Raw genomic sequence first — 56,171 nt, forward strand, 5'->3', positions numbered from 1 at the left:
CAGGTGTGGACCAGCCTGATTGGTATGGGCTACCACGGCACGCTGACGCCGACGGTCATCCTGCGCAACGTGCTGGAAAATCCCGGCTGGTACACCGCCTACACCCCGTATCAACCGGAGATCGCGCAGGGCCGTCTCGAAGCGCTGCTGAATTTCCAGCAACTGACCATCGACCTCACCGGACTTGAACTGGCCAACGCCTCGTTGCTCGACGAAGCCACCGCCGCGGCGGAGGCCATGGCGCTGGCCAAACGTGTGGCGAAGTCCAAGAGCAATGTGTTTTTCGTCGACGAGAACTGCCATCCGCAGACCCTTTCCGTGGTGCAGACCCGCGCCGAAGGTTTCGGCTTCGAGCTGATCATCGACGCTGTGGATAACTTGAAGCAGCACCAGGTGTTCGGCGCATTGCTGCAGTATCCCGACACCCATGGCGAGATCCGGGATTTGCGCCCGGTCATCGATCACTTGCACGCGCAGCAGGCGCTGGCCTGTGTGGCAGCGGATCTGCTGAGCCTGTTGTTGCTGACGCCGCCGGGCGAACTGGGCGCAGACGTGGTGTTCGGCTCGTCCCAGCGCTTTGGTGTGCCGATGGGCTACGGCGGCCCGCACGCGGCGTTCTTTGCCAGCCGCGATGAATACAAACGGGCGATCCCCGGGCGGATCATCGGCGTGTCGAAAGACGCGCGCGGCAACGTCGCGCTGCGCATGGCCCTGCAGACCCGCGAGCAACATATTCGCCGGGAGAAGGCCAACTCGAACATCTGCACCGCGCAGGTGCTGCTGGCCAATATCGCCAGTTTCTATGCGGTGTATCACGGGCCGCACGGCTTGAAACGCATCGCGCAGCGCGTGCATCGATTGACCTGCATTCTCGCGGCAGGCCTTGAGCGTCATGGGCTGCGGCGAATCAACCGGCAGTTTTTCGACACCCTGACTCTCGACGTGGGCGGTGCGCAGAGTGCGATCATCGACAGCGCCAAGGCCGCGCAGATCAACCTGCGGATTCTCGGTCGTGGCCGTGTGGGGCTTAGCCTGGATGAGACCTGCGATGAGCGCACCGTGGCCAAGCTGTTCGATGTGCTGCTCGGTGCCGATCATGGCCTGAGCGTCGAGCAACTCGACGCCGAGACACTGCTGTCCGGCATCCCCGACACTTTGCAGCGCAAGACGCCATACCTGCGCCATCCGGTATTCAACGCCCACCACAGCGAAACCGAGATGCTGCGCTACCTCAAGCAACTGGAGAACAAGGATCTGGCGCTCAACCAGTCGATGATCCCGCTGGGTTCCTGCACCATGAAACTCAACGCGACCAGCGAAATGGTCCCGATCACCTGGCCGCAGTTCGCCGACCTGCACCCGTTCGCACCTCGCGAGCAGGCGCTCGGTTACACCTTGATGATCGAAGAACTGGAGCGCTGGTTGTGCGCAATTACCGGGTTCGATGCGATCTGCATGCAGCCCAACTCCGGGGCTCAGGGCGAATACGCCGGGCTGCTGGCGATTCGCAAATACCACGAAAGCCGAAAGCAGGGCGCGCGGGATATCTGCCTGATTCCGTCCTCGGCGCATGGCACCAACCCGGCTTCGGCGCAGATGGCCGGGATGCGCGTGGTGATCGTCGAGTGCGACGAAGCCGGCAACGTCGATCTGGATGACCTGAAGGCCAAGGCCGCCGAGGCCGGGAACAAGTTGTCGTGTCTGATGGCGACCTATCCATCGACCCACGGCGTGTACGAAGAGGGCATCAGCGAGATCTGCGAAGTTATCCACAAACACGGCGGGCAGGTGTACATGGACGGCGCCAACCTCAATGCGCAGGTCGGGCTGGCGCGGCCAGCGGACATCGGCGCCGACGTGTCACACATGAACCTGCACAAGACCTTTTGCATCCCGCATGGCGGCGGCGGTCCGGGCATGGGGCCGATCGGCATTCGCGCGCATCTGGCGCCGTTCGTTGCCAATCACCCGGTGGTGCCGATCGACGGCCCGTTGCCGCAGAACGGCGCGGTCAGTGCAGCGCCGTGGGGCAGCGCGAGCATTTTGCCGATCAGCTGGATGTACATCGCAATGATGGGCCCGCAACTGGCTGATGCCAGCGAGGTGGCGATCCTCGCCGCGAACTATCTGGCGCAACATTTATCCGGGGCATTCCCGGTGCTGTACACCGGGCGCAATGGAAGGGTGGCGCATGAATGCATTCTCGACCTGCGGCCGTTGAAGGCGCAGACCGGAATCAGCGAAGAGGACGTCGCCAAACGCCTGATGGACTACGGTTTCCACGCGCCGACCATGTCCTTTCCGGTGCCGGGCACCTTGATGGTCGAACCCACCGAGAGTGAGTCCAAGGCCGAACTCGACCGCTTTATCGGCGCCATGCTGAGCATCCGCGCGGAAATCACCGAAGTGCAGAACGGCAACTGGCCGGCGGAGGACAACCCGCTCAAGCGTGCGCCGCATACCCTGGCGGATGTCACCGGGGTCTGGGAACGGCCCTACAGCATCGAACAAGGCATCACTCCGGATGCACACACCAAGGCGCACAAGTATTGGCCGGCGGTGAATCGGGTGGATAACGTCTATGGGGATCGCAACCTGTTCTGCGCCTGTGTGCCGGTGGATGATTACCGCTGATTTCTCAGGGGCCCCAAATCCAATTGTGGGAGCGAGCTTGCTCGCGAAAGCGTCGTGTCAGAATTCGAACCTGTATCTGACCCAGCGCATTCGCGAGCAAGCTCGCTCCCACAGGGTGATGTGGTGGATTTGCAATGTCGGGCAAAAAAAATGCCGCTCAACTGAGCGGCATTTTTTGTTCGGCCAGGCTTATTCGGAGGCCACGGCGTTTTTCGCCAGAATCGCGTTCGCCAGTTCCATGTCCGTGGCCTGCAGGCCCGGGTTGTCGGCGCGGACTTTCTGCATCGCTGCTTCCAGGTACGGGCCACGAATGCCGCCGTCGCTGGCGACGAAGCTGCCGGCATCGTCCTGCGCGGCAACGATCAGTTTGTGATCCTTGAAGGTCAGGTAGGTCGAGCCGGTGGTGGCGCCAGACGAAATGACGTTACGCCAAAAGCTGTCGGCCATCGCTGAACCAACAGGAAGGGACAGCAAGGCAAGGGTGGCGACAGCAAGTTTGAGACGCATGATTGAGTGACTCCTGGGGGATAACTACGGCGTTGGATAACGATTCGCCGATCCGGTTCCGTAGCAGCCTATTTCTGCTCGCTCTGCGGCGTCACCCGCAGCACTTCTTCGAGGGTGGTCAGCCCCGCCGCAACCTTTTGCGCACCGGACAGGCGCAGGCTGCGCATACCCTCCTTGAACGCTTGCCGGCGGATGGCGGTGAGGTCGGTGTCCGGGGTGATCAGTGCTTTGAGGTTGTCGCTCAACTGCATGATTTCGTAGACCCCGGCGCGCCCGCGATAGCCGGTGTCGCGACATTCCAGACAGCCGATCGCCCGTTGCGCATTGCCCGGCAGCGGCGCTTGCCATGGGCGGGTCAGGGTTTGCCAGTCGTCTTCTTCCAGCGTCAGCGGCGCCTTGCAGTGTGGGCACAGGGTACGCACCAGACGCTGGGCCATGACCCCGAGCACCGTGGCCTTGATCAGATAGTGCGGCACACCGAGTTCCAGCAGACGGCTGATCGCGCTGGGCGCGTCGTTGGTGTGCAGGGTCGATAGCACCAGGTGTCCGGTGAGTGCAGCCTGGATTGCCATTTCGGCGGTTTCCAGATCACGGATTTCGCCGATCATGATGATGTCCGGGTCTTGCCGCATCAGCGCCCGCACCCCGGCGGCGAAGCTCAGCTCGATGTTGTGCTGGACCTGCATCTGATTGAAGGCCGGCTCAACCATTTCGATCGGGTCTTCGATGGTGCAGAGGTTGATTTCCGGGGTCGCCAGTTTCTTCAGTGTGGTGTAAAGCGTGGTGGTCTTGCCCGAACCGGTCGGCCCGGTGACCAGAATGATGCCGTTGGGCTGGCGGGTCATGTCCTGCCAGCGGCGCAGGTCGTCGGCGGAAAAGCCCAGTTGATCGAAATCCTTGAGCAGCACCTCCGGGTCGAAGATCCGCATGACCATTTTTTCGCCAAATGCAGTGGGCAGGGTTGAGAGCCGCAGCTCCACCTCGCCGCCATCCGGAGTCTTGGTCTTGACCCGGCCGTCCTGGGGTTTGCGCTTCTCGGCCACGTTCATCCGCCCGAGGCTTTTCAGGCGGCTGACGATCGCCATGGTCACCTGCGGCGGGAATTGATAGACGTTGTGCAGCACGCCGTCGATGCGAAATCGCACGGTGCCCTGTTCGCGGCGCGGTTCGATGTGGATATCGCTGGCGCGCTGCTGGAAGGCGTACTGGAACAGCCAGTCGACGATGTTGACGATGTGCGCGTCGTTGGCGTCCGGCTCCTGATCGCTGGCGCCGAGGTTGAGCAGTTGTTCGAAGTTGCCGAGGTTGCCGCTGTGCTGATCGGCACTGTTGGCGCCGCTGACCGATTTGGCCAGGCGGAAGAACTCGACACTGAAGCGCTGGATGTCCACCGGGTTGGCGACCACACGTTTGATCGGCAGCTTGAGCACGTGGGTCAGGTCGGCTTCCCAGGCGGTGACGTAGGGCTGGGCGCTGGCCACGACCACGGCATCGCGGTCGACCGCCACCGCGAGAATCTTGTGGCGCTGGGCAAACGCGTAGGACATCAGCGGCGTGATTGCGGCAACGTTGATCTTCAACGGGTCGATGCGCATGTACGGCTGCCCGGCCTGCTGGGCCAGCCACAGGGTCAGGCTTTCCAGGTCCAGGTGCTTGCCCGGCCGGCTGAGGTCATCCAGTTGCTGGCTGGCGATGAACTCCAGCGGATGTTGCTGGCCGTGGCTTGCATGGCGGCGGCGGGCGTTGAGCGCCTGTTCTGCCGAATCCTGGCTGATGAAACCTTGGGCGACCAGTTCACGCAACACATCGTTGAGATCCAGCCAACGGTCCTGGGTGGCAAGTTGAACGGACATGCGGGCTCCTTTTGAACGACAGTTCGCAAAGAATAGTCCCGGCCCCGCAGACCGTTGGGCCACTACCTGACCAAGCCGTTGCCGGATTTGTCAGCCAGCCGCCTGCACCGGTGCATCCCACGCCGCATCGGCGTTCTGCAGGTTTACCGAGCACACGCTGATCAGGTTACGAAGTTTTTCCGCGATCACCTGGGCGCGATGCCAGCTGAGTCCGTCGATAGCGATATCAATTGTCAGCAGGTCGTCCAGGCGCTCGGCGTTGACCTGAACCGGGGTCAGAAACTGCAGCGCGAACAGGTTCAGCACCCGAACCAGCAGATCCGGTTCGGCCTCGGCCAGAATCTGGTACTGCGCCAGGCAATGGGCGTTGCTGACGTTCCAGACGTCGGCGCGGGTCGGGGCGCTGTTCACGGCTTCAAGGTGCGGCATGGCAAGTCTCCAAAATGGCTGGAGAAATTTTTACATTCGGTGCCGGGCATTTCTTGGCTAAGATCGGTGTTATCGGCGGATGATCGACTGGATCAATTCGCAAGATCTTATGTTCGAGGTTTTTTTATGCACAGCGAGCTGGACGCTTACGACCGCAGGATTCTCGCCCTGCTGCAAGAGGACGCTTCACTGTCCAGCGCGCAGATCGCCGAGCAGGTGGGGCTATCGCAATCGCCGTGCTGGCGACGGATTCAGCGGATGAAGGAGGAGGGCATCATTCGCGGGCAGGTGACCTTGCTTGATCGCAAGAAGATCGGCCTGAATACGCAGATTTTCGCCGAGATAAAACTCAACGCCCACGGGCGGTCGAACTTCACCGAATTCACCGAGGCGATTCGCGGTTTTCCGGAAGTGCTGGAGTGTTATGTGCTGATGGGCGCAGTGGATTTTCTGTTGCGCATCGTCGCAGCGGACATCGAGGCGTATGAGCGGTTCTTCTTCGAGAAGCTGTCGCTGGTGCCGGGGATTCAGGAAGTGAATTCGATTGTGGCGCTGTCGGAGATCAAATCGACGACCAGTTTGCCGGTCATGCGCTGATAGCGTTTGTGGCGAGGGGATTTATCCCCGATGGGGCGCGCAGCGGCCCCGCTTCATTAGAAAGCAGGGGACCGCTGCGCAGTCCATCGGGGATAAATCCCCTCACCACAAAGTCATTACATACGCAGCAGCATCTTCCACGCACGATTCTGATAAACCGCAATCGCCTGCTGCTTGCGGGCATCGAGCAGTTCGTCAGTGATGGTCGGTTCGTTGGCCAGTTGCGCCAGTTTGTTCAGCTCGCCGTACAGGCGATCCATTTCCGGGATCTCCAGCACATTGCGCGCGTGGTGCAGCCAGACCTGGATGCGTTCGATGCGCGGCAGTTGTTCGGCGAGATCTTCCGGCTGCTGCTGATAGCGCTGCAATTGCAGGGACGTGGCTTCTTCGCCCAGCAGACGTGGCAACCAGCTGTGCAGCTGCGCGGCGCCCTGGCGATTGCCGCGAACGTTGCGCTCGGCGGTCCAGCTGCGGGCCAGCAGCCAGCGCGACGCGGTCAGCGAGAACAGGCCCCAGCGCGGGTCTTCCAGCTCTTCGAGGAATTGCTCCGGCGCGGCCTTGCGCACGTCTTCGTCTTCGATGCCGACCTGAACCAGCGGGCGCCAGTCTTCCAGCAGTGCATCCAGCGCTACGCGCAAATCGTGGGTCGCCGGACGCGGTGCGGCCTGGCCGAGGCTGCTGAGCAGCGCGCGCATTTCCGCAAGGTTTTCCACCCAGTCCTGCAGCAGGCGCCAGTGACCGTTGAAACGGTACTGTTCAGCCAGACGCTGGCTGCTGCCGAGCAGGTGCCAGCACAGTGCGGCGAAGGCGTCGTCGAGTTGGGTTTGCGCAGTCAGCTCCGGCGCCGGCAGGCTCAGCGAGTAGCTGTTGGCATCGTACAGACGGTAGCCGCGCTCGGCCTTGCTGATGTCACACGGCATCAGCGCCAGGGTCTCGGCCAGCTCGGCGGCCAGTTCCAGCAACGCAGCCGGCTCGCCTTCGCGCAGTTCCAGTTCCAGCTCGCAGATTTCTTCTTTCTGCTTGCCGACCACCACGTGACCGAGGTCGAGGGCGGCTTCGATGACCACTCTGGCCTTGCCACGACCCCAGGCGATTTCCGCACGCTCGCGAACGAAATCGGTGGTGAAGATCGGCTTCAGGGTTTTCTTGTCCAGCTCGGCCAGCGACTCGGGCCAGCATTCGCCGTCGAGTTTCTTCACGTCGAGCTTGGCTTTGGGCAACTTCCAGTCGTACTCGTTACGCTCGGACAGACCGGCGACGCTCTGGCCGCGGGTCTTGAGGGTCTGAATCACTTCGTCGCCGTCCTTGCGCAGGCGCAGGGCGACTTTGGCCTGGGCCAGGTCGCGCTCGGGAGTGTCGAAGTACTGGTTCATCAACTCACGGCGTTCCCAGCCATTTTTGTTGCGTTTTTTCAGTAGCGGGTGCTCGCGCAGAGCGGCGAGGGTTTCGCGGCTGACGCGGAGCTTGATTTCGGTTTCTTTCTGCATGGCCGGACAATCCAGGATCGGGAGCGCAGCCGGGAATATCTGGCTGCCAAGGCCGTGCAGTGTACAGGACTCAAACTTCCTACGCCCTGCGGCGGTTTATTCCTGGCGCCGGATGGCTCTATGATGGACCTCAAATCGGAGTTGGAGACAGCGATGCCTTTGCCGTCCATGCAAGACCAGTTCGCTGCACTGATCGCCGCGCCGTCGGTCAGTTGCACCCAACCGAGCCTGGATCAGTCCAACCGGGCGGTGATCGATTTGCTGGCCGGATGGCTGGGGGATCTGGGCTTCAGTTGCGACATTCAGCAGGTCAGCCCCGGTAAATTCAACCTGCTCGCCAGTTTCGGCAGTGGCCCCGGCGGTCTGGTCCTGGCCGGGCACAGCGATACCGTGCCGTATGACGATGCGCAGTGGCAGACCGATCCGCTGAAACTCACGGAAGTCGACGGCCGCTGGGTCGGGCTGGGCAGTTGCGACATGAAGGGCTTCTTCGCCCTGATCATCGAAGCGGTGCAGCCACTGCTCGACCAGTCGTTCAAGCAACCTTTGCTGATTCTCGCCACTTGCGATGAAGAAAGCTCGATGTCCGGCGCCCGGGCGCTGGCTGAAGCCGGGCGGCCCATCGGGCGCGCGGCGGTGATCGGTGAGCCAACCGGGCTCAAGCCGATCCGCATGCACAAAGGCATCATGATGGAGCGTATCGACATCCTTGGGCAGAGCGGCCATTCGTCGGATCCGCGCCTGGGCCACAGCGCCCTTGAAGCGATGCACGATGCCATCGGCGAACTGCGCGGCCTGCGCCTGTTGTGGCAGCGCGAATTCAATAACCCGCAGTTCAGCGTGCCGCAGCCGACCATGAATTTCGGCTGCATCCACGGCGGTGACAACCCCAATCGCATTTGCGGCCAGTGTGCGCTGGAGTTCGATCTGCGCCCGTTGCCGGGCATGGACCCGAAAGTCCTGCGGGCGGAGATTTTGCGCAAGCTCAATCCGGTGGCCGAGCGGCATCAGGTGCAGATCGACTACAAACCCTTGTTTCCGGAAGTGCCGTCATTCGAGCAGGCTGAAGATGCCGAATTGGTGCGCATCGCCGAAAAGCTCACCGGTCATCGCGCCGAAGCAGTAGCGTTTGGCACCGAAGCGCCTTATCTTCAGCGCCTTGGCTGCGAAACCATCGTGCTCGGCCCCGGCGATATCGCCTGTGCACATCAGCCCGGCGAGTACCTCGAAATGTCACGTTTGCAGCCTACCGTGCATTTGTTGCGGCAGTTGATTGAACATTACTGCCTGAAGAGTTGAACGCATCCTTTGTAGGAGCTGCCGCAGGCTGCGATCTTTTGATGTTGTTTTTTAAGATCAAAAGATCGCAGCCTGCGGCAGCTCCTACAGGAGCAATCGTAAATTCGTGGGAATTCAGCCCGTATTCATGAGGAGAGCGCGCGTGTCGCCAAGCCTGTTCCGACGATAACCATCAGCCCGCTGTGCGTTTTCCGTTTCATCCTTTTTTCCGGCTGCTCTTTATTACAGGCCCAGGTTCATGCCCGAATACGTCAATTGGCTTCGTCATGCGTCCCCTTACATCAATGCCCACCGCGATTGCACCTTCGTCGTCATGCTGCCCGGCGACGGCGTGGAGCATCCGAATTTCGGCAACATCGTCCACGACCTGGTGCTGCTGCACAGCCTCGGCGTGCGGCTGGTGCTGGTTCACGGCTCGCGTCCGCAGATTGAAACCCGCCTCGCCGCTCGCGGCCTGACCCCGCACTATCACCACGGCATGCGCATCACCGATGCGGCGACGCTGGAATGTGTTATCGACGCCGTCGGCCAGTTGCGCATCGCCATCGAAGCTCGGTTGTCGATGGACATGGCCTCGTCGCCAATGCAAGGCTCGCGCCTGCGGGTCGCCAGCGGCAACCTCGTCACCGCGCGGCCGATCGGTGTGCTGGAAGGCGTCGACTATCACCACACCGGCGAAGTGCGTCGAGTCGACCGCAAAGGCATCAATCGTCTGCTGGATGAGCGCTCGATCGTGCTGCTGTCGCCGCTGGGTTATTCGCCGACCGGAGAAATCTTCAACCTCGCCTGTGAAGACGTCGCCACCCGCGCCGCCATTGACCTGGGTGCTGACAAGCTGCTGTTGTTCGGCGCCGACCTCGGTCTGATCGACGAGAACGGCAAACTGGTGCGCGAGCTGCGTCCGCAGCAAGTGCCGGCGCATCTCGCGCGTCTGGGCAGCAGCAATTATCAGGCGGAACTGCTCGATGCCGCCGCCGAGGCCTGCCGTGGCGGTGTCGCGCGCAGCCATATCGTCAGTTATGCCGAAGACGGCGCGCTGCTGACCGAACTGTTCACCCGTGACGGTGGCGGTACGCTGGTGGCCCAAGAGCAATTCGAGCTGGTGCGCGAGGCGGCGATTGAAGACGTCGGCGGTTTGCTCGACCTGATCAGTCCGCTGGAAGAGCAGGGGATTCTGGTGCGTCGTTCGCGCGAAGTGCTGGAGCGCGAGATCGAGCAGTTCAGTGTGGTCGAGCGTGAAGGCATGATCATCGCCTGTGCGGCGCTGTATCAGATTGCCGATTCGGATGCCGGTGAACTGGCGTGCCTGGCAGTGAATCCGGAGTACCGCCACGGCGGTCGCGGTGACGAGCTGCTGGAACGCATCGAAACCCGTGCACGGGCGCAGGGCCTGAAAACCCTGTTCGTCCTCACCACCCGTACCGCGCACTGGTTCCGCGAGCGCGGTTTCGAGCCCAGCAGCGTCGAGCGCCTGCCGGCGGCGCGGGCGTCGCTGTACAACTACCAGCGCAACTCGAAGATCTTCGAAAAGACCCTCTGAAGATCACCGAGGGGCTGTTGTGGCGAGGGGATTTATCCCCGATGGGTCGCGCAGCGGCCCCTGCTTCACAAAAAGCAGGGACTGCTGCGCAGTCCATCGGGGATAAATCCCCTCACCACATATTCAATTGGTTTCAGTTACAAACTTCGCGCTGACATACGGCGAATAATCCGGCAGCACCGTTTCAACCTTGCCCTGCTCCTTCAAAAACTTCGCCGTCTCCCCAATCGCCTTGGCCGTGCCGCCATCCAGCAGCGCGGTAGTCTGCTGCGCCTTGGCATCCGGGAAGGCCGAACCGGCCAGCAGCTCCGGCACGTCAGCGGCATTGGCACCGGTCAATTTGGCGATTTTCTGCACCGGCGCCGAGTCGGCCGTCCAGCTGTCTTTATGGCTGGCGTAATCGGCAAACGCGTCTAGAGTGACTTTGGCAAATTTGGCCACCACCTCTGGATGCTGCTCGGCGTAGTCCTTGCGCGCCACCCAGACTTCGAAGGTCGGTGCGCCCCATTGGCCGACTTGTGCAGCATCGGTCAGGGTCTTGCCGGTCTTGCGGATTTCCCCCAGCGCCGGCGACCAGACAAACGCGCCGTCGATGTCACCGCGCTTCCACGCCGCTGCGATTTCTGCGGGCTGCAGGTTCACCACTTTGACCTGGCTGGTGTTCAGGCCCCAGTGCTTGAGTGCACCGAGCAGGCTGTAGTGGGAAGTGGAAACGAAAGGGGTGGCGATGGTCTTGCCGACCAGATCCTGGGGGCTATTGATACCGCTACCGTTGCGCACGACCAGTGCCTCGGCGGCATTAATCTGCGCGGAAACGATGAAGGCGACGATTGGCAAATTGCGCGAAGCCGCCGCTGCCAAAGGGCTGGAGCCGAGGTTGCCGATCTGCACATCGCCCGAGGCGATGGCTGTCACAACTTCCGGGCCACTGTTGAAACGTCGCCAGTCGATCTTCTGGCCGATGGTTTTCTCGTAGGTGCCATCTGCCTGAGGGACCTTGCTCGGGTCGATTCCGGTTTGATAGCCGATGGTGAGGTTGGCGGCGTGGGCGGAGAAAGAAATTATTGCTGACACACAAACTGTAACAATTTGACTAGAGAGTGCACGTTTGACCATGATGGCGTCGCCTTTTGGATAGGGTTTGACGTATTCCAGATACGTCAACGCTAATCGATCTAAAAATAGGCGAACAAATACCATTTAGTAATTAGCTTAGTCGCCGATACCCTGTGTTGCGCTGCAGGAGGCCATTACTAGGCCATATAACTCGATGGTATAAAAAAGAATGAAATAATTCTTTTTGGGGTTATCAGGAAAGTCAGTACTGTGCAGGGACCCAAATACTGCGATTAGACCTTGGTCGTAGACACACAAGGTTACGATTGACTTGTCAGTCACGCTCTGGCGCTAATCGCGAACCTACGGATCCGGGCATTCGACCAGGACCAGGAACACAAGAATTAGAAACGAGAGGAGCATTACATGAACAAGTCCACCTTGGCCCTGGCTGTGGCCGTAGGGGTTTTGGCGCAGCAGGCAGGCGCCGCCGGTTTCATCGAAGACAGCAAGGCCACCTTGGGGCTGCGTAACTTCTACATCAACACTGACAACCGTAGCGGAACTGCCGAACCGAGTCGCAACGAAGAGTGGGGCCAAGGCTTCGATTTGCGTTTCATCTCCGGCTATACCCAAGGCACCGTAGGTTTTGGTATCGACGCTATCGGTTTGCTGGGCGTGCGTCTGGATTCAGGCGGCGGCACCAACGGCAACGTTGCTGCTAACGGCTCTCCAGGTACCGCTTACGGCGGCACTGTTTTCCCAAGTGAATCCAATGGTCAAGCGGTTGATAACTTCTCCAGCCTGGGCCTGACTGCCAAAGCCAAGATTTCCCAGACCGAACTGAAGCTGGGTACTCTGCAGCCGAAGAACCCGGTCATCGTGACCAACGATGGTCGTCTGCTGCCACAAACCTGGCAGGGTGGCCAGATCACTTCCGGCGACATCAAGGACCTGACTCTGGTCGGCGGTCAGATCGAGCATGTCAAAGGCCGTAACTCCAGCAACAATGAACAGCTTTCCATCAACGGCGCGGCACCGCGGACCGTTAACAGCAACAAGTTCATCTACGCCGGTGGTGACTACAAAATCACCAAAGACCTGACTGCCCAGTACTACTACGGCAACCTGGAAGATTTCTACAAGCAGCACTTCCTCGGTCTGGTTCATAACTGGGCAATCGGCCCGGGCGTGCTGAAGTCTGACTTCCGCTACTTCAACAGCTCCGATGACGGCGCCAACGGCAATACCCCTGCCTACTACAGCAGCGGTAATTACACCGGTTTCGCGAACGGTCGCGGTAAAGTTGACAACAACCTGTACAGCGGCCTCTTCCTGTACACCGTTGAAGGGCACACCTTTGGTGGCGGCTACCAGGTTTCCAACGGTAGCAGTGACTTCCCTTGGCTGAACCAGGGTGACGGCTCGTCGAACTACACCATCACCGACATGCAGATCCAGAAGTTCGGCCGTGCCGGCGAGAAAACCTGGCAGGCTCGCTACTCGTATGACTTCGCCAAAATTGGCGTACCTGGCCTGACTGCTGGTCTGGTATACCTTCACGGCGATGATATCGATACCGTCAATGCCCGCGGTGTGCAGGCTGTCAGCAATGCTTCCGAGTGGGAACGCGACCTGACCGTCGGTTACGTTGTACCGGAAGGTCCGTTGAAGAACGTTGGCTTCATGTGGAAGAACGCTACTTGGCGTACGAACATCCCGGGCGTTCGCGACCAGGATGAAAACCGCCTGATCCTCAGCTACTCGCTCCCGCTGCTGTAATAGCGCGTTCAAGCTGCTGATAAAAAAGCCCCGTCCGGCATCGCGCCGGACGGGGCTTTTGCATTTCCGGGTCAGACTCACCCCCGTAAGCCTGTCCCGGAATTCCCCTCTTTTTGCAGCTACTCAAGGCCTTCTCGAACCTTGAGGACGATGTTCGTCGCGATGCCGCCGAGCGTCCAGTGAATGATGTTTAATATTCCTTTAAGGTCTAGATATCTAGTTATTTATTCTTTTTCATGATGTCGAATCCCGAGCTACAGTTGAGTTCTCCAATAACTCAGCAGGAGCCGCACCATGAGCCTCAGACTCGGCGACATCGCCCCCGATTTCGAACAGGATTCCAGCGCCGGCAAGATTCGTTTCCACGAATGGCTGGGCGATAGCTGGGGCGTGCTGTTCTCCCACCCGGCCGACTTCACTCCGGTGTGCACCACCGAGCTGGGGTTCACCGCCAAGCTCAAGGATGAGTTTGCCAAGCGCGGCGTCAAAGCCATCGCGCTGTCGGTCGACCCGGTGGACTCGCACCACAAGTGGATCGAAGACATCAACGAAACCCAGAACACCGTCGTCAACTTCCCGATTCTGGCCGATGCCGATCGCAAGGTCTCCGATCTGTATGACCTGATCCACCCGAACGCCAACGACACGCTGACCGTGCGTTCGCTGTTCGTGATCGATCCGAACAAGAAGATCCGCCTGACCATCACCTACCCGGCGAGCACCGGGCGCAATTTTCACGAGATTCTGCGGGTGATCGACTCGCTGCAGCTCACCGACAACTACAAGGTGGCCACCCCGGCCAACTGGCAGGACGGTGAAGAGGTGGTGATCGTGCCGTCGCTCAAGGACGAAGAAGAAATCAGGCAGCGCTTCCCGAAAGGCTATCGCGCAGTGAAGCCGTACCTGCGTCTGACGCCGCAACCCAATCGCTAAGATCAAAAGATCGCAGCCTGCGGCAGCTCCTACAGGAGTATGCCGATCCATGTAGGAGCTGCCGCAGGCTGCGATCTTTTCCAGGCATCCACAAAGCAGGGGATTTGAGGCCGTTTCGACGGCCTTTTTTTTCGCCTGAGAGCAGGCGAATTGCATATCTCCTAAACGCATAACCAAATGAATAAATATGATTTATGGATATATAAATCAGCTGGTAAGGTCATTCCCATCGAAGCGAGATCGCAAACCGCGAATCGCCTGTAACGCGTAAGGAATTATCTGAATGCTGGTCGTCTCACTCGGTGGCAGTCCCAGCCAGCGCTCCCGCTCCGGAGTGTTGCTGGAGCGCGCGCAACGCTGGTTGCAGGAGCAAGGGGTGGAAGTGGTGAGTTATCAGGTGCGGGACTTCCCGGCCGAAGACCTGCTGCACGCCCGCTTCGACAGTCCCAAGGTGCTCGATCTGCTGGCGCAGATTGAAAACGCCGACGGCCTGCTGATCGCCACGCCGGTCTACAAAGCGTCGTTTTCCGGCGCGCTGAAGACCGTGCTGGATCTGCTGCCGGAACGCGCCTTGAGCCACAAGATCGTCCTGCCAATGGCCACCGGCGGCAGCATCGCCCACATGCTGGTGGTCGATTACGCGCTCAAGCCGGTGCTGTCGGCGCTGAAAGCGCAGGAAATGCTGCAAGGGATTTTCGCCGAGGACAGCCAGATCGCTTACGGCGAAGGCAGTGCCCAGGCGCAACTGGCGCCGGCGCTGGAGCAGCGTCTGCAGGAAGCGCTGGATCAGTTTGTCAGTGCCATGGCGCGCCGGCCGAAACCGCTGGAGCCGGGCCTGTTGAATGAACGTTTGTTGAGTGCTCGCTGGAGCATTTGAGCCTGCTGTCCAGGCACCCCGGAATTTGAAGTACTCACCTTACTCAGCCGTCAACGGCCAAGCAGGTGCAGCCACAACCCAACAGCAAAAAGGAGAGCGCTATGCGCACTGTATTTTTGCGTCGTGGTCTGGTCGCTCTGTTTGCTGCGGCTGTGTCCTTCGGCGCCATCACTCAAGCTCAAGCCGAGACGCTGCGAATCGGTTATCAGAAGTACGGCACGCTGGTGCTGCTCAAAGCCAAAGGCACCCTGGAAAAACGTCTGGCCGCCCAAGGCGTCGACGTGCAATGGACCGAATTTCCCGGTGGCCCGCAACTGCTCGAAGGCCTGAACGTCGGTTCGATCGACTTCGGCGTGACCGGCGAAACGCCACCGGTATTCGCTCAGGCGGCAGGTGCCGATCTGCTCTACGTCGCCTACGAACCACCAGCGCCGAACAGCGAATCGATCCTTGTGCCGAAAGACTCGCCGATCAAATCGGTGGCCGATCTCAAGGGCAAGAAAGTCGCGTTCAACAAAGGCTCCAACGTGCACTACCTGCTAGTGCGCGCGCTGGAAGAAGCCGGCCTCAAATACTCCGATATCCAGACCGTGTACCTGCCGCCCGCCGATGCCCGCGCCGCGTTCGAGCGTGGCAGCGTCGACGCGTGGGTGATCTGGGATCCGTACCAGGCGGCTGCCGAGAAACAGCTGCAGGCGCACATCCTGCGTGACGGCAAAGGCATCGTCGACAACCACCAGTTCTATCTCGCGACCAAACCTTACGCGCAGAAAAATCCCGAAGTGATCAAGACCCTCGTTGAAGAGGTGCGCGCGGTCGGCGAATGGTCCAAAGCCAATCCTGAGGACGTGACGCAACAGGTCGCACCACTGCTCGGCCTGCCGACGGACATCACCCTGACCTCGGTGAAACGCCAGGGCTACGGTGCGCTGTTCCTGACCCCGGACGTGATCGCCGCGCAGCAGAAAATCGCCGACACCTTCTACCAGCTCAAGCTGATTCCCAAGCCGTTGAGCATCAAGGATGTGATCTGGACCCCACCGGCCGCTGTGGCCCAAAGCTCGGTTACCCAAGCCCAGTAAATCGAATCCCCAAGGAGACCACTCCATGAGCCTCAACATCTTCTGGTTCCTGCCAACTCACGGCGACGGCCATTACCTGGGCACCGCCGAGGGCGCCCGCGCGGTTGACCACGGTTATCTGCAACAGGTCGCGCAAGCCGCGGATCGCCTGGGCTTCGGCGGCGTGCTGATTCCCACCGGGCGTTCCTGCGAAGACTCGTGGCTGGTGGCCGCATCGCTGATCCCGGTGACCCAGCGGCTGAAGTTTCTCGTCGCCCTGCGCCCCGGGATCATTTCCCCGACGGTGGCCGCGCGTCAGGCGGCCACACTGGATCGCCTGTCGGGCGGGCGGGCGTTGTTCAATCTGGTAACCGGTGGCGACCCGGAAGAGTTGGCCGGCGACGGTCTGTTTCTCGACCACGAAGCGCGCTATCAGGCTTCGGTTGAATTCACCCGCATCTGGCGCCGGGTGCTGGAAGGCGAAACTGTCGATTACGACGGTGAGCACATCAGTGTGAAGGGCGCCAAGCTGCTTTATCCGCCGATTCAGCAACCACGTCCGCCGCTGTACTTCGGCGGCTCCTCGGAAGCGGCGCAGGATCTGGCCGCTGAACAGGTGGAGATGGTGCTGACCTGGGGCGAACCGCCAGCCGCGGTGGCCGAAAAGATCGCACAGGTGCGAGCCAAAGCCGCCAAGCTCGGGCGCACTGTGCGCTTCGGCATTCGCCTGCATGTGATCGTGCGCGAAACCAACGCCGAAGCCTGGCAAGCGGCCGACCGGCTGATCTCGCATCTGGATGACGACACCATCAAGCGTGCACAGGCCTCGCTGGCGCGTTTCGATTCGGTCGGCCAGCAACGCATGGCCGCGCTGCACGGCGGCAGCCGTGACAACCTCGAAGTCAGCCCGAACCTGTGGGCCGGGGTCGGTCTGGTGCGCGGTGGTGCCGGTACCGCGCTGGTCGGCGATGGTCCGACCGTGGCCGCGCGGGTGAAGGAATACGCGGATCTGGGTATCGACACCTTTATCTTCTCCGGTTATCCACACCTCGAAGAGTCGTATCGCGTCGCTGAACTGCTGTTCCCGCACCTCGATGTCGAGCGGCCGGAACTGCCGAAAAGCGCCGGCTACGTCAGCCCGTTCGGCGAGATGGTCGCCAACGACATTCTGCCCAAAGCCGCGTCGCAGAGCTGAGGCGCGCCATGAAGAAAATCATCCACAGCCTCGCGCCCTGGGCGTTGCCGCTGTTGTTGCTGGCGGTGTGGCAGTTGTCGGTGTCGGCCGGTTGGTTGTCGACGCGGATCCTGCCGGCGCCGGTGGCGGTGATCGAGGCCGGTGTCAGTCTGGTGCGCAGTGGCGAGATCTGGACGCACCTGGCAATCAGCGGCTGGCGCGCGGCGCTGGGCTTCAGCATCGGCGGCAGCATCGGTCTGGTGCTGGGCTTCATCACCGGCCTGTCGAAGTGGGGCGAACGCCTGCTCGACAGCTCGGTGCAGATGATCCGCAACGTGCCGCACCTGGCGCTGATTCCGCTGGTGATCCTGTGGTTCGGCATCGACGAGTCGGCGAAGATTTTCCTGGTGGCGTTGGGCACCTTGTTCCCGATCTACCTCAACACTTATCACGGCATCCGCAACGTCGATCCGGCGCTGGTGGAGATGGCGCGCAGTTATGGCCTTAGCGGTTTCAGCCTGTTCTGGCAGGTGATTCTGCCCGGTGCGCTGCCTTCGATTCTGGTGGGTGTGCGCTTTGCGCTGGGCTTCATGTGGCTGACGCTGATCGTCGCCGAAACCATCTCCGCCAGCTCTGGCATCGGCTATCTGGCGATGAATGCCCGCGAGTTTTTGCAGACCGACGTGGTGGTGCTGGCGATCCTGCTGTACGCGGTGCTCGGCAAACTTGCCGACCTTGCCGCCCGTGGACTTGAGCGCGTGTGGTTGCGCTGGCATCCGGCCTATCAAGTGGCCAAGGGAGGTGCGGCATGACGGCTCAACAACCGCCACGCCTGCTGCGCGGGATTCCGCTGGTGGTGCGCAACCTGCAGAAAACCTTCGGGGCGCGGCAGGTGCTGCGCGACATCGATCTACACATCCCGGCGGGACAATTCGTCGCCGTGGTCGGGCGCAGCGGTTGCGGCAAAAGCACCTTGCTGCGCTTGCTCGCCGGTCTCGATCAACCCACTGGCGGTGACCTGCTGGCCGGCGCCGCACCACTGAGCGATGCCCGGGAAGACACCCGGCTGATGTTTCAGGAAGCGCGGCTGCTGCCGTGGAAAAAGATCATCGACAACGTCGGCCTCGGTCTCAAAGGCAACTGGCGCCCGCAGGCTTTGCAAGCACTGGATGCAGTCGGTCTGGCTGATCGCGCCAATGAGTGGCCGGCTGCGTTGTCCGGCGGGCAGAAGCAGCGTGTGGCACTGGCCCGGGCGCTGATCCACCAGCCGCGCCTGCTGCTGCTCGACGAACCACTCGGCGCGCTGGATGCGCTGACCCGGATCGAGATGCAGCAACTGATCGAATGCCTCTGGCAGCAACACGGTTTCACCGTGTTGCTGGTGACCCACGACGTCAGCGAAGCGGTGGCGGTTGCTGATCGGGTGATTCTGATCGAGGACGGCGAAGTCGGTCTCGATCTGCAAGTAGAGCTGCCGCGCCCGCGAGTGCGTGGCTCGCATCGACTGGCCGCGCTGGAAAGCGAAGTGCTCAACCGTGTTCTGTCCCTGCCTGGCGAGCCGCCGGAGCCGGAACCCGTTTCACCCCTGCCTACGCAATTGCGGTGGGCGCAATGAAGCAGCTGTGAGCGACAAGCTACAAGCTTCAAGTAAAGGCGCTGTGCTTTTGCTTGCCGCTTGAAGCTCGCCACTTGCAGCTTATTTCGATCCCAGGAGAAATATCATGACTATCAAAGCCATCAACGTGCGCAACCAGTTCAAAGGCTCGATCAAGGAAATCGTGCTCGGCGACGTGCTGTCGGAAATCGACGTGCAGACCGCTTCCGGCATCGTCACTTCGGTGATCACCACCCGTTCGGTCAAGGAGCTGGAACTGGCGGTGGGCAGCGAGGTAATCGCCTTCGTGAAATCCACCGAGGTGTCGATCGCCAAGTTGTAAGCCAGTGGATAAAAACAAACCCCGAAAGGCGTGAGCCCTTCGGGGTTTTTCTTTGGAAGATCAAAAGATCGCAGCCTTCGGCAGCTCCTGCATGGGATGCGCGCGCCTGTAGGAGCTGCCGAAGGCTGCGATCTTTTAGCGTTTAGGCAGATACGGCGGCAAATACAGGCCGATGTAGGCATCAAACACCCGCATCCCTTCCTCGGCCATGCGCGGCGTGATCTGCCCGTGCTGCTGCACCGAGCGCGCGTACACCCGGTCACCCAGTTCCATCGCCAGCGCGAACACATCGACGTCGCTCGGCAGGCGGGGCAATTCGAAGTGGTGGTCGAACAGCTTGTGCATCAGGTCGCCCAGCTCGATGTCGTGCTGGCGGTCGGCCTGGGTCACTTCGGTCAGGCCATGCTGGGCGAGGATCAACTGGCGCGCAGCGGCGTCCTGGTCGTAGATCTCCAGCATGCGCTCCTCGACCAGCCGCGACAGGTCACGCCAGTCGCGCAGGGCATCGTGGTCGATCGGCGCTTGCAGGCAGGCGCGAAACGCCGCGTGGACGTCGGCGGTCAGCGCTTCGAGCAGCGCCGGCACGCTGGCGAAGAAGTGGTACACGGAGGAGGGTGGAATCTGCGCGCGTTCGGCCACGCTATAGATCGACAGGCTGGCCACACCCTCGGCGGCCAGCAGCGTACGCGCGGCGTCGAGTATCGAATCGATTCGCGCCTGGCTGCGGGCGCGGGGTTTGCGAACGGGGGCGGGACGCGTCATGGAAGTCTCCTGCGGGGCAGCGGGCATTGTACGAGCCGGATTGTGTGTTGTCTGCCAGGACGCCTTCGGGAGCAAGCCCCCTCCCACAGTTGATCGACGTGTATTCACCATTCATTTTTACTCAGATCCGAGTGGGAGGGGGCTTGCTCCCGAACCGCCGCAGGCGGCCATTCAGTCCAGACAAAGGGGTTTGTGTCCGGCCATAAAAAAGCGCTGCGGGCTGAAATAGCCGGCAGCGCTTTTTAGGCCTGCAATCCGCTTACACGGTATGCAGATACCAGTTGTACTCGAGGTCGGAGATGGAGTGTTCGAACTCCTCCAGCTCGCTCTCTTTGCAGGCGACGAAGATATCGATGTATTTCGGATCGATGTACTTGGCCATCACCTCGCTGTCGTCCAGCTCACGCAACGCATCGCGCAGGTTGTTCGGCAGGCTTTGCTCGTTCTGCTCGTAGCTGTTGCCTTCCACCGGTGCGCCCGGCTCGATCTTGTTCACCAGACCGTGATGCACACCGGCGAGGACCGAAGCCATCAGCAGGTACGGGTTGGCGTCGGCGCCGGCCACGCGGTGTTCGATACGCACGGCATCGGCCGAGCCGGTCGGCACACGGATCGCCACGGTACGGTTGTCCAGGCCCCAGCACGGCGAGTTCGGTACATAGAACTGCGCGCCGAAGCGACGGTAAGAGTTGACGTTCGGGCAGAGGAAAGCCATCTGCGCCGGCAGGGTCTCGAGCACACCGCCGATCGCGTGACGCAGCGCGGCGTTCTGCTCGGGATCCTCGCTTGCAAAGATGTTCTTGCCATCTTTGTCGAGCACCGAGATGTGGACGTGCAGACCATTACCGGCCTGACCCGGATACGGCTTGGCCATGAAAGTGGTGTCCATTTCATGGTCGTAGGCGATGTTCTTGATCAGACGCTTGAGCAGCACCGCGTAGTCGCAGGCCTTGATCGGGTCGGCGACGTGGTGCAGGTTCACTTCGAACTGCGCCGGGGCACTTTCCTTGACGATCGCGTCGGCCGGGATGCCTTGCTCCTTCGCGCCTTCGAGAATGTCCTGCAGGCAGTCGACGTATTCGTCGAGGTCGTCGATCAGGTAGACCTGGGTCGAGTGCGGACGTTTGCCGGAGATCGGCGAGCGTGGCGGTTGCGGGCGGCCGTTCACGTTTTCCTGGTCGATCAGGTAGAACTCCAGCTCGAAGGCGGCGCAGATGGTCAGGCCGAGCTCGTCAAATTTTGCAACAACTTGACGGAGCACTTCGCGCGGGTCGGCGAAGAACGGGTCGCCTTCGAGTTCGTGCATGGTCATCAACAGTTGCGCGGTCGGGCGCTTCTGCCACGGCTCGTTGCACAGGGTGTCGGGGATGGGATAGCAGATCCGGTCGGCGTCGCCGATGTCCAGACCCAGGCCGGTGCTTTCCACCGTAGAGCCATTGATATCCAGAGCAAATAGAGAGGCCGGCAGGTTGATGCCTTTCTCGTAAACCTTGTGGAGGCTGGTGCGTTCGATGCGCTTGCCGCGCACCACACCATTCATATCCGCAATCAGAAGGTCAACGTACAGAACCTCAGGATGTTCCTTAAGGAACGCGTTCGCTTCGTTAAGCTGAACGGCACGCGGGGGTACCGACATGATGCAACACCTTTGTTGTTAAAAATATCAATCATTGATCTTTTCTGGTTTCAGTCAACCCGAACGGCATGCCGAAGTCAAGCGAGGCCATTTTTGCCCTAAAAAAGCGCTGCAAGGGCATTTATGGGGCACTTTGGGGCGGTTTTTTGTCCCTTGGACGCTTGGCACCCGCGGGCTTGAGCAGGCCGTGTTGTATTTTTTACGGGGGTGTTGTGTAAAAAAATGAACAAGGCTAAGCTCCGGTCAAACCCATAACAGCAATAATACCGGGGTGCTTCATGTCTCGCCTGCCGTTAATCGGCATCACCGACTGCTCGCAACAGTCCGGTCTGCATGCTCAACACATCAGTGGCGATCCATCCGTCCGTAACGCAGCCAGCAAGGCTCGCGGTCTGTCGACGCAGTTCTCGTCGGCAGCAGCCAGAACGGCAGCGTCCGTTATTCTGGACGTACGACACAGCATTCCGTTTATGGCGTCTCCTTCCAATATAGATCTCTTTGAGTCTCAAAGCCTGTGCCGCTTGCAAAGCCGTGCTCATGATTCTGCACGCCTTGAATGTGCACAGGAAATGCAACGCCAGCGTAAAGGGCAGGTAAGCTCCTCCTTCATTGTCGATGCGCGGTGCCAGGCGTAAGCCGGCACTGCGCGCACGCAAGCCCCCTTTAACGCGACGCCATGGCGTCAAACTTTGCCTGACACGATGTCAGGAGACTCAGCCCAGAGGCATTTATGAGTAACAACCTCGACCAGCTCACCGATTGGTTGAAAGACCACAAGATCACAGAAGTCGAATGCATGATCGGCGACTTGACCGGTATCACCCGGGGCAAGATTTCGCCGACCAACAAGTTCATCGCCGAAAAGGGCATGCGTCTGCCGGAAAGCGTATTGCTGCAGACCGTGACCGGCGACTACGTCGAAGACGACATCTATTACGAACTGCTCGACCCGGCCGACATCGACATGATCTGCCGTCCCGACCAGAACGCCGTGTACCTGGTGCCATGGGCCATCGAGCCGACCGCCCAGGTGATCCACGACACCTATGACAAGCAAGGCAACCCGATCGAGCTGTCGCCGCGCAACGTTCTCAAGAAAGTCCTGAAACTCTATGCCGACAAGGGCTGGCAGCCGATCGTGGCGCCGGAAATGGAGTTCTACCTGACCAAGCGCAGTGACGACCCGGACTATCCGTTGCAGCCACCGGTTGGCCGCTCGGGCCGTCCGGAAATCGGTCGTCAGTCGTTCTCCATCGAAGCGGCCAACGAATTCGATCCGCTGTTCGAAGACGTTTATGACTGGTGCGAACTGCAGGAACTGGACCTCGACACGCTGATCCACGAAGACGGCACGGCGCAGATGGAAATCAACTTCCGTCACGGTGACGCACTGTCGCTGGCCGACCAGATCCTGGTGTTCAAACGCACCATGCGTGAAGCCGCGCTCAAGCACAACGTGGCCGCGACCTTCATGGCCAAGCCGATGACCGGTGAGCCGGGCAGTGCGATGCACCTGCACCAGAGCATCATCGACATCGAGACCGGCAAGAACGTGTTCTCCAATGAAGACGGGACCATGAGTCAGCTGTTCCTGCACCACATCGGTGGTCTGCAGAAACTGATTCCGGAACTGCTGCCGCTGTTCGCGCCGAACGTCAACTCGTTCCGCCGCTTCCTGCCGGATACCTCGGCACCGGTGAACGTCGAGTGGGGCGAAGAAAACCGCACCGTGGGCCTGCGCGTACCGGATGCCGGCCCGCAGAACCGCCGCGTGGAAAACCGTCTGCCGGGCGCCGACGCCAACCCGTACCTGGCGATTGCCGCGAGCCTGCTGTGCGGCTACATCGGCATGGTCGAGGGCCTCAACCCGAGCGCGCCAGTGGTCGGTCGTGGTTACGAGCGGCGCAACCTGCGCCTGCCTCTGACCATCGAGGACGCCCTGGAACGCATGGAAAACAGCGCGACCATCGAAAAATACCTGGGCAAGACCTTTATCACCGGCTACGTCGCGGTCAAGCGGGCCGAGCATGAAAACTTCAAGCGCGTGATCAGCTCCTGGGAGCGTGAATACCTGCTCTTCGCCGTCTGATACGCCGGGCGCGGCTGGCAGCAGCCGCGCCTTCACCGATAACAAGGAGAATTGGCATGACCAGCAACAACCCGCAAACCCGTGAGTGGCAAGCCCTGAGCAGCGATCACCACCTGGCCCCGTTCAGCGACTTCAAGCAGCTGAAAGAGAAGGGTCCACGGATCATCACCAACGCCAAGGGCGTGTACCTGTGGGACAGCGAGGGCAACAAGATCCTCGATGGCATGGCGGGTCTGTGGTGTGTGGCGATCGGTTATGGCCGCGATGAGCTGGCTGACGCCGCCGCCAAACAGATGCGCGAACTGCCTTACTACAACCTGTTCTTCCAGACCGCGCACCCGCCAGCACTGGAACTGGCCAAGGCTATCGCCGATGTGGCGCCGCAAGGCATGAACCACGTGTTCTTCACCGGTTCCGGCTCCGAAGGCAACGACACCATGTTGCGTATGGTTCGTCACTATTGGGCGATCAAGGGCCAGCCGAACAAGAAAGTCATCATCAGCCGCAAGAACGGTTATCACGGTTCCACCGTGGCCGGCGCGAGCCTGGGTGGCATGACCTATATGCACGAGCAGGGCGACTTGCCGATTCCGGGCATCGTCCACATCGCCCAGCCGTACTGGTTCGCCGAAGGCGGCGACATGACGCCGGAAGAGTTCGGCATCTGGGCGGCCAATCAGCTGGAAGAGAAGATTCTCGAAGTCGGCGTCGACAACGTCGGGGCCTTTATTGCCGAGCCGATCCAGGGCGCCGGCGGCGTGATCATTCCGCCAGACAGCTACTGGCCACGCATCAAGGAAATCCTCGCCAGGTACGACATCCTGTTTGTGGCAGACGAAGTGATCTGCGGTTTCGGTCGTACCGGTGAGTGGTTCGGCAGCGATTTCTACGACCTCAAGCCGGACATGATGACCATCGCCAAGGGCCTGACCTCCGGTTACATCCCGATGGGTGGCCTGATCGTGCGCGACGAAGTGGTCAAGGTGCTCAACGAAGGCGGCGACTTCAACCACGGCTTCACCTATTCCGGGCACCCGGTGGCGGCCGCAGTGGGTCTGGAAAACATCCGGATTCTGCGCGACGAAAAAATTATCGAGAACGCGCACAACGAAACGGCACCGTATTTGCAGAAACGTCTGCGCGAACTCAACGATCACCCGCTGGTGGGTGAAGTGCGTGGCGTCGGTTTGCTCGGGGCGATCGAGCTGGTGCAGGACAAGGCCACTCGCAAGCGTTACGAAGGCCGCGGTGTGGGCATGATCTGCCGGCAGTTCTGCTTCGATAACGGCCTGATCATGCGCGCCGTGGGCGACACCATGATCATTGCGCCGCCGCTGGTGATCAGCAAGGCGGAGATCGATGAGCTGGTCACCAAGGCACGCAAGTGCCTGGACCTGACCCTCGGTGCGCTGCAGGCCTGAGTGCTAGGCTTCGAGCGGGGGAGCTGCGGCGATCTCGCTCGAAGGTGTCAGAAAGGTTGGGCTTTTGTTGAAAGACCGCCTCCGATCTTGCCAGACTAGCCGCGGTTCCAGTTGTCGGGGTTCGGCCGCTGAACAAAGTGGTTCAAAAAAGAAAAATTTGGAGCATGACGCATGAAGGCATTAGGTAAAAAGCTTGCTGGCAAGACACTTCTCGCGCTGTCCGTGGCGGGCATGATGGCGGGTGCGGTGCACGCCGACGACAAAGTGCTGCACGTCTACAACTGGTCCGACTACATCGCGCCGGACACCATCGCCAACTTCGAGAAAGAGTCCGGGATCAAAGTCGTCTACGACGTCTTCGACAGCAACGAAACCCTGGAAGCCAAACTGCTGGCGGGCAAGTCCGGTTACGACGTGGTGGTACCGTCGAACAACTTCCTGGCCAAGCAGATCAAGGCCGGTGTGTATCAGGAGCTGGACCAGTCCAAGCTGCCTAACTGGAAGAACCTGAACCAGGACTTGCTCAAGGCCGTATCGGTCAGCGACCCGGGCAACAAGCACGCCTTCCCGTACATGTGGGGTTCGATCGGCATCGGCTACAACCCGGAGAAGGTCAAGGCTGCGCTGGGCGTCGACACCATCGACTCGTGGGACGTGCTGCTCAAGCCCGAGAACATCGCCAAGCTCAAGGGCTGCGGTGTGAGCTTCCTCGATTCGCCGACCGAAATGCTCCCGGTCGCGCTGCACTACCTGGGCCTGCCAACCGACACCCAGAAGAAAGAAGACATCAAGAAAGCCGAGGACCTGTTCCTCAAGATTCGTCCTTCGATCACCTACTTCCACTCCTCCAAGTACATCTCCGACCTGGCCAACGGCAACATCTGCGTAGCAGTCGGCTACTCGGGTGACGTGCAGCAGGCCAAGTCGCGTGCCGCCGAGGCCGGTGACAAGGTCAAAGTCAGCTACGCGATTCCGAAGGAAGGCGCTGGCAGCTTCTTCGACATGGTCGCCATCCCGAAAGATGCCGAGAACGTTGAAGGCGCCTACAAGTTCATGACCTTCCTGCAGAAGCCTGAAGTCATGGCCGGCATCACCAACGCCGTACGCTTCCCGAACGGTAACGCCGCAGCCACTCCGCTGGTAGCCAAAGACATCACCAGCGATCCAGGCATCTACCCGCCAGCCGACGTGCAGGCCAAGCTGTATGCGATCGCTGATTTGCCGGCGGCCACCCAGCGTGAAATGACCCGCAGCTGGACCAAGATCAAATCCGGTAAATAAGCCGGTTTGACGCAACAACCGCTGGCCGTCGTCGCCGCGAAGACGGCCAGCGGATCAATTAAATGACAGGAAGTTTTGCAGGAACGGTTTTTCGAGGGTAAGTTGCGCGCCGGTTTGCTTGCCGGGCAGCCATGGCTGTCATGTAACGCGGGGCAACTTGGGCCCAACTAATTTAGAGGACCTCCACTTGCCTATTTTTTCTTCTTTGCGCAAAGCCCTGCTGGCCACTGCCGGCCTGACGATTGCTGTCGGAGCCCAGGCCGCCGGTACGGTGCATATTTATAACTGGTCGGATTACATCGGCGAGACCACCCTGGCCGACTTCGAAAAAGCCACCGGCATCAAACCGGTCTACGACGTGTTCGACAGCAACGAAACCCTGGAAGGCAAGCTGCTGGCCGGGCGTACCGGTTACGACGTGGTCGTGCCGTCGAACCACTTCCTCGGCAAGCAGATCAAGGCGGGCGCGTTCCAGAAGCTCGACAAGGCGCAGCTGCCGAACTATTCCAACCTCGATCCGGTGCTGCTCAAGCGCCTGGAGCAGAACGACCCGGGCAACCAGTACGCCGTGCCGTACCTGTGGGGCACCAACGGCATTGGCTACAACGTCGAGAAAGTCAAAGCCGTGCTCGGCATCGACAAAATCGATTCCTGGAGCGTGCTGTTCGAGCCGGAGAACATCAAGAAGCTGCACAGTTGCGGCGTCGCGTTCCTCGATTCGGCGGATGAAATGATGCCGACCGTGCTCAACTACATGGGCCTGAACGCCAACAGCACCAATCCCAAGGATTACGAAAAAGCCACGGCCAAGCTGCTCGCCGTGCGCCCGTACGTGACCTACTTCCACTCGTCCAAGTACATCGGCGACCTGGCCAACGGCGACATCTGCGTGGCCATCGGTTTCTCCGGTGACATCTTCCAGGCCAAGCACCGCGCCGAAGAAGCCAAGAAGGGCGTGAACATCGCCTACTCGATTCCGAAAGAGGGCGGCGCGCTGTGGTTCGACATGCTGGCGATTCCGAAGGACTCGTCCAACGTCAAGCAAGCGCACGCCTTCATCAATTATTTGCTGAAACCTGAGGTGATCGCCCAGGTCAGTGATTACGTCGGTTACGCCAACCCCAACCCGGGTTCGGACAAGCTGATGGAGCAGTCCATCCGCACCGACGCTGCGGTTTATCCACCGCAGGCGGTACTCGACAAGACCTACGTGTCGACCGAGTTGCCAGCCAACATTCAGCGTTTGATGACCCGCAGCTGGACCAAGGTCAAGTCGGGCAAGTAAGGCACAAACTATCCTGGGTTCGTCCGCATTGGGGCGAACTGCACTGTTTTTTTCTGGGAGTTTCGTAAATGGCAGTTGCCTCCGGCGCCTATAAGAAAGCCCTCGAGGGCGACCAGACACCTAAGCAGGTGTTGGTCAAAATCGACCGGGTCACGAAGAAGTTCGACGAGACGATTGCCGTGGACGACGTGTCCCTGGAAATCAAGAAAGGCGAGATTTTCGCCCTGCTCGGCGGTTCGGGATCGGGCAAATCCACCCTGCTGCGCATGCTCGCAGGGTTCGAACGGCCCACGGAGGGGCGCATCTTCCTCGACGGCGTCGACATCACCGACATGCCGCCGTACGAACGCCCGATCAACATGATGTTCCAGTCCTACGCCTTGTTCCCGCACATGACCGTGGCGCAGAACATCGCCTTCGGTCTGCAGCAGGACAAGATCCCCAAGGCCGAGATCGATGCGCGCGTGGCCGAGATGCTCAAACTGGTGCAGATGAGCCAGTATGCCAAGCGCAAGCCGCATCAACTCTCCGGCGGTCAGCGTCAGCGTGTGGCACTGGCGCGTTCGCTGGCCAAGCGGCCGAAGCTGTTGCTGCTCGACGAGCCGATGGGCGCACTGGACAAAAAACTGCGTTCGCAGATGCAGCTGGAACTGGTCGAGATCATCGAGCGCGTCGGTGTGACCTGCGTGATGGTGACCCACGACCAGGAAGAAGCCATGACCATGGCCGAGCGCATCGCGATCATGCACCTGGGCTGGATCGCCCAGATCGGCAGCCCGATCGACATCTACGAAACCCCGACCAGCCGTCTGGTCTGCGAATTCATCGGCAACGTCAACATCTTCGAAGGCGAAGTGATCGACGACGCCGAAGGCCACGCGACCATCACCTGCAAGGACCTCGACCGGCAGATCTACGTCGGCCACGGCATCAGCACCTCGGTGCAGGACAAATCGGTCACCTACGCGATCCGTCCGGAGAAGCTGCTGGTCACCGCCGAGATGCCGACCTGCGAGTACAACTGGTCGAGCGGCAAGGTGCATGACATCGCCTACCTCGGCGGCCACTCGGTGTTCTACGTCGAACTGCCGAGCGGCAAGCTGGTGCAGTCGTTCGTCGCCAACGCCGAGCGTCGTGGCCAGCGTCCGACTTGGGGCGATCAGGTTTACGTGTGGTGGGAAGACGACAGCGGCGTGGTGCTTCGCTCATGAACATGCGCAAATTCAAACGTCGCATCAACCGGATAATCCCCAGTGGCCGGCAACTGGTCATCGGGGTGCCATTCATCTGGCTGTTCCTGTTCTTCATGCTGCCGTTCTTCATCGTCCTGAAGATCAGCTTCGCCGAAGCCGACGTGGCTATCCCGCCGTACACCGAGATCTACACCTTTGCCGAGCAGAAGCTGCAACTGCTGCTGAACCTTGGCAACTACGCGTTGCTCGGCGACGACGAGTTGTACATCGCAGCGTACCTCGGCTCGCTGAAGATGGCGTTTTTCAGCACCCTGTTGTGCCTGCTGATCGGCTATCCGATGGCCTACGCCATCGCCACCGCGCGCAAAGAGTTGCAGACCGTGCTGGTGCTGCTGATCATGATGCCGACCTGGACCGCGATCCTGATCCGCGTATACGCGTGGATGGGCATCCTCAGCAACAACGGCCTGCTCAACGGCTTCCTGATGAGCATGGGGTTGATCGACGAGCCGCTGCAGATCCTCAACACCAACCTGGCGGTCTATATCGGCGTGGTCTATTCGTACCTGCCGTTCATGATCCTGCCGCTGTACGCCAACCTGGTGAAGCACGATCACAGCTTGCTGGAAGCCGCTGCCGACCTCGGTTCGAGCACCTTCAACAGCTTCTGGAAAATCACCATTCCGCTGTCCAAGAACGGGATTATCGCCGGCTGCATGCTGGTGTTCATCCCGGTGGTCGGTGAGTTTGTGATCCCGGAACTGCTCGGCGGTCCGGAAACCCTGATGATCGGTAAAGTGCTCTGGCAAGAGTTCTTCAACAACCGTGACTGGCCGGTGGCGTCCGCCCTGGCGGTGGTGATGCTGGCGATCCTGATTGTGCCGATCATCCTGTTCAACCGCAGTCAGGCCAAGGAAATGGAGGGTAAAGAATGAAGCGCTTCCGTTTCTCCAGCCTGATGCTGGTACTGGGTCTGTTGTTTATCTACCTGCCGATGCTGATCCTGGTGATCTACTCGTTCAACGCCTCGAAACTGGTGACGGTGTGGGGCGGCTGGTCGATCAAGTGGTACGTCGGCCTGCTCGACAACACCCAATTGATGGGCTCGGTGCTGCGCTCGCTGGAAATTGCCTGCTACACCGCCGTCGCGGCGGTGGCGCTGGGGACGCTGGCGGCCTTCGTGCTGACCCGCATCACCCGTTTCAAGGGCCGCACGCTGTTCGGTGGCCTGGTCACCGCACCGCTGGTGATGCCCGAGGTGATCACCGGTCTGTCGCTGTTGCTGCTGTTCGTGGCGATGGCGCAGATGATCGGCTGGCCGCAGGAACGTGGCATTGTCACCATCTGGATCGCCCACACCACGTTCTGTGCGGCGTATGTGGCGGTGGTGGTGTCGGCGCGTCTGCGTGAGCTGGACCTGTCGATCGAAGAAGCGGCGATGGACCTCGGTGCACGGCCGTGGAAGGTATTCTTCCTGATCACCATCCCGATGATCGCGCCGTCGCTGGCCGCGGGCGGCATGATGTCGTTCGCCCTGTCGCTGGATGACCTGGTGCTGGCAAGCTTCGTGTCCGGGCCGGGTTCGACCACGCTGCCGATGGAGGTGTTCTCGGCGGTGCGCCTGGGCGTGAAGCCGGAGATCAACGCTGTGGCCAGTCTGATTCTGCTGGCGGTGTCGATCGTGACCTTCATGGTCTGGTTCTTCAGCCGCCGCGCCGAAGAAGCGCGCAAGAAAGCCATCCAGCAAGCCATTGAAGAAAGCGCTGCCGACTCGTGGAAGCAACCGGACGTGCGCCGCGCGCCGGCGCCGGAAGCGGCTTAAGCAATATAGGCTTGGCTCTTGTCTCAAGGCCAATCCAATTCAAAATGTGGGAGCGGGCTTGCTCGCGAAAGCGGTGTATCAGTCGACGTATTCAGTGACTGATACGGCCTCTTCGCGAGCAAGCCCGCTCCCACATTTGGTTTTAGGCCGACCAAGGAGAATTGCGGATGACCTCCACAAAGTTCATCGGCTTGAACCCCGGCTCCTGATCCACCAAGACATCGGTCTTTACGTTGCCAAACGTGGTCTGTGGACGATGGCGCAAGCCGTCGGCAAACGCGCAGATGATGCATTCCTTGAACTCTTCGCCGCGTGGATGCGCATGCACCACCGCCTCGCGCTGGGTGCTGCTGAAGGCCGCGTAGTCCATGCCCAGCACATCCATCTCGACCCCGGCGGTGACCAGCGCCACGGTCGGGCGCAGATGCTTGGGCACGCCCGGCGTGGTGTGCAGGGCAATCGACAGCCAGACCTGTTCAATGTCGTCATCGCTCAGCCCGTACGGCTTGAGAAACGCCGCGGCGGCATTGGCGCCGTCCACTTCGAAGCGCTCGTCGCCACTGCGATAGCCTTCAACCAGCCCGAGGTCATGGAACATCGCGCCGACGTACAGCAGCTCCGGGTTGTAGGGCAGTTGCTGGCGCTCGCCGCTCAACGCACCGAACAGAAATACGCGGCGCGAGTGGTGGTAGAGCAGGTCGGATTCGATGTCGCGAATGTACTCGGTGGTGGCCCGGGCCAACGCGCTGTCAGGAATTTTGATGCCGGCAATGCTGCTGCTCATGTGCAAGTCCTCGTCGAAAACGCCGGGGCGGCGTCGATGGACAAAGTCTGTTCCCGGGCCGGTCCAGCGACAATCGACCTATGGCTGCGATCCTTGCCAATCGAGCGGCAAATCGTGCCAAGCTGAAAAGATCGCAGCCTGCGGCAGCTCCTGCAGTGTCCACATTCCCCTGTAGGAGCTGCTGCAGCTGCGATCTTTTGCTCTTGAAAGGGAATCCACAGTCATGAACAAAACCGTCGCCATCGTGGTGTTCCCCGGCGTGCAGGCGCTGGATGTCAGCGGGCCGCTGGATGTGTTCGCCGAGGCCAACCGATTTCTGCCACTCGAGGATCACTATCGGCTGGAGGTGATCGGGGTCGAGCAGGGGCCGATGGCCTGTTCCAATGGCTTGAGCCTGAGTGCACATCGGCAATTCAGCGCGGCAAACGACGCCTGGGATCTGCTGCTGGTGGCTGGCGGTCCACAGTTGCCGTTCATGGACTTCGGTCCGGCGTTCGATGCCTGGCTGCGCGAAGCCAGCGCCCGCGCGCGGCGTTTCGGCTCAATCTGCAACGGCGCGTTCATGCTGGCGCGGGCGGGATTGCTGGACGGGCGCACCGTGACCACCCACTGGAACGATGCCGACGCGCTGGCGCGGTTGTGTCCCTCGGCACGGGTCGAAGCCGATCGCCTGTATGTCGAGGACGGCGCGCTCTACACCTCGGCCGGGGTCACGGCGGGGATCGACCTGTCGCTGTACCTGCTGGCTCGCGATCACGGCGCTGAAGTGGCGCTGAGTGTGGCCAAGCGGTTGGTGGTGTTCACCCAGCGTTCGGGCGGGCAATCGCAGTTCAGCCCGTTTCTCACGCCGCACGCGGAACCGACCTCGGCGGTGGCGATGGTGCAGTTGTATGTGCTGGCCAACCTCACCGGTGACCTGACGATTGCCGATCTGGCGAAAGCGGCAAACATGAGCGCGCGCAACTTCTCCCGGGTGTTCACCCGCGAGGCCCGGGTCACCCCGGCGGAGTTCGTCGAGCGGGCGCGGGTGGATGCGGCGCGGGTGATGCTCGAAAGCACCACGGCGCCGCTGAAGACTGTGGCCTATCAGTGTGGGTTTCGTGATGCGCAACATATGCGCAGTGTGTTCAACCGGCGATTGGGGGTGACGCCGCAGCAGTTTCGGTTGAATTTTGCGGTGCTGCTCTGAGGTTCAGCGGTGTTCTTCAGGGCCTCATCGCTGGCAAGCCAGCTCCCACAGGGTTTTGTGTCGATCACAAATCATCAGAACACCAAAGAATCTGTGGGAGCTGGCTTGCCAGCGATAGGGCCAGACCGGCCAACACAAAACTATTGGCCAGCCCGCGCCGGCAACAGCTTCAACGTACTGCGCGTATTGGCCGTCACCTCTTCCTCGCTGAAATGCGCCTGCACGTACATCCCCTCGACATACTCCTCGGCCTGATCGTCATAGTGGCTGTCGAACGGTACGCCGCTCTGGCCGACCGGGTTGATGGTCAGGCTGTGCGCCGGGTCGGCGAAGTCCACCAGACGCCGGGTCGACGGCCCGTAGGTCACCGGCCATGGCGCCGGGCCAAGCCTGGCCGAGAGATTGTTCGGCACCTCGTGGCTGCCCGGCGCGGCAAACGGGCCGACGTTGACGATGCGGTCCAGCGGCTTCTGTTGCCCCAGTGGATGGCCGTGGGTCAGGGTGTGCGCCGTGCCCCAGCGCCAGTCGGACGGGGTGTCGCCGAGGGTCTGTTTCAGGTGCGTCATGCTCGCCTGCCACGCGACTTTGACGATGTCGGCACGGCTTTCCTTGTTCGGCGTGTTGCGGTTGTCCCACCACGGCGAATCGGCATTCGCTGCGAGGCGCGGCAGGGCGGCATCGATCACCCGGGTCGACAGCAGCGTGTCGAAGAAATCGTTGCCCAGCTCATCGCGCATCGCCGCATCGGCGAGGTCGTAGAGGAACTGGTTGAACACCGTCGCGCTGACCGAATCCAGCGGATAGTCGCCTTGCCACTGCGCCAGTTGCTCGACCAGTTTCAACTGCGCCGGATCGCTGACCACCTCCCGCAACACCGGCAGCAACGGCGCCAGAGTACGCGGGCCATAGGCGGTGCTGGTGCCCAGTTGCAGCTTCTGGTTGGCCTCGTTGCTCCACTTCAGGTTCTTGTCGCTGAGCTGGCGGTTGAGTTGCTGACCGCGATCGGCGAGGTTGTAGTAGCCGGGGATCTCCATCCCGGTCGGCGACACGGGCTGGAAGTTGGCCGAGACGATGTAGCCGCGCGCCGGGTTTTCCTCCTGCGGGTTGGCGCTGAACGGGTAGTAGCCGTCCTTGTCCGCCTGATTGCTGCTGCCGTCGAGAATAAAGTCCGGCTTGACCCCGGCCGGGCGCTTGGGCAACAGCGCCGAGGCCCACCAGGCGATGTCGCCCTTGGCATTGGCATAGACGATGTTCAGCCCCGGCGCCTGAACCTTGGCCGCCGCCGCGCGGGCCTTGGCCAGGGTGTCGGCACGGTTGAGCTGATAGAAACCTTCGAGGATCGGATTGGGTGTTTCGAGGAACGCCCACCACATGGCGATCGGAGTTTTGCCGGCCGCGCTGCCAAGTGCGTCATTCACAATCGGACCGTGGGGCGACTGGCGCAGGGTCAGCGTCACCGGCGCCTGACCTTTCACCGCGATCTGCTGCTCGCTGCTGAGCAGATCGGTCCACTGGCCGTGGTACCAGACCTGATTCGGGTTGTCCGGGTTGACCTTCTCGGCGATCAGATCCAGATCGTCGTTCTGGAACATGGTCAGGCTCCAGCCGAAATCCAGGTTGTGCCCAAGAAACGCGAACGGCACCAGCGCCTGATGGTGGCCGTAGAGTTCAAAGCCCGGCGCCGACAGTTGCGCCTCGTACCACACCGACGGCACCGAGAAGCGAATGTGCGGGTCGCCGGCCAGCAGCGGTTTGCCGCTCTGGCTGCGGCTGCCGGCGATCACCCAGGCGTTGCTGCCTTCGAATTGCGGCAGGCCGTTTTCGCTCAGCGCCTGCTCGCTGAGGCGGGCGAGGGCGTTGAGGTCTTGCCAGTCGCCGGCGGCGAGGGCGGGTGTCGACTTGGTGTGACCTTTGGCGAGCACGCCCTTGGGCTGCCAGTCGAGGTCGAAGACGTTGAGGTAATCGGCGCCGAGCTGATCGCGCACATAGGTCAGCAGCGGTTCGGTACGAAACGCGGCGGCGAAACTGTAGGCCATGTAGCCGGCGACGCTGATGCTGTCTTGCGCCGTGAACGGCCGCTTGGGGATGCCCAGCACGTCGAACTCGATCGGCGCAGCGTGGCTGTCCTGATACTGGTTGATGCCGTCCAGATAGGCTTGCAGGGCCTTCCACGCCGGAGACTGCTTATCCAGGCTGGCGACATAACTGGCGGCGCGTTCGCGGATGCGCAGGCTGCGGAACAGCTTGTCGGTGTCGAGCAGCTTCGGCCCGAGTACCTCGGCCAGCTCGCCGCGGGCGAGGCGACGCATGGCTTCCATCTGGAACAGGCGATCCTGAGCATGCACGTAGCCCAGCGCACGATAGAGGTCGGTTTCGTTTTCGGCGCGGATGTGCGGCACGCCACGCTCGTCATAACGCACGGTCACCGAGCCCTGCAGATTGCGCAATTCAACCTGGCCCTGACGCGTCGGTTGCTTGCTGTAGACATACCCACCGATAGCGGCGATCAGGACAACAACGAGCAAGGCAAGAGCGGTGAACACGCGTTTCATGGTGACTCCTTGTGCATGCGGGATTGCCGCCCGTCGGGCTGCAAACAATTAGCACAGACCTTGCGTGCCGTGCTGCGCTGTCCTTGAAAAGTCCGGAATGCCTTACTGCACCACCACCGGCCACGGGCAGTAACAACCGACCGCCAGAGTGTGCGTGGCGTTGACCGGGCGATCTTCCATCAGCGCGTTGAGGATCGGTTCGATAAAACTGTTGCTGGAGTTGCAGGTAAGGCCTTCGCTGTATGGCCCGAAGTACGCCAGTTTGCCGCTGCGGTCCCAGATCGCCACCGCGGGGCTGGCCGGGACCTGCTCGGAGCCGGGCAACACCGCGATGGTTTTCAGATTGCTCAGGGTGGCGGGCAACTGGCCGTGGCTGCCGGCTTTTTGCACCGCATAGAATTCCACGCCGCGCGGACCGAACCGCTCGACCATTTCTGTCAGGTGCTGTTGATTGCCGACGTTGCACGGGCAGGCCGGGTCCCAGAAGTGCACCAGGCGGACTTTGCCGGGACCGGCCAGCGCATCCGGCAGGCGCAACGCATCACCGGAAAACACCGCCGTGTGCTGACTGAACGCGCGCAGATAACGCCCTTGAAACCAGTCGTACGCCGCCCACAGCACCCCGGCACATACAAGTGCAAGCAGGCTGGCAAACAGTGCGGTGCGGTAGGGCGAGCGCATGGTTTTCGATCCCGAAGAGGTGGGCTAGCTTGCCATGCTTGCCGCAACAGATGAATATCGCAGGCCGATAAAGTCTGTTTACCGCTCTGGAATACCCGCATGCCTGACACTTTCGATGCCGATCATTTACGCGCCAGCCTCAAGCCTTTGGCTCAGTGGCAGCCGTTGTCGGACGAGGCGAAGGCGTATCAGCGGTTCTATCAGACCGACTTTCCCGAGCGCGATGTCTGGCGCGGCATGGGCCGCTTCGAGGTCGATGGTTATGAACTGGTCAGCCATTGCTGGTGGCCGGAAAAGGTCAGGGGCACGTTGTTTCTGCTGCACGGTTTCTATGACCACACCGGGCTCTATCGGCATGTGATCGAGTGGGCGCTGGATCAGGATTTCGCGGTGATCGCCTGCGACCTGCCGGGGCATGGCCTGTCGAGCGGAGCGCGGGCGAGCATTCGTGATTTCTCCGAATATCAGGACACCTTGCAGGCGTTGTTCGCCGAAGCCAGTTCGATTGCCTTGCCGCAACCGTGGCACCTGTGCGGGCAAAGTACCGGCGGCGCAATTGTCGTCGACCATGTGCTCAATCACGGCGAGGGCAGCCCGGCGCAAGGTCAGTTGATCCTGCTCGCGCCGCTGGTGCGGCCGCGTGCGTGGGGCTGGTCGCAGTTCAGTTATTACTTGCTGCGGCCTTTCGTGCGAGGTATCGCCCGACGGTTCAGCGAGAACTCCAACGACCCGGCCTTCCTGCCATTCCTGCAGGCCGATCCGCTGCAACCCAAGCGCCTGCCGACGGCGTGGGTTGGCGCGCTGTCGCGCTGGATCATCCGTGTGGAACACGCGAAAAAAAGTCCGCGCCGGCCACTGATCATTCAGGGGCAGGCGGACATGACCGTGGACTGGCAACATAACTTGCAGGTGCTGAAGTGGAAGTTCGACCGGCCACAGATTCTGCTGCTGCCGGAGGCCCGACATCATCTGGCGAACGAGACGCTGGAGATGCGTGAGGAGTATTTCGAGTTTCTGAACAAGCGGATCAGAGGGCGGAATCTTTAGCGTCTTCGCCGGCCCCATCGCTGGCAAGTCGAATCGTCGCACCGCAGCTCCCACAGGGTTTTGCGTCGATCACAAAATATTTGGACACCAGAGAAACCTGTGGGAGCTGGCTTGCCAGCGAAGGCGGTCTGTCAGGCACTAAAGATCATTGCCCGACTGCGAGTCCTGCGCGAATCGCCGCCAGCGCCGCCTGATAATAAGCCTTGCCCTCGGCAGACTCGGCAAATGTCGCGAACTGCTCCAGTTCGTCATCCGACAGATCACGATAGACATACAGCAGCGTGTTGTTGAGGTCGGTGCCGATCTGGTCCATCAGGCGCTGACGCTGGCCGTTGAGCATGCCTTGCGCCTGACCGCCGCCGAGCAGGCCGGGAATCATCGAACTCAAACTGTCCGCCGCCACGCCGGCAATCGCCAGGCTGACTTCGGCGCCGGCCTCACGCGCCGGCAGGGCCTGGGCGAGATGACCGATGATCAACAGACGGCTGTCGCTGGCCTGCATTTTCGGCAAGCCCTTGGCGTTCTTCGCCAGTTGATCGCGACGGGTTGCGAGCAATTCCGCCGCGATGATTTTCTTGCCCAGCGGCGATTGAAAGAAGGTCAGCGCCGGTTGTGGATCGGCGAGGTGCTGGCGCAGTTGCGCTTCGGCGCGCTGGTCCATGGCCTGCGGGGCGAAGCGCTGGTTGCTGTTGTTGACCAAGGCTTGAAACACCGCTGGCGGCAGGTTGTTCTGGTAGCGCTGTTGCGCGGCACTCAGGGCATCATTGAAATGCGCACGTTGATCTGGCCAGCCGGCGATCTTGTACAACTGATCGTAGCCGTCCGCCCAGGCGGGCAAAACGCAGAACATCAACAGTGAAAAAAGCAAACGGCGCATAGGGACTCCTGTCAGCAGCGGACTATTCTCCGTGCGGTGCCGGTACTTGTCGAGAATTCGTAGCAAGCCGCTGCGCGGCTCTGTCGGATTTCTTGCCGCAGGCATACTATGCGCGCCATGCAAATATCCTCTGAACACCCGCTGCTGTTACGCATCGTCGACGACCTGGCCGAACACGGCTGGTCGCAGCAGAACATTTTCCTGCCCGCGGGTTTGACCCGTGAGCTGGCGGCCGAGTGCCGCAAACGTGAGGCCGAGGGTGAACTGGCGCCGGCGGCGGTGGGGCGCGGGCCGTTTTCGGAGATTCGCGAAGGCATTCGTGGCGACCACATCCAGTGGATCGACCCGGGCCAGGCCGAGGCCAGCGACCGGTATCTGACGCTGATGGACAGCCTGCGCGAGGCACTCAATCGCGGCTTGTTCCTGGGGCTGGAAGATTTCGAGTGCCACTTCGCGCTGTATCCGCCGGGCGCGTTTTACCGTAAACACGTCGACCGTTTTCGCGACGATGACCGGCGCATGGTCTCGGCGGTGGTTTACCTCAATGACGGCTGGCTGCCGGAAGACGGCGGTCAGTTGCGCATGTACCTGGGCGAAGAGCGGGTGCATGACGTGCAACCCACCGGCGGCTGTCTGGTGGTGTTCCTCTCCGGCGAAGTGCCGCATGAAGTGCTGCCGGCCAATCGCGAACGCCTGTCGCTGACCGGCTGGTTCCGACGCCGTGGCAACGAGCCGTTCTGAAATGCACAAGGTTCTGGTCAGCCGCTGCCTGTTGGGTCACCGCGTGCGCTACGACGGCGGGGCCAGCGGGCCATTCGTTTTGCTTGAACAGTGGATCGCCGAAGGGCGGGTGGTGCCGCTGTGTCCGGAAGTCGCCGGTGGCTTGCCGACACCACGGGCAGCGGCGGAGATTCCGGGCGGGCAGGGTGCCGAAGTGCTGGAAGGTATCGCGGCGGTGATCACCACCGAGGGCGAGGATGTCAGCGCACAGTTTCTCGAAGGCGCCCGGCAGGCGCTGGCGCTGGTGCAGAAACATGGCATCCGCGTGGCGGTGCTCAAGGCCAACAGCCCATCTTGCGGAAATCTGCTGACCTATGACGGGACGTTCAGCGCAGTGAAGGTCCCCGGCGAAGGCGTGACTGCTGCGCTGCTCAAGCGCCACGGCGTGCAAGTGTTCAGCGAACTCGAACTGCCGCAAGCCGCAAAGGCCCTGACCCACCTCGACTGAAGGCCACCTTGATCCTCTGTAGGAGCTGCCGAAGGCTGCGATCTCTTGATCTTGCTTTTAAAGATCAAGATCAAGAGATCGCAGCCTTCGGCAGCTCCTACACAGGTTGTGTGTTCACTCTGGTTTGGTAAGCCATTTCGCGGACAACGCCGCCAAACGCCCATCCGCCTTGATCCGCTCCATCGCACTCGCCAGGCTGGCCTGAAACGCCGGATTGCCCTTCTGAAACGGAATCGCCAACTCCACCGGCGGCGCCGCTTTCGGCTTCTCCTCGGTCAGCGCTTGCACCAGTACCATCGGCCGTGGCTGCTCGTCTTTCTTCGCCAACAGCTGCGAATCAACCTTGCCGTAAGGTTCGCTGAAGTCGAAACGATCCTTGAGTTCAGGTGTCAGTGCTATGTGATTGAGTGCAACGTCGTACTTGCCGCTTTCAACGCCCTGGAGCAGGTCGGCTTCGTCAGTGACGATGAAGTCGGCGCGTACATCCAGCTCGTTGGCCAGCAGTTGCCCCAGCTCGACCTCGAACCCCGTGAGTGTGTCGCCATCCTTGAAATTGAAGGGCGGTGTATTAGCCTCAAGGGCTATACGCAACTCGCCACGGTCGTTGACGTCATCAATCAGTTCGGCGTGAGCCAGAGGGCTCAAAAGAGGTAGCAGGCAGATCAGGCCAGGCAGAAAACGCATGGTCACTCCTTTGAAATCATTATCGCGATGCTCTGATTCAGGCTCGCTTTGCTATGGTTGTCGAGTGCCTTCGACAACGAATGGTCATGAAGTTGTCATGACCGTGCGGATTTTACGGAAAAACTGGAGAAGAGAATGAAAACGTTTATGTCACGCGCAGCCCTGGCTGGTCTGTTGATGGGTGTTTCAGTGCTGGCCAGTGCCGCGACCCCGGCCCCGAAAGGCGCCGAAGTGTTCATCGTTTCTCCTGAGGACGGGGCTACGGTGTCGCAGCAGTTCAAGGTCAAGTTCGGTACCAAGGATGTGGCGCTGGCGCCGGCCGGTGATGTGACCAAGAACACCGGTCACCACCACCTGCTGATCGACGTCGACAAGCTGCCGGCGGCGGGTGCACCGATTCCGAATGATGCCAACCACATGCACTTCGGCAAGGCGCAGACCGAAGCCGACATCAAACTCGCGCCGGGCAAGCACACCCTGCAGCTGGAACTGGGCGACAGCGGCCACATGCCGTTCGATCCGCCAATCGTTTCGAAGAAAATCACCGTTAACGTCAAATAAAAAAGGGAGCCCTTCGGGGCTCCCTTTTTTATCGCTGCAAGCTTCAAGCTGAAAGCCTCAAGTAAAAGCAGAAGCGCTTTTCACTTGCCGCTTGAAGCTGATAGCTCGCTGCTTCTTCTTTAGAAGAGAACCCGGCTACGGATAGTACCGTTGACGTGCTGCAGCTTCTCTTGCGCCAGCTCCGAGTACTCGGCGTCGACGTCGATCACCACGTAGCCAACCTTCTCGTTGGTCTGCAGGAACTGACCGGAGATGTTGATGCCGTTCTCGGCGAAGACCTTGTTGATCTCGCTCATCACGCCCGGGATGTTTTCGTGGATGTGCAGCAGGCGGTGCTTGCCAGGGTGAGCCGGCAGGGCCACTTCCGGGAAGTTCACCGACGAAACGGACGTGCCGTTGTCGCTGTACTTGACCAGTTTTTCCGCCACTTCCAGACCGATGTTGGCTTGCGCTTCGGCGGTCGAACCACCGATGTGCGGGGTCAGGATCACGTTGTCCAGGCCACGCAGCGGGCTCTCGAACTCTTCGTCGTTGGAGCGTGGCTCCACCGGGAATACGTCGATGGCCGCGCCGATCAGGTGCTTGTCCTTGATCGCGTCCGCCAGGGCGTCCAGCTCGACCACGGTGCCGCGCGCGGCGTTGATCAGGATGCCGCCCTTCTTGATCGCACGGATTTCCTTCTCGCCGATCATCCACTGGGTCGCAGCGGTTTCCGGAACGTGCAGGGTGACGATGTCGGACATGCCCAGCAGCTCGTGCAGATTGCCGACCTGCGTGGCGTTGCCCAGCGGCAGTTTGGTCACGGTGTCGTAGAAGAACACCTGCATGCCCAGGCCTTCCGCCAGAACCGACAGCTGCGTACCGATCGAACCGTAGCCGACGATGCCCAGTTTCTTGCCACGGATCTCGAACGAGTTGGCTGCGGACTTGATCCAGCCGCCACGGTGGCAGGAAGCGTTTTTCTCCGGGATGCCGCGCAGCAGCAGAATGGCTTCGGCCAGCACCAGTTCGGCAACGGAACGGGTGTTGGAGTACGGCGCGTTGAACACGGCGATACCGCGCTCGCGGGCAGCACTCAGGTCAACCTGGTTGGTGCCGATGCAGAAACAGCCGACCGCCACCAGCTTCTTCGCGTGATCGAAGATTTCTTCGGTCAGTTGGGTGCGCGAACGAATGCCGATGAAGTGAGCGTCAGCGATCTTTTCCTTGAGCTGGGCTTCCGGCAAGGAGCCTGTCAGGTATTCGATGCTGGTGTAGCCCGCCGCCTTGAGGACGTCGACAGCCGATTGGTGGACGCCTTCGAGAAGAAGGAACTTGATCTTGCTCTTATCGAGAGAAGTCTTGCTCATCTGCGTAAACCTGTATCCCGGAGAAAAATGGCAGGGAGGGGAGCAGCCTGGAGCTGACCCGCACGGCAAGAATGCCGTCACCGCAGAACTGGCCTTGGGCACTGGCCTGCGGGGTCGGTATGCTAGCATAGCCACCCCGCGAAACACTCATTCCTGCGACGTGAAGCGTCTTCAGGATGACCATGAATTGTTCGAGAGTTCTGTCGATGACCAATCCTGCCCTGATTGATGAACTGAAGACCCTGGTCGAGCCTGGCAAGGTCCTGACCGACGCCGACTCCCTGAATGCGTATGGCAAGGATTGGACCAAGCACTTCGCCCCCGCGCCGAGTGCCATCGTGTTTCCCAAGTCCATCGAGCAAGTGCAAGCGGTGGTTCGCTGGGCCAATACCCACAAGGTGGCGCTGGTGCCATCGGGCGGGCGCACCGGGCTTTCCGCCGCGGCGGTGGCGGCCAACGGTGAAGTGGTCGTCTCGTTCGACTACATGAATCAGATTCTCGACGTGAACCTCACCGACCGCACTGCGGTGTGTCAGCCGGGGGTGGTCACCGAGCAGTTGCAGAATGTCGCCGAGGAAAACGGCCTGTACTACCCGGTGGATTTCGCGTCGGCCGGTTCCAGCCAGATTGGCGGCAATATCGGTACCAATGCTGGCGGGATCAAGGTGATTCGCTACGGCATGACCCGCAACTGGGTCGCCGGGATGAAAGTCGTGACCGGCAAGGGCGACGTACTGGAGCTGAACAAGGACCTGATCAAGAACGCCACTGGTTACGACCTGCGCCAGTTGTTCATCGGCGCTGAAGGCACCCTCGGTTTTGTGGTGGAAGCGACCATGCGTCTGGATCGCGCACCGAAGAATCTGACCGCGATGGTACTCGGCACCGCCGATTTCGACTCGATCATGCCGGTGCTGCACGCGTTCCAGGGCAAGCTCGACCTGACGGCGTTCGAATTCTTCTCCGACAAGGCCCTGGCCAAAGTGCTGGGCCGTGGCGACGTGCCGGCTCCGTTCGCAACCGAGTGCCCGTTCTACGCGCTGCTGGAATTTGAAGCGACCACTGAAGAAGTGGCCAACAGCGCCCTGGAAACCTTCGAACACTGTGTCGAGCAGGGCTGGGTGCTGGACGGCGTGATGAGCCAGAGCGAAACCCAGCTGCACAACCTGTGGAAGCTGCGCGAGTACATCTCCGAAACCATCTCGCACTGGACGCCGTACAAAAACGACATCTCGGTCACCGTGTCGAAAGTGCCCGCGTTCTTGCAGGAGATTGACGCAATCGTCGGTGAACATTACCCGGATTTCGAAATCGTCTGGTTCGGCCACATCGGCGACGGCAACCTGCACCTGAACATCCTCAAGCCGGATAACCTGAGCAAGGACGAGTTCTTTGCCAAGTGTGCGACCGTCAACAAGTGGGTGTTCGAAACCGTCGAGAAGTACAACGGTTCGATCTCCGCCGAGCACGGCGTGGGCATGACCAAACGCGACTACTTGACGTACAGCCGCTCGCCGGTCGAAATCGAGTACATGCAAGCGGTCAAGGCCGTATTCGACCCGAACGGCATCATGAACCCGGGCAAGATCTTCGCGGTTTGATTGGCAAATCCTTTGAATCAATGCAGGCAGGAGTCGGTAAATGAGCTATCAGCACCAGTATGTCGACGGCACACGCATTCACTTCCCGATCGGGAAAGTGGTGTGCATCGGGCGTAACTACGCCGAACACGCCAAGGAACTGGACAATCCGGTGCCTACCGAACCGTTGCTGTTCATCAAGCCGGGCAGTTGCGTGGTGCCGCTGGAAGGCGGTTTCAGCATTCCGACCGAGCGCGGCTCGGTGCACTACGAGGCGGAAATCGCCGTGCTGATCGGCAAACCGTTGTCGACCAAGCCGAGCCGCGAAGAAGTGCTGGACGCGATCTCCGGTTTCGCCCCGGCGCTGGACCTGACCCTGCGCGACAAGCAGGCCGAACTGAAAGCCAAAGGCCTGCCGTGGGAAATCGCCAAGTCGTTCGACGGCGCGGCGGTGATCGCCCCGTTCGTGGTCGGCAGCACCTTCGCCGACCTGACCGACATCGGTATCCGCCTGACCATCAACGGTGAAGTGCGCCAGGACGGCAACAGCAGCGCCATGCTCAACCCGATCGTGCCGATGATCCAGCACATGGCCGGCTGCTTCTCGCTGCAGGCCGGCGACGTGATCCTCACTGGCACGCCAGTGGGCGTCGGTCCGCTGAATGTCGGTGACGAGATCGTCCTCGAACTGCCAGGTGCGAGCCGCTTCACCAGCAGCGTGCGCTAACCGCCACACCGCAACTACCCTGTGGGAGCGGGCTTGCTCGCGAAAGCATTCTGTCAGTCAACAACGATGTCGACTGACACTGCGCCTTCGCGAGCAAGCCCGCTCCCACATTGCTTTGTGGTGCCCTGAAGAGGGTTGCCCACACACGATAATCCCGCCATTTGCCGTTTTTTTTACATTCTGTCCGGATAATTCCTCTCATTCTGGCGTCTCAGCCGGCCTCTTTGTGCTATTACCCATAGCCTGAATTTTCGGAACGCTTCCTGATGTCAGCTCAATCTCAACTCAAAGCTCCCCGTCGTTCACGTTTTGCCCTGCGCTGGTATGTCTGGCTTTTGCTGGTGCTTGCCGCCGCTTACGGCCTGGCGTTTGCCATGCATTGGGACGACCGTGGCCTGCTTTGGGTGCGCGAGCGTTTCGAGAGCAAGGCCGAGCAGAAGGCGAGCATCTGGTTGCCCGACTATCGCGCGGTGATCGACGGCAAATTGCTGCCGGGCATGGAAAAGGACGAGGCCTCGGACGTGTCCTACAACCCCCAGACCAAGACTCTGTTTTCGGTGATGGGCAAGAATCCGTTCCTGGTCGAGCTGACTCTCCAGGGTGATGTGCTGCGCAAAATGCCGCTGGTGGGCTGGAGCAATCCGGAAGGCGTGACGGTCATGGAAAACGGCTTGATGGCGATTGTCGACGAGCGCCAGCACCTGCTGACCATCGTCAAGGTCGATGCCAGCACCCGTGAGCTGAATATCGCCGACTTCCCCAAATACGACCTCGGCCCGTCGAAGAACCAGAACAAGGCGTTCGAAGCGATCACCTGGGATTCGCGCAACCAGCAGCTGCTGCTCGGCGAAGAGCGTCCGCCGGCACTGTTCGTCTGGAAAAGCGACGGCAGCCAGACCCTCAAGGGCGACAAACAGAAACTGGCCAGCAATGAGCTGGACATCCGCAACCTCTCGGCGCTGGCCATCGACCCGCGCACCGGCCACACCCTGGTGCTGTCCGCCGACTCGCACCTGCTGCTGGAGTTGGACGAGAAGGGCGAGCAGGTCAGCTTCATGACCCTGCTCGGCGGCTTCAACGGCTTGAAGGACACCATTCCCCGTGCCGAAGGCGTGACCATGGACGATGCGGGCACGCTGTACATGGTCAGCGAACCGAACCTGTTCTACCGCTTCGAAAAACAAAAATAACGACCTGAACCTAACCCCTGTAGGAGCTGCCGAAGGCTCGGGCCGCGTTCGGACGATCTTTTGATCTTGTTTTTTAGAATCAAAGTCAAAAGATCGCAGCGTACCGCAGCTCCTACAGGGGTTGTCTTGTGGTCTGAGGCAAGTGGCCATTAAGCTTCAGTTCAGACAGGCGTGATATTTCATCCGCCTGTTTTGATCCCGAGCCTGCCCGAATGCGTCGATTTGCCCGCCCCAAACCCCTGATTGTGCTCCTGTCAGTGCTGGTCCTGATCGTGTTGATCGCGATCGGCCAGTACCTGCGCCTGTTTGAGCGCGCCTGGTTCAATCTGCACAGTCTGTGGCGGCCGTTGAGCAGTCAGGCCATCGGCCTGGATCAATACCGGGTCGAGATCGAAGCCAGGGTCATCGACGGCTTGAACGACGATGTCTCGGCACTGACCTACGATCCGGTGCGCAAAAGCCTGTTCACCGTCACCAACAAGAATGCCGAGCTGGTGGAGTTGTCGCTCGACGGCCAGATCCTGCGGCGCATCGCGTTGATCGGTTTTGGTGATGCCGAAGCTGTGGAGTTCATCAGCGCCGACACCTATGTGATCACTGACGAACGCCAGCAGCGTCTGATCAAGGTTCATCTTGAGCAGGACACGACCTTCCTCGACGCGGCGGATGCCGAACAGATGACCCTCGGCGTGCACATGAGTGGCAACAAGGGTTTCGAAGGTCTGGCGTATGACTCAGTGGGCAAACGCCTGTTCGTGGCCAAGGAGCGCGACCCGATGTTGATATATGAGGTGCACGGTTTTCCGCATTTCAATCCGGAAAAGTCCTACGCGGTGCATGTGATCAACAACCCCAAGCGTGATGCCGGGATGTTTGTACGCGATCTGTCGAGCCTGCAATACGACGAGCGCAGCGGCCACCTGATGGCGCTGTCCGACGAGTCGGGGCTGATTCTGGAGCTGGACGTGGACGGGCGCCCATTGAGCACGATGTCGCTGAACAAGGGCCGGCAAGGCTTGCAGAAAAGCGTGCCGCAGGCCGAAGGCATTGCGATGGATGATGACGGGACGTTGTATCTGGTGAGTGAGCCGAACCTGTTTTACGTCTTTAAAAAGCCTGCGCCAAACTGACTGACACCGCAAAAAAACAAATGTGGGAGCGGGCTTGCTCGCGAATGCGGTGTATCAGACAAATTAATGTATCTGACACACCGTCTTCGCGAGCAAGCCCGCTCCCACAGGGGGAAATGCAATTACCCTGAAAGATGGAGCGCCCGGCTTACTCAGCCTTCAGCGTCTTCACGCCTTCAGGGGTACCCAGCAACAACAGATCCGCCGGTCGCGCCGCAAACAGGCCGTTGGTGACCACGCCGACGATCGCGTTGATCTGCGCCTCCAGTTCCACCGGGTTGGTGATTTGCAGGTTGAACACATCCAGAATGATGTTGCCGTTATCGGTCAGCACGCCTTCGCGGTACACCGGGTCGCCGCCCAGTTTCACCAGTTGACGGGCGACGTGGCTGCGGGCCATCGGGATGACTTCGACCGGCAACGGGAACGCGCCCAGCACCGGCACCAGTTTGCTGGCGTCGGCGATGCAGATGAAGGTCTTGGCCACGGCCGCGACGATCTTTTCGCGGGTCAGGGCCGCGCCGCCGCCCTTGATCAGGTTCAGGTGCGCGTCGCTTTCATCGGCGCCGTCGACGTAGAACTCCAGGTCGCTGACGGTGTTCAGTTCGTACACCGGAATGCCGTGGCCCTTGAGGCGGGCTGCGGTGGCTTCGGAGCTGGCGACCGCGCCATCGAATGCGCCCTTGTGCTGCGCCAGTGCATCGATGAAGCAATTGGCGGTGGAGCCGGTGCCGACCCCGACGATGCTCTTGTCGTCGAGTTTCGGAAGGATGAAGTCGACGGCGGCCTGAGCCACTGCCTGTTTGAGTTGATCCTGGGTCATGCGGGCTCCGGAAGCGGGCAAGGGGAGAACGGAAAGGCCGGCATTATAGGCTGCGGGGCGGTGCAGGTCATTGACCTGTTGGCAGATCAAAAGATCGCGGCCTTCGGCAGCTCCTACAGGAGCCGCGCGCATCCCTGTAGGAGCTGCCGAAGGCTGCGATCTTTTAAGGCGTGGCCAAAACCACCTGTTCAGTGTGGTCGTGCGGCTGAAAGCCGGGTTAGACTCGCTGGTCCCGCCCAATCGCCAGTGATGCTTTCCGATGCTCGAACAGTACGTCAAAAAGATCCTCACCTCGCGCGTTTATGACGTTGCCGTAGAAACCCCGCTGCAGAACGCTCGCCAGCTCTCCGAGCGGCTGGGCAACGACATCTGGCTCAAGCGTGAAGACTTGCAGCCGGTGTTCTCGTTCAAGATTCGCGGCGCCTACAACAAGTTGACCCAACTGAGCGATGAGGAACGCGCCCGTGGCGTGGTCACCGCGTCGGCGGGCAACCATGCGCAGGGGCTGGCGCTGGCGGCGAAAGTGCTGGGCGTGAAAGCCACCATCGTGATGCCCAAGACCACCCCGGAAATCAAGGTCGAAGGCGTGCGTTCGCGCGGCGGCAAAGTGGTGCTGCACGGCGATTCGTTCCCGGAAGCACTGGCCTACTCGCTGAAACTGGTCGACGAAAAAGGCTACGTCTACATCCACCCTTACGACGATCCGCACACCATTGCCGGGCAGGGCACCGTGGCGATGGAAATTCTGCGGCAGCACCCGCAACCGCTGGACGCGATCTTCGTCCCGGTCGGTGGTGGCGGTCTGATCGCCGGCATCGCGGCGTACGTGAAATACCTGCGTCCGGACATCAAGGTCATCGGCGTCGAGCCGGACGATTCCAACTGCCTGCAAGCAGCCATGGCCGCCGGCGAGCGCGTGGTCCTGCCGACCGTGGGCATTTTTGCCGATGGCGTGGCAGTGGCGCAGATCGGCCAGCACACCTTCGACATCTGCAAGGATCATGTCGACGAGGTGATCACCGTCAGCACTGACGAGATCTGTGCGGCGATCAAAGATATCTACGACGATACCCGCTCGATTACCGAACCTGCCGGCGCCTTGGGCGTGGCCGGGATCAAGAAATACGTCGAGTTGCGCGGTGTCAGCGGCCAGACCTTCGTTGCCATCGACTCCGGGGCCAACGTCAACTTCGACCGCTTGCGCCACGTCGCCGAGCGCGCTGAGCTGGGCGAGGGCCGCGAAGCGATCATCGCCGTGACCATCCCCGAGCAGGCCGGCAGCTTCAAGGCCTTCTGCGAAGCCATTGGCAAGCGCCAGATCACCGAATTCAACTACCGCTACAACACCGGCAGCGAAGCGCACATCTTCGTCGGCGTGCAGACGCACCCGGAAAACGATCCGCGCAGCGCGCTGCTGGCGAGCCTCACCGAACAGGGCTTCCCGGTCATCGACCTGACCGACAACGAACTGGCCAAGCTGCACATCCGCCACATGGTTGGTGGGCGCGCGGCGCAGGTGGTCGATGAAGTGGTGCTGCGTTTCGAATTTCCGGAGCGTCCGGGGGCACTGTTCAACTTCCTCAACAAGCTCGGCGGGCGCTGGAACATCTCGATGTTCCATTACCGCAACCATGGGGCGGCGGACGGCCGTGTCGTCGCCGGCCTGCAAGTACCGCATGACGAGCGTCACCTGGTGCCTGCCGCGTTGGCGGATATCGGTTACCCGTACTGGGACGAAAGCGACAACCCGGCCTATAAGCTGTTTCTTGGCTGAACGGCTACGCTGATGGGCAGGCCATAAGGAAATCGAACAATGGACACGTTAACCGCCCTGAAAACCGCGCACATGGTGGCGACGGTGGTGTTGCTGGCCGGTGCGCTGGGGCTGGGCATCTGGGTTTTTCTGGCCAGGCGCAAAGGTGATGCAACGGCCGGCAGTCGTACCTTGCAACGGCCACGGGTGTTTATCTGGCTGCTGATGGGGCTGGCGTTGTTGAGCATGCCGTTCACTGGCTGGGGCATGGTGCACTTGGTCGGCTGGCCGCTGGGGCAGACCTGGCTGCTGGCTTCCAGCGTGCTGTACACCGTGGCGGCGCTGGCGTGGTTCTGGTTGCTGGTGCGTTTGAATCGCTTGCGCAAGGCGCCGGGAGGGGTGGGGCGCTTCAGTCTGGCTTTGGCGTTGGTCGGTTTTGTCTGCTTTATCGCGATTGCCGGGTTGATGGGCGCCAAGCCTGTTTAAGGCTTTACACCGTATTGCCCCGATTCGCGAGCAAGCCCGCTCCCACAGAGGATTTGTGAACGACGCAGATCCAATGTGGGAGCGGGCTTGCTCGCGAAGGCGTAATCAGTCGCGCAACGAAATCACTGGCCAGCCACGCTTCTCGGCCTCGGCCCGCAGATTCGGGTCCGGGTCAACGGCCACCGGGTTCGCCACCTGCTCCAGCAGCGGCAGGTCATTCATCGAATCGCTATAGAAATAGCTGTCATCCAGCGTGTAGCCGGTCTCTTCCAGCCAGCGATTCAGGCGCGTGACTTTGCCCTCGCGAAAGCATGGAATATCGGTGCTGCGCCCGCTGTAGCGGCCATCGATCATTTCGCATTCGGTGGCGATCAGGGTTTCCACGCCCAGGCGCACGGCAATCGGCGCGGTAACGAAGCGGTTGGTGGCGGTGATGATCACCAGTTTGTCGCCGGCGTCGCGGTGTTTTTTCAGCAGCTCCAGCGCCTTGGGCAGCACGATCGGCTCGATGCAGTCGCGCATATAGTCGTTGTGCCACTGCTCAAGCACGTTCATTTCGGTGCGGCCAAGGATTTCCAGGCAGAAGTTCAGGTAGGCGGCATTATCCAGCTTGCCGGCCAGGTAATCCTGATAGAACTCGTCGTTGCGCGCTTTATAAGCGATCGGATCGAGGAAGCCGCGCTCGCACAGATAGTCGCCCCAGGCGTGATCGCTGTCGCCGCCCAGAAGGGTGTTGTCCAAATCGAATAAAGCCAGGCGCATTGCAGTTACCCGCTGAAAAGTCAGTAAAAAGGCGACAAGAATACGGTCTTTTCACAAGAGTGCACATAAGCTGGGAACCTTCGTTGCCGCCTGATCAAGCTTTGTGGAACAATGCGGCGACATGCGTTTGCGAGGTTGTTGCCGTGATCGACCCCGATGGTTTCCGTCCCAATGTCGGGATCATTCTGACGAATGACGCCGGCCAGGTGCTATGGGCTCGCCGTATCAATCAAGATGCCTGGCAGTTTCCGCAAGGGGGAATCAACCCTGAAGAGACGCCGGAAGACGCCTTGTACCGCGAGCTGAACGAAGAAGTTGGCCTGGAACGTGAAGATGTTGAAATACTGGCCTGTACCCGGGGCTGGTTGCGCTATCGTTTGCCGCAACGCCTGGTGCGAACCCACAGCCAACCGCTGTGCATCGGCCAGAAGCAGAAATGGTTTCTCCTGCGCCTGATCTCCAACGAGCAGCGGGTGCGGATGGATTTGACCGGTAAACCGGAGTTCGATGGCTGGCGCTGGGTCAGTTATTGGTATCCGTTGGGCCAGGTGGTGACATTCAAGCGCGAGGTGTATCGACGCGCCCTCAAAGAGCTTGCCCCGCGCCTTTTAGCGCGCGACTGACGACGGAGTTCGACCCCGAGCCATGCTCAATACGCTGCGCAAGATCGTCCAGGAAGTTAACTCCGCCAAGGATCTCAAGGCGGCGTTGGGGATTATTGTATTGCGCGTCAAAGAGGCCATGGGCAGCCAGGTCTGCTCGGTCTACCTGCTTGATCCCGAGACCAACCGCTTCGTCCTGATGGCCACCGAGGGCTTGAACAAGCGCTCGATCGGCAAGGTCAGCATGGCACCCAACGAAGGTCTGGTGGGTCTGGTCGGCACGCGTGAAGAACCCCTGAACCTCGAAAACGCCGCGGACCACCCGCGCTACCGCTACTTCGCCGAAACCGGCGAGGAGCGCTACGCCTCGTTCCTCGGCGCACCGATCATTCACCACCGCCGCGTCGTCGGCGTGTTGGTCATCCAGCAGAAAGAACGCCGCCAGTTCGATGAAGGCGAAGAAGCCTTCCTCGTGACCATGAGCGCGCAACTCGCCGGGGTGATCGCCCACGCCGAGGCCACCGGTTCGATCCGTGGTCTGGGCCGTCAGGGCAAAGGCATTCAGGAAGCCAAATTCGTCGGCGTGCCGGGTTCTCCGGGCGCGGCGGTCGGTACCGCGGTGGTGATGTTGCCGCCGGCAGACCTCGACGTGGTCCCGGACAAGCACATCACCGACATCGACGCCGAACTGGCGCTGTTCAAGACCGCCATCGAAGGCGTGCGCGCCGACATGCGCGCGTTGTCGGCCAAACTCGCGACCCAGCTGCGCCCGGAAGAGCGCGCGCTGTTCGACGTCTATCTGATGATGCTCGACGATGCCTCGCTGGGCAGCGAAATCACCACCGTGATCAAGACCGGCCAGTGGGCCCAGGGCGCGCTGCGTCAGGTGGTCACTGAACACGTCAACCGTTTCGAGCTGATGGACGACGCCTACCTGCGTGAGCGTGCATCGGACGTCAAGGACCTCGGCCGGCGCCTGCTGGCGTATCTGCAGGAAGAGCGCCAGCAGAACCTGGTCTATCCGGAAAAGACCATTCTGGTCAGTGAAGAGCTGACGCCGGCGATGCTCGGCGAGGTGCCGGAAGGCACGCTGGTCGGTCTGGTCTCGGTACTCGGTTCGGGTAACTCCCACGTCGCGATTCTGGCGCGGGCCATGGGTATTCCGACGGTGATGGGGCTGGTCGACCTGCCGTATGCCAAGGTCGACGGCATCGAAATGATCGTCGACGGCGTGCGGGGCGAGGTCTACACCAACCCGAGCGAAGTGCTGCGCAAGCAGTTCGCCGAAGTCGTCGAGGAAGAGAAACAACTGGCCCTGGGCCTCGACGCCTTGCGCGACCTGCCGTGCGTGACCCTCGACGGGCACCGCATGCCGCTGTGGGTCAACACCGGCCTGCTGGCCGATGTGGCGCGGGCGCAGAAGCGTGGTGCCGAAGGTGTCGGCCTGTACCGCACCGAAGTGCCGTTCATGATCAACCAGCGCTTCCCGAGTGAAAAGGAACAGCTGGCGATCTACCGCGAACAGCTCGCCGCGTTCCATCCGCAACCGGTGACCATGCGCAGCCTGGACATCGGCGGTGACAAGTCGCTGTCGTACTTCCCGATCAAGGAAGACAACCCGTTCCTCGGCTGGCGCGGGATTCGCGTGACCCTCGACCACCCGGAAATCTTCCTGGTGCAGACCCGCGCCATGCTCAAGGCCAGCGAAGGCCTGAACAACCTGCGGATTCTGCTGCCGATGATCTCCGGCACCCACGAACTTGAAGAAGCCCTGCACCTGATCCACCGGGCCTGGGGCGAAGTGCGCGACGAAGGCACCGATGTGCCAATGCCGCCGATCGGTGTGATGATCGAAATTCCGGCTGCGGTGTACCAGACCAGGGAACTGGCGCGGCAGGTGGATTTCCTCTCGGTCGGCTCCAACGACCTGACTCAGTACCTGCTGGCCGTGGACCGTAACAACCCACGGGTCGCCGACCTCTACGACTACCTGCACCCGGCGGTGCTGCAAGCCCTGCAAACCGTGGTGCGCGACGCGCATGCCGAAGGTAAGCCGGTGAGCATCTGCGGCGAAATGGCCGGTGATCCGGCAGCGGCGGTGCTGTTGATGGCGATGGGCTTCGACAGCCTGTCGATGAACGCCACCAACCTGCCGAAGGTGAAATGGATGTTGCGCCAGATCAACCTGAGCAAGGCCAAGGATCTGCTGGCGGAACTGATGACTATCGATAACCCGCAAGTGATTCACAGCTCGCTGCAGCTGGCGCTGAAGAATCTCGGGTTGTCGAAGATGAACCCGCCGGTGGTCAACAAGGCTGTTTGAAGATCAAAAGCCCCTCACCCTAACCCTCTCCCAGAGGGAGAGGGGACTGATTGGGGGATGCTGCAGACCTCCGCCGACCTGAAGGTGCTTTGCTGAATCCATAACCAACTCGGTCTTTCAGGTCGATGTACGGCTCAAGACACCTCGGTCGGCCCCCTCTCCCTCGGGGAGAGGGCTGGGGTGAGGGTTGGCTCTTAGACACAAATCTCAACTTCCCCAAGATGCCCGCCATACGGCCCAAAACTGCGCTCAACCATCCGCCGCGTCCCATCCGCCTGCACAATCAACGCCGTACTCGCCCGCGTGCCATAACTCTGGCTGGCAATAAACACACTCGACAACAGTGACTCGGTCGCCAGCCCGACCCCGGTATCCGGCAGCTCGGCAAATGGCGCAGTCTGCGTATCGCCCAGCAACTCCAGCAACCGCGCCGGCTGCGGGTCCTCCAGCACTGCGCTCAACGCCGCCCTGGCCTTGAGCAGTTTCGGCCACGGCGTATCCAGCCCGGCATTCGACAGTCCGTAAACCCCCGGCTCCAGCATCACCGGTTCGGACGCCCGCGCATTGAAGTGCCACAGCTCGTGGGCATTGCCCAGCAACAGGTTGAACCCGGCGTACTCCGCTGCCCGGGCGACCACATCGCGCAAATACTCACCAAGGGACGCATCGCCCATGAGAAACCGCGCCACCAGTTCGCCCCGCGACTTGCGCGCCGGCGGCTGGTGCGGATCGCGGATATTGGTCAGCGCTGCAAAGCGCCCATTGGCGCCGATCCCCAGCCATGTGCCGCCGGCTTCCAGATCACGTCCGGCGTGCACGTGCGGCGCTTCCGGCCATGGCGCCAGCGGCAGGCTGGGCCGGGCGTAGAACTCGTCACGGTTGGCCGCGACGATCAGCGGCTGGGCATGGCCCGGGCGCCATGCGAAAACAATCAGGCACATAAGGTGGTCCTTGTGTGTTTTCTGCTCACTCTACGCAGTCGGCGTCCGTGCATCCATCGTCAGTGGAGCCGAAGGCCATGCATCCGTTACCATGCCGCTCCGGTTTGGGGGATGCGCCTGGGAGACGGCCATGGAATTTCTGCTCTATCTGGCGTTGGGCGCCTGTGCGGGCGTGCTGGCCGGGCTGTTCGGTGTCGGTGGCGGGATCATTATCGTCCCGGTGCTGGTGTTCAGTTTTACCTTGCAAGGCTTCGATCAGTCGATCCTCACGCACCTGGCCGTGGGCACATCGCTGGCGACGATCATCTTCACCTCGGTGAATGCCGTGCGCGAGCACCATCGACGTGGTGCGGTGCGCTGGCCGATCTTCATGTGGATGACCGTCGGTATTCTGCTCGGCGCCGGTTTCGGCGCGCTGACCGCCGAAGCGATCTCCGGGCCCAACCTGCAGAAGATCATTGGTGTGTTCGCCCTGGTGATCGCCCTGCAACTGGCGCTGGAGGTCAAACCCAAGGCCAGTCGAACGGTGCCCGGCAAACTCGGTCTGACCGTGGCCGGCACTGTGATTGGCTGGGCCTCGGCGATTTTCGGGATCGGCGGTGGTTCGCTGACCGTGCCGTTTCTGACCTGGCGCAGCGTGCCGATGCAGCAGGCGGTGGCGACCTCGTCGGCCTGCGGTCTGCCGATCGCCGTGGCCAGCGCATCAAGTTTCATGATTCTGGGCTGGCATGATCCGTTGTTGCCACCGCATAGTCTCGGTTTTGTCTATTTGCCGGCGCTGCTGGGCATTGCCTTGACCAGCATGGTCTTCGCCCGCCTCGGTGCGCGCCTGGCGCATAGACTGTCGCCGCGCTTGCTGAAACGGCTGTTCGCCGCTTTGCTGTTCTGCGTGGGCCTGAATTTCCTGCTCTGACCTTACGGGTCCGAACAGGCCGCAATCCTGGCTTAATCCTGAGGTGGCAGCGTCGCCCGGGAATTTTGGTTTCAACTCTAACGAGGAGTCGCAATGCTGCCTTACCCGCAGATCGACCCGGTGGCCTTGGCCATCGGTCCGCTGAAAATCCACTGGTACGGCCTGATGTACCTCGTCGGCATCGGCGGCGCATGGCTGCTGGCGTCGAGCCGGCTCAACCGATTCGACCCGACCTGGACCAAGGAGAAGCTTTCCGACCTGGTGTTCTGGCTGTCGATGGGAGTGATCGTCGGCGGACGTCTGGGTTACGTGCTGTTCTATGACCTGAGCGCCTACCTCGCCAACCCGACGCTGATTTTCGAAGTGTGGAAGGGCGGCATGTCGTTCCACGGCGGCTTCATCGGAGTGATGCTCGCTGCGCTGTGGTTCGGCAAGCGCAACGGCAAGTCGTTCTTCCAACTGATGGACTTCGTCGCGCCAATGGTGCCGATCGGCCTCGGTGCCGGGCGTATCGGCAACTTCATTAACGCCGAGCTGTGGGGCAAACCGACCGATGTGCCGTGGGCGATGATCTTCCCGCCGTTCAGCGATCCGGCGCAGTTGCCGCGTCATCCGTCGCAGCTGTACCAGTTCGCGCTTGAAGGTGTCGCGCTGTTCCTGATCCTCTGGTTGTTCTCGCGCAAGCCGCGTCCGACCATGGCGGTATCGGGCATGTTCGCGCTGTTCTACGGGATTTTCCGGTTCATCGTCGAGTTCGTCCGGGTACCGGACGCGCAACTGGGCTATCTGGCCTGGAACTGGCTGACCATGGGGCAAGTGTTGTGCGTGCCGATGATTGTCGGCGGTCTGTTCCTGATCTGGCTGGCCTATCGTCGTGCGCCGGCAGCGCCGCTTGCGCCGACCGCTTAAACTACGAACCCCGGCGCGCGACGCCGGGGCTCAAAGGACACAGGTAACTCATGAAGCAATATCTCGAACTGGTCTCGCACGTCATCCAGAACGGCACCAAGCAGGCCAACCGCACCGGCATCAACACCATCAGCTTCCCGGGTGCGATGCTGCGTTTCGATCTGCAGGAAGGTTTCCCGGCGATCACCACCCGCAAGATGGCGTTCAAGTCGGCCATCGGCGAGATGTGCGGTTTTCTGCGTGGCGTGAACAATGCCGCTGAATTCCGCGAGCTGGGCTGCAAGGTCTGGGACCAGAACGCTAACGAAAACGCGCAGTGGCTGGCCAACCCGTTCCGTCAGGGTGACGATGACCTCGGCGAAATTTACGGCGTGCAATGGCGTAAGTGGCCGGCGTACAAGCAGATCCCGCTGAGCAACACCGCC

The 56,171-nt window shown here is 61.0% G+C and carries 52 protein-coding genes (2 of these 52 running past the window's edge); 36 read left to right on the plus strand and 16 right to left on the minus strand.

Annotated elements, in window-relative coordinates:
• Positions 1-2,634, plus strand: the 3' portion of a protein-coding gene (gene gcvP, locus ACXR0M_RS02120) for an aminomethyl-transferring glycine dehydrogenase (protein WP_458829472.1). Its footprint begins 240 nt before the window's first position; the window shows 2,634 of its 2,874 coding nt (coding positions 241-2,874); the start codon falls outside the window, past its left edge; its stop codon occupies positions 2,632-2,634.
• A 189-nt stretch (positions 2,635-2,823) separates the two neighbouring features.
• On the opposite strand, the gene ACXR0M_RS02125 is transcribed toward gcvP, so the two are convergent.
• The 3 genes from ACXR0M_RS02125 to ACXR0M_RS02135 all read right to left on the minus strand — a co-directional run bounded on the left by ACXR0M_RS02125 (position 2,824) and on the right by ACXR0M_RS02135 (position 5,423).
• Positions 2,824-3,144: a DUF2388 domain-containing protein gene (locus ACXR0M_RS02125; protein WP_169843014.1), complete on the minus strand. Its 321-nt coding sequence runs from the start codon at positions 3,142-3,144 to the stop codon at positions 2,824-2,826.
• A gap of 65 nt (positions 3,145-3,209) precedes the next feature.
• Positions 3,210-4,994 (minus strand): GspE/PulE family protein, encoded by a 1,785-nt coding sequence (locus ACXR0M_RS02130; protein ID WP_458829474.1) that lies wholly within the window; start codon positions 4,992-4,994, stop codon positions 3,210-3,212.
• Positions 4,995-5,084: 90 nt separating this feature from the next.
• Complete coding sequence (locus tag ACXR0M_RS02135) at positions 5,085-5,423, minus strand: hypothetical protein (protein WP_458829476.1); 339 nt, start codon at positions 5,421-5,423, stop codon at positions 5,085-5,087.
• Positions 5,424-5,549: 126 nt separating this feature from the next.
• Here ACXR0M_RS02135 and ACXR0M_RS02140 point away from each other — a divergent pair, with 126 nt between their 5' ends.
• Positions 5,550-6,020: an Lrp/AsnC family transcriptional regulator gene (locus tag ACXR0M_RS02140; RefSeq protein WP_127647999.1), complete on the plus strand. Its 471-nt coding sequence runs from the start codon at positions 5,550-5,552 to the stop codon at positions 6,018-6,020.
• A gap of 116 nt (positions 6,021-6,136) precedes the next feature.
• Here the strand turns inward: ACXR0M_RS02140 and ACXR0M_RS02145 are convergent, their stop codons facing one another.
• Complete coding sequence (locus ACXR0M_RS02145; RefSeq protein ID WP_458829477.1) at positions 6,137-7,507, minus strand: CYTH domain-containing protein; 1,371 nt, start codon at positions 7,505-7,507, stop codon at positions 6,137-6,139.
• A gap of 153 nt (positions 7,508-7,660) precedes the next feature.
• On the opposite strand from ACXR0M_RS02145, the gene argE reads away from it, so the two are divergent.
• Both argE and argA read left to right on the plus strand, forming a co-directional pair.
• On the plus strand, positions 7,661-8,806 hold the full coding sequence (gene argE, locus ACXR0M_RS02150; RefSeq protein WP_458829478.1) for an acetylornithine deacetylase: 1,146 nt from the start codon (positions 7,661-7,663) through the stop codon (positions 8,804-8,806).
• 238 nt (positions 8,807-9,044) lie between these two features.
• Positions 9,045-10,346, plus strand: coding sequence for an amino-acid N-acetyltransferase (gene argA, locus ACXR0M_RS02155; protein WP_458829479.1), 1,302 nt, complete (start codon positions 9,045-9,047; stop codon positions 10,344-10,346).
• 123 nt (positions 10,347-10,469) lie between these two features.
• On the opposite strand, the gene tauA is transcribed toward argA, so the two are convergent.
• Positions 10,470-11,465: a taurine ABC transporter substrate-binding protein gene (gene tauA, locus ACXR0M_RS02160; RefSeq protein WP_458829848.1), complete on the minus strand. Its 996-nt coding sequence runs from the start codon at positions 11,463-11,465 to the stop codon at positions 10,470-10,472.
• Positions 11,466-11,828: 363 nt separating this feature from the next.
• On the opposite strand from tauA, the gene ACXR0M_RS02165 reads away from it, so the two are divergent.
• The 8 genes from ACXR0M_RS02165 (at position 11,829) to ACXR0M_RS02200 (ending at position 19,166) form a co-directional block, all read left to right on the plus strand.
• Positions 11,829-13,184 (plus strand): OprD family porin, encoded by a 1,356-nt coding sequence (locus ACXR0M_RS02165; RefSeq protein ID WP_458829480.1) that lies wholly within the window; start codon positions 11,829-11,831, stop codon positions 13,182-13,184.
• 294 nt (positions 13,185-13,478) lie between these two features.
• Positions 13,479-14,117 (plus strand): peroxiredoxin, encoded by a 639-nt coding sequence (locus ACXR0M_RS02170; RefSeq protein ID WP_458829482.1) that lies wholly within the window; start codon positions 13,479-13,481, stop codon positions 14,115-14,117.
• Between the two features lie 283 nt (positions 14,118-14,400).
• Entirely contained in the window at positions 14,401-14,994 is a 594-nt protein-coding gene (ssuE, locus tag ACXR0M_RS02175; protein ID WP_458829483.1) for an NADPH-dependent FMN reductase, read from the plus strand.
• Between the two features lie 101 nt (positions 14,995-15,095).
• Positions 15,096-16,076 (plus strand): sulfonate ABC transporter substrate-binding protein, encoded by a 981-nt coding sequence (locus ACXR0M_RS02180; RefSeq protein ID WP_458829485.1) that lies wholly within the window; start codon positions 15,096-15,098, stop codon positions 16,074-16,076.
• Between the two features lie 25 nt (positions 16,077-16,101).
• A complete protein-coding gene (gene ssuD, locus ACXR0M_RS02185; protein ID WP_458829487.1) occupies positions 16,102-17,250 on the plus strand; it encodes an FMNH2-dependent alkanesulfonate monooxygenase in 1,149 nt (382 codons plus the stop codon).
• An 8-nt stretch (positions 17,251-17,258) separates the two neighbouring features.
• Positions 17,259-18,041 carry an aliphatic sulfonate ABC transporter permease SsuC gene (ssuC, locus tag ACXR0M_RS02190; protein WP_458829488.1) on the plus strand — a complete coding sequence of 261 codons (783 nt, stop codon included), beginning with the start codon at positions 17,259-17,261 and terminating at the stop codon, positions 18,039-18,041.
• Complete coding sequence (gene ssuB, locus ACXR0M_RS02195; protein WP_458829490.1) at positions 18,038-18,844, plus strand: aliphatic sulfonates ABC transporter ATP-binding protein; 807 nt, start codon at positions 18,038-18,040, stop codon at positions 18,842-18,844. Before ssuC ends, ssuB begins: the two co-directional genes overlap by 4 nt.
• A 106-nt stretch (positions 18,845-18,950) precedes the next feature.
• Positions 18,951-19,166, plus strand: coding sequence for a TOBE domain-containing protein (locus ACXR0M_RS02200; RefSeq protein ID WP_007967989.1), 216 nt, complete (start codon positions 18,951-18,953; stop codon positions 19,164-19,166).
• A gap of 135 nt (positions 19,167-19,301) precedes the next feature.
• On the opposite strand, the gene ACXR0M_RS02205 is transcribed toward ACXR0M_RS02200, so the two are convergent.
• Both ACXR0M_RS02205 and ACXR0M_RS02210 read right to left on the minus strand, forming a co-directional pair.
• Positions 19,302-19,928, minus strand: coding sequence for a TetR/AcrR family transcriptional regulator (locus tag ACXR0M_RS02205; RefSeq protein ID WP_064589714.1), 627 nt, complete (start codon positions 19,926-19,928; stop codon positions 19,302-19,304).
• 259 nt (positions 19,929-20,187) lie between these two features.
• Positions 20,188-21,564: a glutamine synthetase family protein gene (locus ACXR0M_RS02210; RefSeq protein ID WP_003229254.1), complete on the minus strand. Its 1,377-nt coding sequence runs from the start codon at positions 21,562-21,564 to the stop codon at positions 20,188-20,190.
• 278 nt (positions 21,565-21,842) lie between these two features.
• Here ACXR0M_RS02210 and ACXR0M_RS02215 point away from each other — a divergent pair, with 278 nt between their 5' ends.
• The 8 genes from ACXR0M_RS02215 (at position 21,843) to ACXR0M_RS02250 (ending at position 30,655) form a co-directional block, all read left to right on the plus strand.
• Positions 21,843-22,199, plus strand: a complete 357-nt coding sequence (locus ACXR0M_RS02215) for a gamma-glutamyl-gamma-aminobutyrate hydrolase family protein (RefSeq protein ID WP_458829493.1) — start codon at positions 21,843-21,845, stop codon at positions 22,197-22,199.
• Between the two features lie 95 nt (positions 22,200-22,294).
• The gene (locus tag ACXR0M_RS02220) at positions 22,295-23,653 is read left to right on the plus strand and encodes a glutamine synthetase family protein (protein WP_096817456.1); all 1,359 of its coding nucleotides are present in this window, start codon (positions 22,295-22,297) and stop codon (positions 23,651-23,653) included.
• Positions 23,654-23,709: 56 nt separating this feature from the next.
• Positions 23,710-25,074 carry an aspartate aminotransferase family protein gene (locus tag ACXR0M_RS02225; protein WP_458829496.1) on the plus strand — a complete coding sequence of 455 codons (1,365 nt, stop codon included), beginning with the start codon at positions 23,710-23,712 and terminating at the stop codon, positions 25,072-25,074.
• Positions 25,075-25,245: 171 nt separating this feature from the next.
• Positions 25,246-26,355 (plus strand): polyamine ABC transporter substrate-binding protein, encoded by a 1,110-nt coding sequence (locus ACXR0M_RS02230; RefSeq protein ID WP_458829498.1) that lies wholly within the window; start codon positions 25,246-25,248, stop codon positions 26,353-26,355.
• 187 nt (positions 26,356-26,542) lie between these two features.
• Positions 26,543-27,640, plus strand: a complete 1,098-nt coding sequence (locus ACXR0M_RS02235; RefSeq protein ID WP_458829500.1) for a polyamine ABC transporter substrate-binding protein — start codon at positions 26,543-26,545, stop codon at positions 27,638-27,640.
• Positions 27,641-27,708: 68 nt separating this feature from the next.
• The gene (locus ACXR0M_RS02240) at positions 27,709-28,851 is read left to right on the plus strand and encodes an ABC transporter ATP-binding protein (RefSeq protein WP_458829502.1); all 1,143 of its coding nucleotides are present in this window, start codon (positions 27,709-27,711) and stop codon (positions 28,849-28,851) included.
• A gap of 35 nt (positions 28,852-28,886) precedes the next feature.
• The gene (locus ACXR0M_RS02245; RefSeq protein ID WP_458829850.1) at positions 28,887-29,768 is read left to right on the plus strand and encodes an ABC transporter permease subunit; all 882 of its coding nucleotides are present in this window, start codon (positions 28,887-28,889) and stop codon (positions 29,766-29,768) included.
• Positions 29,765-30,655, plus strand: a complete 891-nt coding sequence (locus ACXR0M_RS02250; protein WP_093429780.1) for an ABC transporter permease subunit — start codon at positions 29,765-29,767, stop codon at positions 30,653-30,655. The genes ACXR0M_RS02245 and ACXR0M_RS02250 overlap by 4 nt, the downstream gene beginning before the upstream one ends.
• 142 nt (positions 30,656-30,797) lie before the next feature.
• Here the strand turns inward: ACXR0M_RS02250 and ACXR0M_RS02255 are convergent, their stop codons facing one another.
• Positions 30,798-31,439 carry an HD domain-containing protein gene (locus tag ACXR0M_RS02255; RefSeq protein ID WP_458829504.1) on the minus strand — a complete coding sequence of 214 codons (642 nt, stop codon included), beginning with the start codon at positions 31,437-31,439 and terminating at the stop codon, positions 30,798-30,800.
• A gap of 223 nt (positions 31,440-31,662) precedes the next feature.
• On the opposite strand from ACXR0M_RS02255, the gene ACXR0M_RS02260 reads away from it, so the two are divergent.
• A complete protein-coding gene (locus tag ACXR0M_RS02260; RefSeq protein WP_458829506.1) occupies positions 31,663-32,628 on the plus strand; it encodes a GlxA family transcriptional regulator in 966 nt (321 codons plus the stop codon).
• Between the two features lie 140 nt (positions 32,629-32,768).
• On the opposite strand, the gene ACXR0M_RS02265 is transcribed toward ACXR0M_RS02260, so the two are convergent.
• A complete protein-coding gene (locus ACXR0M_RS02265) occupies positions 32,769-35,180 on the minus strand; it encodes a penicillin acylase family protein (protein WP_458829508.1) in 2,412 nt (803 codons plus the stop codon).
• A 102-nt stretch (positions 35,181-35,282) separates the two neighbouring features.
• Entirely contained in the window at positions 35,283-35,861 is a 579-nt protein-coding gene (locus ACXR0M_RS02270) for a DUF6436 domain-containing protein (RefSeq protein WP_458829511.1), read from the minus strand.
• Positions 35,862-35,960: 99 nt separating this feature from the next.
• On the opposite strand from ACXR0M_RS02270, the gene bipL reads away from it, so the two are divergent.
• The gene (gene bipL, locus ACXR0M_RS02275; protein WP_458829514.1) at positions 35,961-36,908 is read left to right on the plus strand and encodes a phospholipase BipL; all 948 of its coding nucleotides are present in this window, start codon (positions 35,961-35,963) and stop codon (positions 36,906-36,908) included.
• A gap of 145 nt (positions 36,909-37,053) precedes the next feature.
• Here the strand turns inward: bipL and ACXR0M_RS02280 are convergent, their stop codons facing one another.
• The gene (locus ACXR0M_RS02280) at positions 37,054-37,785 is read right to left on the minus strand and encodes a DUF2059 domain-containing protein (protein ID WP_458829516.1); all 732 of its coding nucleotides are present in this window, start codon (positions 37,783-37,785) and stop codon (positions 37,054-37,056) included.
• Between the two features lie 108 nt (positions 37,786-37,893).
• Here ACXR0M_RS02280 and ACXR0M_RS02285 point away from each other — a divergent pair, with 108 nt between their 5' ends.
• A complete protein-coding gene (locus ACXR0M_RS02285; protein ID WP_458829518.1) occupies positions 37,894-38,526 on the plus strand; it encodes a 2OG-Fe(II) oxygenase in 633 nt (210 codons plus the stop codon).
• A 1-nt stretch (position 38,527) separates the two neighbouring features.
• Complete coding sequence (locus tag ACXR0M_RS02290; protein ID WP_458829520.1) at positions 38,528-39,013, plus strand: 2-thiouracil desulfurase family protein; 486 nt, start codon at positions 38,528-38,530, stop codon at positions 39,011-39,013.
• A 114-nt stretch (positions 39,014-39,127) separates the two neighbouring features.
• Here the strand turns inward: ACXR0M_RS02290 and ACXR0M_RS02295 are convergent, their stop codons facing one another.
• On the minus strand, positions 39,128-39,697 hold the full coding sequence (locus tag ACXR0M_RS02295) for a transporter substrate-binding domain-containing protein (RefSeq protein ID WP_458829522.1): 570 nt from the start codon (positions 39,695-39,697) through the stop codon (positions 39,128-39,130).
• A gap of 135 nt (positions 39,698-39,832) precedes the next feature.
• Here ACXR0M_RS02295 and ACXR0M_RS02300 point away from each other — a divergent pair, with 135 nt between their 5' ends.
• Positions 39,833-40,258, plus strand: coding sequence for a DUF4399 domain-containing protein (locus tag ACXR0M_RS02300; protein WP_458829524.1), 426 nt, complete (start codon positions 39,833-39,835; stop codon positions 40,256-40,258).
• Positions 40,259-40,377: 119 nt separating this feature from the next.
• On the opposite strand, the gene serA is transcribed toward ACXR0M_RS02300, so the two are convergent.
• Positions 40,378-41,607, minus strand: coding sequence for a phosphoglycerate dehydrogenase (serA, locus tag ACXR0M_RS02305; protein ID WP_025112046.1), 1,230 nt, complete (start codon positions 41,605-41,607; stop codon positions 40,378-40,380).
• Between the two features lie 206 nt (positions 41,608-41,813).
• Between serA and ACXR0M_RS02310 the strand changes: the two genes are divergently transcribed.
• From ACXR0M_RS02310 to ACXR0M_RS02325, 4 genes are all read left to right on the plus strand, one after another.
• Positions 41,814-43,208 (plus strand): FAD-binding oxidoreductase, encoded by a 1,395-nt coding sequence (locus ACXR0M_RS02310; protein WP_458829526.1) that lies wholly within the window; start codon positions 41,814-41,816, stop codon positions 43,206-43,208.
• A 40-nt stretch (positions 43,209-43,248) separates the two neighbouring features.
• Positions 43,249-43,914, plus strand: coding sequence for a fumarylacetoacetate hydrolase family protein (locus ACXR0M_RS02315; RefSeq protein ID WP_458829528.1), 666 nt, complete (start codon positions 43,249-43,251; stop codon positions 43,912-43,914).
• A gap of 266 nt (positions 43,915-44,180) precedes the next feature.
• Complete coding sequence (locus ACXR0M_RS02320; protein ID WP_458829530.1) at positions 44,181-45,104, plus strand: SdiA-regulated domain-containing protein; 924 nt, start codon at positions 44,181-44,183, stop codon at positions 45,102-45,104.
• Positions 45,105-45,316: 212 nt separating this feature from the next.
• On the plus strand, positions 45,317-46,234 hold the full coding sequence (locus ACXR0M_RS02325) for an SdiA-regulated domain-containing protein (protein WP_458829532.1): 918 nt from the start codon (positions 45,317-45,319) through the stop codon (positions 46,232-46,234).
• A 148-nt stretch (positions 46,235-46,382) separates the two neighbouring features.
• On the opposite strand, the gene rpiA is transcribed toward ACXR0M_RS02325, so the two are convergent.
• Positions 46,383-47,057 (minus strand): ribose-5-phosphate isomerase RpiA, encoded by a 675-nt coding sequence (gene rpiA, locus ACXR0M_RS02330; protein WP_458829534.1) that lies wholly within the window; start codon positions 47,055-47,057, stop codon positions 46,383-46,385.
• A gap of 259 nt (positions 47,058-47,316) precedes the next feature.
• Here rpiA and ilvA point away from each other — a divergent pair, with 259 nt between their 5' ends.
• A complete protein-coding gene (gene ilvA, locus ACXR0M_RS02335; RefSeq protein ID WP_458829535.1) occupies positions 47,317-48,831 on the plus strand; it encodes a threonine ammonia-lyase, biosynthetic in 1,515 nt (504 codons plus the stop codon).
• 39 nt (positions 48,832-48,870) lie between these two features.
• On the plus strand, positions 48,871-49,296 hold the full coding sequence (locus tag ACXR0M_RS02340) for a DUF2269 domain-containing protein (RefSeq protein WP_458829537.1): 426 nt from the start codon (positions 48,871-48,873) through the stop codon (positions 49,294-49,296).
• Between the two features lie 105 nt (positions 49,297-49,401).
• Here the strand turns inward: ACXR0M_RS02340 and ACXR0M_RS02345 are convergent, their stop codons facing one another.
• Entirely contained in the window at positions 49,402-50,058 is a 657-nt protein-coding gene (locus tag ACXR0M_RS02345) for a histidinol-phosphatase (protein WP_458829539.1), read from the minus strand.
• A 143-nt stretch (positions 50,059-50,201) separates the two neighbouring features.
• Between ACXR0M_RS02345 and ACXR0M_RS02350 the strand changes: the two genes are divergently transcribed.
• Both ACXR0M_RS02350 and ptsP read left to right on the plus strand, forming a co-directional pair.
• Positions 50,202-50,681 (plus strand): RNA pyrophosphohydrolase, encoded by a 480-nt coding sequence (locus tag ACXR0M_RS02350; RefSeq protein ID WP_003229203.1) that lies wholly within the window; start codon positions 50,202-50,204, stop codon positions 50,679-50,681.
• Positions 50,682-50,703: 22 nt separating this feature from the next.
• Entirely contained in the window at positions 50,704-52,983 is a 2,280-nt protein-coding gene (ptsP, locus tag ACXR0M_RS02355; RefSeq protein WP_458829542.1) for a phosphoenolpyruvate--protein phosphotransferase, read from the plus strand.
• Between the two features lie 194 nt (positions 52,984-53,177).
• Here ptsP and ACXR0M_RS02360 read toward each other — a convergent pair whose 3' ends face one another.
• Entirely contained in the window at positions 53,178-53,924 is a 747-nt protein-coding gene (locus tag ACXR0M_RS02360) for an NRDE family protein (RefSeq protein ID WP_458829544.1), read from the minus strand.
• A gap of 130 nt (positions 53,925-54,054) precedes the next feature.
• Here ACXR0M_RS02360 and ACXR0M_RS02365 point away from each other — a divergent pair, with 130 nt between their 5' ends.
• The 3 genes from ACXR0M_RS02365 to ACXR0M_RS02375 all read left to right on the plus strand — a co-directional run.
• The gene (locus ACXR0M_RS02365; RefSeq protein WP_458829546.1) at positions 54,055-54,837 is read left to right on the plus strand and encodes a sulfite exporter TauE/SafE family protein; all 783 of its coding nucleotides are present in this window, start codon (positions 54,055-54,057) and stop codon (positions 54,835-54,837) included.
• A gap of 93 nt (positions 54,838-54,930) precedes the next feature.
• The gene (gene lgt / locus ACXR0M_RS02370) at positions 54,931-55,746 is read left to right on the plus strand and encodes a prolipoprotein diacylglyceryl transferase (RefSeq protein ID WP_458829548.1); all 816 of its coding nucleotides are present in this window, start codon (positions 54,931-54,933) and stop codon (positions 55,744-55,746) included.
• 50 nt (positions 55,747-55,796) lie between these two features.
• A protein-coding gene (locus ACXR0M_RS02375; protein WP_458829550.1) for a thymidylate synthase crosses the window boundary here: on the plus strand, positions 55,797-56,171 show its start. Its footprint extends 597 nt past the window's final position; the window shows 375 of its 972 coding nt (coding positions 1-375); its start codon is at positions 55,797-55,799; its stop codon lies beyond the right edge, outside the window.

Source organism: Pseudomonas sp. Eth.TT006 (assembly GCF_054456575.1).

Excerpts from the sequence above, each read along its gene's own strand:
- ssuB (WP_458829490.1), top strand. The coding sequence starts at position 18,038 with ATGACGGCTCAACAACCGCCACGCCTGCTGCGCGGGATTCCGCTGGTG.
- ACXR0M_RS02285 (WP_458829518.1), top strand. The coding sequence starts at position 37,894 with ATGCGCGCCATGCAAATATCCTCTGAACACCCGCTGCTGTTACGCATC.
- ACXR0M_RS02140 (WP_127647999.1), top strand. The coding sequence starts at position 5,550 with ATGCACAGCGAGCTGGACGCTTACGACCGCAGGATTCTCGCCCTGCTG.
- ACXR0M_RS02310 (WP_458829526.1), top strand. The coding sequence starts at position 41,814 with ATGACCAATCCTGCCCTGATTGATGAACTGAAGACCCTGGTCGAGCCT.
- ACXR0M_RS02325 (WP_458829532.1), top strand. The coding sequence starts at position 45,317 with ATGCGTCGATTTGCCCGCCCCAAACCCCTGATTGTGCTCCTGTCAGTG.
- ACXR0M_RS02130 (WP_458829474.1), bottom strand. The coding sequence starts at position 4,994 with ATGTCCGTTCAACTTGCCACCCAGGACCGTTGGCTGGATCTCAACGAT.
- ACXR0M_RS02180 (WP_458829485.1), top strand. The coding sequence starts at position 15,096 with ATGCGCACTGTATTTTTGCGTCGTGGTCTGGTCGCTCTGTTTGCTGCG.
- ACXR0M_RS02205 (WP_064589714.1), bottom strand. The coding sequence starts at position 19,928 with ATGACGCGTCCCGCCCCCGTTCGCAAACCCCGCGCCCGCAGCCAGGCG.
- serA (WP_025112046.1), bottom strand. The coding sequence starts at position 41,607 with ATGAGCAAGACTTCTCTCGATAAGAGCAAGATCAAGTTCCTTCTTCTC.
- ACXR0M_RS02210 (WP_003229254.1), bottom strand. The coding sequence starts at position 21,564 with ATGTCGGTACCCCCGCGTGCCGTTCAGCTTAACGAAGCGAACGCGTTC.
- ACXR0M_RS02240 (WP_458829502.1), top strand. The coding sequence starts at position 27,709 with ATGGCAGTTGCCTCCGGCGCCTATAAGAAAGCCCTCGAGGGCGACCAG.
- ssuD (WP_458829487.1), top strand. The coding sequence starts at position 16,102 with ATGAGCCTCAACATCTTCTGGTTCCTGCCAACTCACGGCGACGGCCAT.
- ACXR0M_RS02135 (WP_458829476.1), bottom strand. The coding sequence starts at position 5,423 with ATGCCGCACCTTGAAGCCGTGAACAGCGCCCCGACCCGCGCCGACGTC.
- ACXR0M_RS02165 (WP_458829480.1), top strand. The coding sequence starts at position 11,829 with ATGAACAAGTCCACCTTGGCCCTGGCTGTGGCCGTAGGGGTTTTGGCG.
- lgt (WP_458829548.1), top strand. The coding sequence starts at position 54,931 with ATGCTGCCTTACCCGCAGATCGACCCGGTGGCCTTGGCCATCGGTCCG.
- ACXR0M_RS02345 (WP_458829539.1), bottom strand. The coding sequence starts at position 50,058 with ATGCGCCTGGCTTTATTCGATTTGGACAACACCCTTCTGGGCGGCGAC.
- ACXR0M_RS02200 (WP_007967989.1), top strand. The coding sequence starts at position 18,951 with ATGACTATCAAAGCCATCAACGTGCGCAACCAGTTCAAAGGCTCGATC.
- ACXR0M_RS02170 (WP_458829482.1), top strand. The coding sequence starts at position 13,479 with ATGAGCCTCAGACTCGGCGACATCGCCCCCGATTTCGAACAGGATTCC.
- ACXR0M_RS02320 (WP_458829530.1), top strand. The coding sequence starts at position 44,181 with ATGTCAGCTCAATCTCAACTCAAAGCTCCCCGTCGTTCACGTTTTGCC.
- bipL (WP_458829514.1), top strand. The coding sequence starts at position 35,961 with ATGCCTGACACTTTCGATGCCGATCATTTACGCGCCAGCCTCAAGCCT.
- ssuE (WP_458829483.1), top strand. The coding sequence starts at position 14,401 with ATGCTGGTCGTCTCACTCGGTGGCAGTCCCAGCCAGCGCTCCCGCTCC.
- argA (WP_458829479.1), top strand. The coding sequence starts at position 9,045 with ATGCCCGAATACGTCAATTGGCTTCGTCATGCGTCCCCTTACATCAAT.
- ACXR0M_RS02270 (WP_458829511.1), bottom strand. The coding sequence starts at position 35,861 with ATGCGCTCGCCCTACCGCACCGCACTGTTTGCCAGCCTGCTTGCACTT.
- ACXR0M_RS02145 (WP_458829477.1), bottom strand. The coding sequence starts at position 7,507 with ATGCAGAAAGAAACCGAAATCAAGCTCCGCGTCAGCCGCGAAACCCTC.
- ACXR0M_RS02300 (WP_458829524.1), top strand. The coding sequence starts at position 39,833 with ATGAAAACGTTTATGTCACGCGCAGCCCTGGCTGGTCTGTTGATGGGT.
- ptsP (WP_458829542.1), top strand. The coding sequence starts at position 50,704 with ATGCTCAATACGCTGCGCAAGATCGTCCAGGAAGTTAACTCCGCCAAG.
- ACXR0M_RS02255 (WP_458829504.1), bottom strand. The coding sequence starts at position 31,439 with ATGAGCAGCAGCATTGCCGGCATCAAAATTCCTGACAGCGCGTTGGCC.
- ACXR0M_RS02220 (WP_096817456.1), top strand. The coding sequence starts at position 22,295 with ATGAGTAACAACCTCGACCAGCTCACCGATTGGTTGAAAGACCACAAG.
- rpiA (WP_458829534.1), bottom strand. The coding sequence starts at position 47,057 with ATGACCCAGGATCAACTCAAACAGGCAGTGGCTCAGGCCGCCGTCGAC.
- argE (WP_458829478.1), top strand. The coding sequence starts at position 7,661 with ATGCCTTTGCCGTCCATGCAAGACCAGTTCGCTGCACTGATCGCCGCG.
- ACXR0M_RS02250 (WP_093429780.1), top strand. The coding sequence starts at position 29,765 with ATGAAGCGCTTCCGTTTCTCCAGCCTGATGCTGGTACTGGGTCTGTTG.
- ACXR0M_RS02290 (WP_458829520.1), top strand. The coding sequence starts at position 38,528 with ATGCACAAGGTTCTGGTCAGCCGCTGCCTGTTGGGTCACCGCGTGCGC.
- ACXR0M_RS02280 (WP_458829516.1), bottom strand. The coding sequence starts at position 37,785 with ATGCGCCGTTTGCTTTTTTCACTGTTGATGTTCTGCGTTTTGCCCGCC.
- ACXR0M_RS02215 (WP_458829493.1), top strand. The coding sequence starts at position 21,843 with ATGTCTCGCCTGCCGTTAATCGGCATCACCGACTGCTCGCAACAGTCC.
- ACXR0M_RS02295 (WP_458829522.1), bottom strand. The coding sequence starts at position 39,697 with ATGCGTTTTCTGCCTGGCCTGATCTGCCTGCTACCTCTTTTGAGCCCT.
- ACXR0M_RS02365 (WP_458829546.1), top strand. The coding sequence starts at position 54,055 with ATGGAATTTCTGCTCTATCTGGCGTTGGGCGCCTGTGCGGGCGTGCTG.
- ilvA (WP_458829535.1), top strand. The coding sequence starts at position 47,317 with ATGCTCGAACAGTACGTCAAAAAGATCCTCACCTCGCGCGTTTATGAC.
- ACXR0M_RS02315 (WP_458829528.1), top strand. The coding sequence starts at position 43,249 with ATGAGCTATCAGCACCAGTATGTCGACGGCACACGCATTCACTTCCCG.
- ssuC (WP_458829488.1), top strand. The coding sequence starts at position 17,259 with ATGAAGAAAATCATCCACAGCCTCGCGCCCTGGGCGTTGCCGCTGTTG.
- ACXR0M_RS02260 (WP_458829506.1), top strand. The coding sequence starts at position 31,663 with ATGAACAAAACCGTCGCCATCGTGGTGTTCCCCGGCGTGCAGGCGCTG.
- ACXR0M_RS02230 (WP_458829498.1), top strand. The coding sequence starts at position 25,246 with ATGAAGGCATTAGGTAAAAAGCTTGCTGGCAAGACACTTCTCGCGCTG.
- ACXR0M_RS02340 (WP_458829537.1), top strand. The coding sequence starts at position 48,871 with ATGGACACGTTAACCGCCCTGAAAACCGCGCACATGGTGGCGACGGTG.
- ACXR0M_RS02225 (WP_458829496.1), top strand. The coding sequence starts at position 23,710 with ATGACCAGCAACAACCCGCAAACCCGTGAGTGGCAAGCCCTGAGCAGC.
- ACXR0M_RS02265 (WP_458829508.1), bottom strand. The coding sequence starts at position 35,180 with ATGAAACGCGTGTTCACCGCTCTTGCCTTGCTCGTTGTTGTCCTGATC.
- ACXR0M_RS02360 (WP_458829544.1), bottom strand. The coding sequence starts at position 53,924 with ATGTGCCTGATTGTTTTCGCATGGCGCCCGGGCCATGCCCAGCCGCTG.